Below are 57,671 nucleotides of genomic sequence, written 5' to 3' on the forward strand. Positions count from 1 at the left end.
TGAACTGCATGCTCAGCGTCGGAATGGCTGCCTGGCGATAGCTGACGGCGTCCGGATCCCCTGCCGGCACGAAGATGGCGTCGACGCCGTGCGCCTGCAGCGCCTGACGCAGCGACGACTGCACCTGGAACATCCTGGGCCAGTCCTGCGGATGATTGACGGCGACGACGATACAGTTGCCCGACCCCAGCGTCATCAGCAGGGAATGGTGCGTATACCAGGCGTCGGCGATAAGCTGCGCCGGATGCGGCACCTCGACACGCTGACCCAGATCGTCGGTTATGGTCATGGCGCTTGCTGCGCCCGCCGCCGCCAGGCCGAGCGCCAGCAGGCTGGCGTGCAACAGGGTTTTCATCGTCAATGCTCCTTAAAAGTCGAGCTGCATGGAGAGCTGCACCTGACGCAGCGCGCCCAGCGAGGCGCTGGCGTAGCCCGCGCCGCTGTAGCCGTTCAGGCCGCCCGGCACGATATTGGTCCAGTAGTGGCGATTGGTCAGGTTGGTGACGTCGAGGCGAAAGGTGGCGTCGCTGTTCATCAGGCGGGTTTTGTAGCTCGCGCCCGCATCAAGCATGGTATAGCCGCTGACCCAGCCGTCGTTGTTGTTGTCGGTAGTGCGGCGGCTCTGGTAGCGCATGCCGCCATGCAGATCCGCACCCGCCAGGCGGGACAGATCCCTGGCGGCGAACAGGCTGGCAGTATAGCGTACCAGGCCAACCACCTGCTTGCCCTACGTCTCGCGGCTGGCGGTATCAAACAGGCGCGGATCGAGCCAAGTCATGCCGCCGTAAAGGTGCAGGCTCTATACCACATAGCCGCCCGCCATCAGCTCCAGTCCGCAGTTGCGCTGCTCGCCGTCAACGGCATAGTCGCCGTTGCCGTTGGTGTAGGCGAACGGGCATCTGATCTCGAACAGCGCCGCCGACAGCAGCAGCCGGTTAACCGCCAGTTTGCCGCCGACCTCCAACTGCGTGCTGCGATTAGGGCGCGAGGATAGTGCCCGCGTTGCTGGCGCCGGCGGGCGCGGTATCGCCCTACTGCAGGCTGTCCGCCCAGTTGACATAGAGCGTAAGCGGATCGACCGGCTTGTAGCTCAGGCTGGCGGAGCCGGAGAAGCCGCGGTTCGAAGAGTGGCTGCTGCGCGCCCCGCTTTTGGCGTAGTTCAAGGCGCTGAGCAGATTCTCGCTGCCCGCCAACAGCAAACTCCACTGTGGGGAAAACTGCAGGTTGTCACTCAGCAAAAAGGCGTGCTGGGTGGCGGTGGCGGAGTGGTAGCGTCGGGTGAAGTCGGGATAATCCGGCTCATTGAAGCGCGCCGGATCGGCCAGCGACACGCTGCCCAGCGTCGCGGTGCCGCCGTCAATCGGGTTCATATTTTCCCAGACGAAGCCGCGCACGCCGGTAGCAAGCTGATGGTGAATCCAGCCGGTTTCCACCTCGCCGGTAAGATTCGCCATATAGCTGTTGATGGTAAAGCGGCTGGCGGTCGAGGAGGAGGTAGTGGTGGTGTAGTGCCCGGCGCGGTCGGTAAAGGTATTGGTGACGCCGGTGGACTCGCGATCGGCAATCTGACGCAGCACGCCGATTTCGCCCTGCCAGAGTTGCCGTCAAAATCGTGTTTGAGACGCAGCCCTGCGGTCAGCGTATGGTCATCATCCCCGGCGTAGTATTGCCCGAGGTTCGCCCTCTTGGCATCGGGCGCGGCGGGAAACGTCAGGCCGTTGCCCAGCGCAAATTTGCCCGGCAGCCCTTTGGCATAATAGTGGTAGTAGCTGAAATTGCTCTCCAGCACGGTCTGGTCGCTGAGGTTAGCGTCGGGCGCGAGGCTAAAAAGCTGGCGGCGCACCTTGCTGCCGCTGACGTAGCCGACCCCCCTCGTCATCCAGCAGACTCAGCCGGTAGCGCAGGCGATCGCCCCGATCGAGCGACCCGCTGAAATCGCCGGCGACCTTGTGGTTGCCGCTGCTGCTGCCGACGGTAAGGCGATGCAGCAGCAGATCGGTGGCGCACTTCGCCACGAAGTTGAAAAGGCCAGCCGGGTTGGCCGGCATACAGCGAGCCTGCCAGCCCGTTCAGCACCTCGATATGATCAACTCGAATATGATCAAACTGTTCGGCGGCGTAGTCGGTGGTGGATACCACGTTCAGGCCGTCGATCATGCTGTTCTGCACCACGCTGCCCTGCATGCCGCGCGTTTGCGGACGTGCGCCGTCGCCCTGCACCGAGGGCATATAGCGGTAGAGATCGGTCACGCTTTTCAGCTGCTGGCGCCGCATCATGGCGGGCGAGAGCGACTGAAGGGAGAACGGCGTATCGCGCACCTTTGCCGGCCCGCATTGCCGAGCATCGCCTCTTTTTGCGTCGCGTCATCGCGGCTGTCGGCGGGCGCGGCGGAGACGGCCAGCGTTTCATCGGCGCTCTGCTGCGCGCCGTGCACGGTGGAAATAAAGCAAAAAAGCAGGCCAGGCAGCGTCTGGGCGAGCCGCGCGTTGGAAAAGAGATTCATTATATTATTGCGCCACTGAGTCAGGTGATATTCACAGGTTTAAATAATGACAGAGAGAAACCTTATCGTTGCATTTACAATTATATAGCGCTAAACCCTGCTAAGGTTAGCGGTAATTGTTAATAGCGCGATTATGATTGTCGATGACGAGAGAATGTCGATGTTTTTTTAGTCATCATGCGGTCATGAATGGCTAACAAAATTGATAGATATATCGCGCACCGCGCAGATAAATTGTGGTGAATGCTTAACCAACCAGAGGATAAATAATGGCGACAGTCAAAAGTATCAATTATTCCGAGCTGGGTCCCGTCACCGCGCCTTATGTGCACGCGGTAAAACACGCCGATACGCTCTATATTTCCGGCCTGACCGCCTTTGGCACGGCCGCGCAGCAGGGGAAATATTGCCGAGCAGGCGGAGGCGATATTTCAGCAGCTGCAGAAGATCGCCATGGCGGAAAAGACCTTACTTGCCTCCCTGCTGAAAGTGACAATATTCACTACCGCCTTTGATTATACTGTCGCGCTGCGCGAGGTGCTATTCCGCTATTACGGCGCGCACCTGCCTGCCAGTTCGCTGGTAGAGGTGAGTCGCCTGTTTTCTCCCGATCTGCATATCGAGATCGAGGCTATTATGGCGCTGTAGCCGCGCCGGCTGGGTCAGCCACATTATAAAAAGTAATCAATGCATTAGACTGGCTCATGTAGCGTAAACACGCGGGCAAAGTCAAGGCGCGCCTGCCGCTATTTCTCTCTTTTATGAGTCGCCTCAAGAAACTGAAAAGTTACCAAATAAACCAATATGCAACTTTAATGCAACATCTAAGCATCTTTATTCGTTCTTCACCGGCTACGGGTCGCTAGTTATGCACTGTTTTGCACTAAAATGTGGCAGATGCCGCTTTTTTCGTCGCTGGAGAAAAATTATCTTTTCCCTCTAAGTGGTAAATTAGCGTGGTGCGGTGATATTCGCTGCACATCCACGGCGACACATAACGACTTAGAAAAAGAAAGGTTTTTATGGAAAAGCTATCTTACGCGTCTGAAAACAGTACATCTGCCTGGTCCACCTATCTGCAGCAAATCGACCGCGTCGCGCCCTATCTGGGCGAGCTGGCGCGCTGGATCGATACGCTGCGCCATCCTAAGCGCGCCCTGATTGTCGATATTCCGCTGCAAATGGATGACGGCACCATTCGCCATTTCGAGGGCTATCGAGTACAGCACAACCTGTCGCGTGGGCCGGGCAAAGGCGGCGTCCGCTATCACCCGAACGTCGATCTTAACGAGGTGATGGCGCTCTCCGCCTGGATGACCATCAAATGCGCCGCGGTCAATCTGCCCTACGGCGGCGCCAAAGGTGGCATCCGCTGCAATCCCTTTGCGCTTTCCGAAGGAGAGCTGGAGCGCCTGACGCGCCGTTATACCAGCGAAATCGGCATCATTATCGGGCCGCAGAAAGATATTCCCGCGCCGGACGTCGGTACCAACAGCAAGGTGATGGCGTGGATGATGGACACCTACTCCATGAACAGCGGTACCACCGTGACCGGCGTGGTGACCGGCAAGCCGGTGCATCTCGGCGGCTCGCTGGGTCGCGAAAAGGCGACCGGACGCGGCGTCTTTGTCACCGGACGTGAAGTGGTGCGCCGCGCGGGCATTTCCGTTAAAGGCGCGCGCGTCGCGGTGCAGGGCTTCGGCAACGTCGGCAGCGAAGCAGCGCGGCTGTTCAGCGAAGCGGGCGCCTTTGTGGTGGCGATTCAGGACCACAGCGCGACGATCGCCAACGCAGACGGCATCGACATGGCGGCGCTGACGCGCTGGCAGCAGGAGCACAAGCAGATCCTCGGCTTCCCCGGCGCGCAGCAGATCGACGAAGAGGCTTTCTGGACTACGCAGATGGATATTCTGATCCCGGCGGCGTTGGAGGGGCAAATCACGCGCGCCCGCGCGGAGAACCTGCGCTGCAAGCTAGTGCTGGAAGGCGCCAACGGACCGACCTACCCGGAAGCGGACGACGTGCTGGCGGCGCGCGATATCATCGTGGTGCCGGACGTGATCTGCAACGCCGGCGGCGTGACGGTTAGCTACTTCGAATGGGTGCAGGATATGGCCAGCTTCTTCTGGAGCGAAGAGGAGATCAACGCGCGCATGGATAAAATAATGACCGACGCCATGGTGCACGTCTGGAACAAATCCCGCGAGAAAGAGTGCTCGCTGCGTACCGCAGCCTATATCGTCGCCTGCGAACGCATCCTGATGGCGCGCAAAGAGCGCGGCATCTATCCAGGCTAAGCTAATGGGGCAGCACAGGCTGCCCCTTTTTTCAGTGGCGCATCAACCCGCCGTCGACCGCGTACTGGCTACCGGTCACATAGGCGGCATCGCTGGAGAGCAGAAACAGCGCCACCGCCACCGCCTCTTCCGCCTTGCCGGCCCGTTTCAGCGGCACCTGGCTGACGATAAAATCCTCAAACTGCTGTCGCGCCGAATTGGGCATAAAATCGCGAAAATGGGTTTCGATAGGGCCGGGGATCACAACGTTGACGCGAATGCCGCGCGGTGCCAGCACAGAGGCCCAGGAGCGCACCATGGCGACGATGGCGCCTTTGGTGGCGACATAGAGGCTGGTGGTCGCCGCGCCCTCATAGACCGAAGAGGAAGAGGTTACTACCACCGACGCGCCTGGATTAAGCCGCGCCAGCGGCAGCATCGGCCCGCGCACGTTGGCGTTCATCATGGCGTTGAACGCTTCCGCCGTCACCGAATCCAGATCGCCCAGCTCCGCGTAGCCGGCGTTAAGCCACCGGCCGTCCGGCCTGCCCCACATCTCCACCGCCTCGCTCAGCGCGTCGATATCCGCCTCCGGCGAGACGTCGTTACGCAATACCAGCGCATTGTCGTACAGCACACTGTTGGCGTACTGCAACCGGCTGAGGTTGCGTCCGGTTACCGCTACGCGGCCGCCTTCTGCCTGCACGCGCAGCGCGCCCGCCAGTCCCACGCCGCTGGTGCCGCCGGTAATCAGGATGCATTTGTCACTAAATCGGGCCATTTCTCCTCCCTCTGGCGAGTCGCTGGCGCCTGCCCCGCTCCGCCGCCGTATTAAATATGAGGCCAACCTCTGAATGTTGGCCGGCGGCAGCGAGAACGTAGCATTTTTGTCGCCGGAGGGGATTATTTAATCGACTCCGGCTCGCGACCTTTATCAAGAGCGGCGACAGACGCGACCGCAGCTTAATTTCAGGCGCAATAGAGCGCTGTTGAAAGAAATTTCCGCTAAACCTTTGGCTGGCCCGGTTATTTTAAACCCTTCTGATTGTCTGATTATTCCCCGGCCCTTACTGACCAGGGCGAAAAATATGAGCCTGAATAAAAAGCCGTGATGCGATAACGCTCTGTTTTGCGGCTGTTTATCTGCTACTCTCCGCCAGACGCGGCATCTATATCGCCGGAAACGTCCTGCGGCAGGTTAAAAAGCTGCTAATTTGTAAGCGAGACCGTTTTTATAGTAAGGTAAAGTCATGTAAACAAGCTGTCATATTTTATTTGTCATGCTGCATATAGCTTTCTTTTCCATTTCCGCGGTACGGCGACGAAAGCTATAAGAGCCTCATTTTTTTATGAGGATAAAATGAGTACCGAAAATCACGCCACGGAAAAAGTCAGAAAGAATTTCTGGCAGAAAAAACAGAAAGAGCTGACGGTGGACGATATTACCACCGTCGATAACGATATGCTGAAACGCGCGGTCGGCGCGGCGGCGCTTGGCAACGCCATGGAGTGGTTCGACTTCGGCGTCTACAGCGATCTCGCCGTCACCATCGGAACAATTAAAAAAAGTCACTATCAGTATAAACTCAGACGCTAATGAGTTTGTAAGAACGCAACTACAGTCGAACAAATTGCAGTGGAATCTGGCCAGTAAAAAATGGAAAACGAGTATCGACAATTCTGTTTATAAACAAATAAAGAATATAGGGATTGTTGATGCAATGAAATTTGTTAATGGAGGAACAAACTTCCTCTCTGTATTTGATGGCATTTCATCGAAAAAGAATGATCTTATGGCCACAGACAATGATCTTCTTGCGTGTATATTTGGCAATGGCGCCGATTATGGAGTTCACAAAATGGCCAATGCCTCTGACTGAAGTATCAATGTGCTAAGAGGCGTTAATGGCAAATTAATAAGACCAGAGACAACAAGGCAAGCTAATAATATTATTTCTGATGCAATTTCTTCATTCCAAACTTTCAAATACTGGACAATAAATGAGGATGCTCCGTTTGTTAGTATTGATGGACAAAAACACTCATGTAGAATAAATACATTCAAAGCCCGTTTTTCTTCTAAATATTTTCGCAAAGGTAAAGGGGTATCTGCCATGACACTTATTTCAAACCATGTGCCGTTAGCAACAGTAGTTATTTCGCCAAACGAATATGAAGGTCATTTTGCATTTGATCTATTACACAACAATATAAGTGAAATACCGCCAAGAGCTTTATCTACAGATAACCATGGTGTTAATAATGTAAAATTTGCAATTCTCGATATTTTTGAATATCTGTTCTCACCTAGACATGCGAAGTTTAATAAGGTATTTTATGAACTGTTTGAGGTAGAACTGATTGATGACGAGCTGGTAATAAAATTAAGGAAGTCCATCAATAATAAATTAGTCATTCAGGAATGGGATAATATACTACATATTATTCGCTTTTTAAGTCGAAAAACAACAGTGCAAAGCACCATTGTTAGTAAACTGTCTAATACAAAACGTGGCAGTAAAATACTGGAGGCTCTCAGAGAATATGATAAATTGCTCAGGTGCATTTATGTGCTAAATTATGTAGACGATAAAACATTAAGACAGTTTGTACAGCAGGCATTAAACGGATGGAAAGCTTATCATCAGCTGATGAAGGGCTATAGCATCAGTGAATGATAATCAATTCCGTGGGGGCAGCGATTATCAAATAGATCAGTGGAATGATTGTGCCCGGCTGATTGCGAACTGCATTATTTACTACAATGCTGCAATATTATCAGGATTAGTAGAAAGATTTGAGCAGACGGATAATAAAGAGGCTATTGATATGTTAGCTAATTTATCCCCTGTAGCCTGGGGACATATTCTGTTAGGAGGGAATTATTCGTTTGAGGAGCAGGCTGCAATCACTGTTCTGGTTGGTATCCTGGAAAGCGTAGATCCATTTAGTGATGAATATGACGAGTAATTTTAAAACTTAACTTAATGATAATTAGTTTTTTAGACTTCATGTGGCACTTTTCAGGGAAATGTGCACGGAACCCCAACACCTCCGAAGTTATCCAAAAACGTTTACTGGTGAAGGCAGATGTCGCAAAACCGGCGCTTGCTAAAGTCTGGCAGGAAAAAGGCGACATTCTGCGCAACCAGCTTGCTTTTGATCCCACAACTACCACTTCTTTGCGCCCCTACGCCAGTGAAGGAGAATTTATTGAACTACCCCCGTTTGTTCCGTGGCACTACCAGATTCTGCAGAAGGTATTTGAATCTATCCGTACTAAAGGTGCCGCTGGTAAACAGTTAGCTATGGGTGAACGCTCACAGTTAGAAGAGTTCCAGACTGCGGCACAGAAAATCTCGCCCCTCAAGGCTGGATTTTCTGGTGCCTTTCTGGCGTTTGTATGCGGCGATTAAAAGCTTCCTCGAACCGGCTGTCAGCCGCACTATCACTCAGTGCCTGCCAGAATGGCATCCTTGATGAGTTCGATGGCAACTTACTGAAAACGCTATTCCTGATCCGCTATGTCGATGTGCTGAAAAGAACATTAGATAATCTTGTCACCCTTTCGATAGACAAAATCGATACCGATAAAGTCGATCTACGCCGTCGCGTTGAAAAAAGCCTGAACAAGCTGGAACGTGAAATGTTGATTATACATGTTGAAGACAAATACGTGTTCCTAACCAACAAAGAAAAAGAGATCGAGAACGAGATCCGCAACGTCGAAGTCGATTTCTCCGCGATCAATAAAAAACTGGCGTCAATAATCTTTGATGACGTTCTGAAAAACCGGAAGTATCGCTATTCAGCGAATAAACAGGACTTCGACATCAGCTGCTTTCTGAACGGTCACCCGTTAGATGGCGCAATGCTTAACGATCTGGTGGTAAAATTTCTCACACCAAAAGATCCGAGTTATATGTTCTATAACAGCGATGCCGCCTGTCGCCCTTATACTTCAGAAGGTGATGGCTGTATTTTGATTCGCCTGTCTGATGAGGGACTTACCTGGACCGATATTGATTTAGTTGCCCAGACCGAAAAATTCCTCAGGAACCACGCCGGGCAGCGCCCGGAACATTTCAGCACTAAACTTCTTTCCGTCTTAAAAGGCCTGGTAACTGAGCAGGAAAACGAAGCCTCTCTTGATAAGAAGATGATTGCGGTCATCACTGGCGTAAAAACAGCAAAAACGGAAGAGATTCTGTTCAGCCTGATAACCCAATACGTTAATCAGCAAAAAGATGACGACAGCGATCTGGAAAACACACTGGCAATGCTTAAACGCCACGACCTTGAAGGCGTGCTGTGGGACATTCTAAATTAGGAAATGGGCTACCAGGCCGAACAGCCTTATCTGGAGAACCTGCTCCGTAAGTTGTTCTGTACCGATCTCTCTGCACAGACTGATCCACAGAAATGCGAATGGCTGGAAAAAAACGTGCTGACCACGCCTTTAGGCAGAGCCTCCGCGCTGGCATTTATGGTCACCTGGCGCGCCGACCGTCGCTATAAAGACGCCTATGATTATTGTGCACAGCAAATGCAGTATGTACCGCGACTAGAAGACCAGTACCGTCTCAGCTCACCGTATTTTTGCACGAGTGCGAAACCACGCTGAGCATTGAACAGACCATCATTCATGCGCTGGTGACGCAACTTCAGGAAGAGAGCACCACTCTCGACCGTGAAGCCTTCAAGAAGCTTTTGTCCGGACGCCAAAGTAAATACTGGTGCCAGACTCGTCAGGAATACTACGTCATCGATGATGTGCTTCGTCAGGCCGAACGGCTGCTGAATCTGCGTAATCGTCATATTGACGGCTTCCATTATCAGGATAGCGCAACATTCTGGAAAGCGTACTGCGAAGAGCTGCCCCGCTTTGACCAGGCCTACCGCCTGTTTAACGAATACGCGCTTTTGGTTCACAGCAAAGGCGCAATGATTCTGAAAAGCCTGGATGACTATATCGAAGCGCTGTATTCCAACTGGCACCTGGCAGAATTAAGCCGGAGCTGGAATCAGGTTCTGGAAGCCGAAAACCGTATGCAGGAGTGGCGTATTGCGGGCGTTCCACGGCAACAGAACTTCTACAATGAGGTGGTTAAGCCTCTGTTTAACAATCCACAAATCAAGCGCGTATTTGTCACTATCTCCGACGCGCTGCGTTATGAAGTGGCAGAAGAGCTGGGCAATCAGCTCAATACTGAGAAACGCTTTACTGCCGAGCTGCGTTCCCAATTGGGCGTGTTACCCAGTTGGGTATGGCTGCATTACTGCCTCATGAAAAGATATGCTATCAACCGGGTAATGGCGAAATCGTCTATGCGGACGGGTTGTCTACTTCAGGTACGCCTAGTCGCGATACCATTCTCAAGAAATATAAAGGACGGGAGCCTATTCGCGATTACGAGGTCGTTTATATCTGGCATAACACCATTGATGCCATGGGTGACAGCGCATCGACAGAGGAGAAAACCTTTGAAGCGTGCCGCAACGCGGTGGTTGAACTGAAGGATTTGGTGACTCGTGTGATAAAATGTCTCCACGGTACACGCATTATCGTAACAGCGGACCACGGTTTCCTGTTCCAGCAGCAGCCCCTTTCCGGCCAAGATAAAACCACGCGACAGATCAAGCCAGACAATACAATTAAAAACCACAAACACTTTATTATCGGCCATCAACTTCCTGCCAATGATTTTTGCTTGAAAGGAAAAGTGGCGAATACCGCAGGCGTCAGCGATAACAGCGAGTTTCTGATCCCGAAAGGGATCCAGCGTTTCCATTTCTCGGGCGGCGCGCGGTTTGTGCACGGTGGTGCCATGGTACAGGAAGTCTGCGTTCCCATATTGCAGAAAGTGCTGCAGAAAACCGCAGCTGAGAAGCAACCTCAGCGTCATCCGGTAGACATTGTGAATTACTATCCGTTGCTCAAACTCGTCAATAACATTGATAAAGTCAGCCTGCTGCAAAACCATCCGTTAGGTGAGTTATACGAATCGCGAACTCTGAACATCTTCATCGTCGATAACGCCAATAATGTGTTATCTGGTAAAGAGCGAATCTGCTTTGACAGCGATAACAACATAATGGAAAAACGATTTCGTGACGTTATCTTGAAGCTGATTGGCGCGAATTTCAATCGCCGCAATGAATACTGGCTGATACTGGAAGATGCACAAACGGACACGGGTTACCAAAAGTACCCTGTCATTATCGATCTGGCATTTCAGGGTGATTTTTTTAAATGAGGCGATATGCAAACCCATCATGACTTACCCGTTCCAGCCGTATCCGAAGGGGAACTTGTCGCAGAAGGTTAAGATCTGGACGCCTTGCTGAATCAGCATTTCCGTGGTCGGGTGGTACGAAAGGACCTGACTAAACAGCTCAAGGAAGGGGCTAATGTCCCGGTCTATGTGCTGGAGTATCTGCTAGGTATGTACTGAGCTTCCGACGATAACCAGATCGTCGAACGAGGCTTGCAGAATGTTAAGCGTATTCTGGCTGATAACTATGTCCGTCCTGATGAAGCGGAGAAGGTGAAATCGCTCATTCGTGAGCGGGGATCCTACAAGATCATCGATAAAGTATCGGTAAAGCTCAATCAGAAGAAAGACGTTTACGAAGCCCAGTTCTCCAACCTCGGCATTAAAGATGCACTGGTTCCACCGAAGATGGTCAAGGACAACGAGAAGCTATTGACTGACGGCATCTGGTGCATGATCACTGTGAACTACTTCTTTGAGGAAGAGCAGAAAACTTCGCCCTTCTCCCTGATGACGCTTAAACCTATCCAGATGCCGAATATGGATATGGAAGAGGTGTTTACCGCACGTACGCACTTCAACCGCGACCAGTGGATTGATGTCTTGCTGCGCTCCGTGGGTATGGAAAACCCGCCAATATTGAGCAACGAACCAAGTGGCATCCGATCACCCTCATGATCCCTTTCGTGGAAAACAACTATAACGTCTACGAACTTGGCCCACGCGGTACCGGTAAAAGTCATGTCTATAAAGAATGTTCGCCAAACTCACTGTTAGTTTCCGGCGTGCAAACCACGGTAGCAAACCTGTTTTACAACATGGCCCGCCGCCAGATTGGCCTGGTCGGCATGTGGGATGTGGACGCGTTTGATGAAGTAGTGGGGATCACTTTCAAAGACAAAGACGGCGTGCAAATCATGAAAGATTACATGGCGTCTGGCTCGTTTTCCCGCGGTAGAGATTCGATTGAAGGCAAGGCATCAATGGTGTTCGTCGGTAACATCAATCAGAGCGTTGAGACGTTAGTCAAAACCAGCCATCTATTAGCCCCCTTCCCTGCGGCCATGATTGAAACGGGGTTTTTCGACCTCTTCCATGCCTATATCCCCGGCTAGGAAATCCCGAAAATGCGCCCAGAATTCTTTACCAATCGCTATGGCCTTATCACGGATTATCTCGCCGAGTACATGCGGGAAATGCGTAAGCGCAGCTTCTCCGACGCGATTGATAAGTTCTACAAGCTGGGTAATAACCTCAACCAAGCCCGACGTTATCGCGGTAAGGCGCACAGTTTCAGGTTTACTAAAACTTCTTAATCCCAATGGTTCTTACAGCAAAGAAGATGTCCGAGTTTGTCTGACCTACGCCATGGAAGCCCGCCGTCAAGTCAAAGAACAGCTTAAAAAGCTAGGCGGACTGGAGTTCTTCGATGTGAATTTCAGCTACATCGATAACGAGACGCTGGAATAATTCTTCGTCAGCGTACCAGAACAGGGTGGCAGCGAATTAATTCCCGCCGGCATGCCGAAACCAGGTGTAGTACATTTGGTTACACAAGCGGAAAGTAGCATGATGGGTCTGTATCGCTTCGAAACTCAGATGACCGCAGGCAATGGTGAGCATAGCGTTTCTGGTCTGGGAGCAAGCACCTCGGCTAAGGAAGCTATCCGGGTTGGATTTGACTATTTTAAAGGCAACCTCAGCCGCGTTAGCGCGACAGCGAAATTTTCTGAACATGAGTACCATCTGCACGTAGTCGAATTGCATAATACCGGACCAAGTACTGCAACCAGCCTTGCAGCGCTGATCGCGCTGTGTTCCGTATTACTAGCGAAACCCCTTCAGGAACAAATGGTCGTATTAGGCAGCATGACGCTCGGTGGAGTGATAAATCCTGTCTAGGATCTGGCAGCTAGCTTACAACTTGCTTTCGACTGCAGCGCCAAAAAGGTCCTTTTCCCCATGTCTTCCGCGTTAGATATTCCGACAGTACCAGCCGAATTGTTTACTAAATTTCAGGTCAGTTTTCATGCAGAACCTGTAGACGCAGTTTATAAAGCTTTGGGTGTGAATTAGGAGTAATAATATTTTCAGCAAATCAGAGAGGGTACCAATGTCAAAACGGTCTGAAATTTAATTTATAAGACCTTGCCTATCCAAATGGGATAGCAATAAGGTATTGACTCCAGCTTATACTTTGCAGTGTTTGAAGCATAAAAGAGTTGTTCAGATAAATTTAGACAATTTCCTCTTACAAAGGATGGAGGAATTATCATCGACATCAACACTGGAAGATGTAGAAAGAGTTGGATTATTACCGCTGGTAGATTTATTGCAATCAGGAGATACTTGTTTAACCGAAATTGGTATTCATGAAAAGTCAGATATATGGGTTGAAAAATCGAGGGCTGCATATCAAGATTTTTGCCGCCGATTTTGGCTAGGGCACATTGACGATTCCGAGGCGACTTTCAGACATGACTCCCCAGAGTCTTAATAAAAGAAAGTTAATTTCCAGGAACTTTCAGCTGAAGAAAAAACTGTATATGGTCTCCATTATTTGTCAATACTTCAAATTCAAAGTATAAAGCCAAAATATCCTCACCTCAAACCTGAAGAAAGATTTGAAGTATATCTTTATTGTATGATAACCTTTACTAATATTATTAGTATATATGATTTAGAAATGGCAAAACATGCTTTCTGGGATCTTGATTCAAACACTATCAACCAGTTACCTGATAGTATCCATACGCGCCGAAAATATATAAAAGAAAATCTCTATAAAAATGGAAGTAATCTTGACAAATGTCGGTGGCATGCATTCGATGCTGCGATGAATTTATACTGGCTTACAGGAGCTAACTTTTCAGAAGATATAGGTTCATCCATCACTTTAAATGGCGTAAAGTTTGAGACTAAACATTGGGTTAGGACAAGTGATAAAAAATCACATTATATCTCACAAGACATTCATCATATTTATTATGAGGGCTCAACGATGAAGGCGTTGAGTTCTTGCAGAGAAAATGATATGACTGCATTTCAATACTGGAAAATTGTTGATAGCATTTCAGGATCAGTACTGTCGTTTCGGAGACATTCCAAAAAAAATCAACCCCGAACATTACTAAATTGATTGATTTGGCTGTAGAGAAAATCGAAAAGGATTTACAGGATTTTTTCTTGACAAGAAAAAGCAAAACTTTTCAGTAGCGAGATGATACGGCCTAGTTAATTCTGAGCCTTGTTCATCTAGACAGAATCACAGCCCTATGCGTGTAGGATGGTAATTAATATGAGGTAAAATCATACCCTAATACTCGCATTTCGTATGCTTTACTGTCGTAGATCACTGAATTCGGCCATTTGCCTGCCACAATAAACCGACAAGCTCTGAACGGAATTTTTAATCCTGCACCGCAAATTTATGCTCAGTTACTATACTAGTTAATATATGGTTGATTCTAATTTCCCGTAGTCAAAAGGGCTTAGCCTTTTCTCCTGATTGGCATCAAGAAAATCCGCCCACTACTACAACATGAACCTCCTCTTGCCTACTTGTGCGGGGTTGTAGTCGGCCAAGCTACTCTACACGGCGAAGCGTATGCTCGCGAGTACGCTGCTGCAAACGGGCGGCGACGTCAAGCTGCCCAGATAATTGCACTGCTTTAATGGTTACAAGCAGATCTCGCATCTTCAGTTCCGCAATGTTCCGCTTACTGATGGCAGCAAAGAGACTGTCTTCGAGACTTTTCAATACACGAGCGCTATAAGATACAGACCATTTCTGATTGCTGGCATGCCAGTTTCTAGCGACTACTTCGAATGTTATCGCTTCCTACTCTTGTCTACCTTAACAGCTTTCTTGCTTTCACTAGGATCCATACTGTTAACCAGCAGCTTACCGGCTTCATCCCGGCGAGCCCTTGCATCCGCCAGCGAAATTTCAGGGTGTTTCCCCAATGCCATCATCTTCTCTCTGCCGCCAAAGCGATAACGTAACCGCCAGTATCTTGAGCCGTTAGGATGAACTAGCAAAACCATGCTTTCGCCGTTGATAAGTTTAGAGGCTTTTGCTTCGGGCTTTGCCGAACGAACTTTCACATGACTCAGAGCCATGATGAGTATCCTTTTAAGAATTCTGTGTAGGGACAAAAATTATCGAACCGCAATGCACTCGCAGTTGTACCCATGTCAGAAAATCGACGTAGATTGAATGAGGTTGATTTAGGTTGAGTGAAAAGCGCGGAAAACCTTACAGCTACTAAATTCCAGACACAAAAAGAGTCGCCCGTGAGCGACGTCTTTTTTCCGATGGTGCCGAAGGCCGGACTCGAACCGGCACGTATTTCTACGGTTGATTTTGAATCAACTGCGTCTACCGATTTCGCCACTCCGGCACGGAAGGGATGCGGAAAACGTTGAGGATTATACCGTTACCCACCCGCCGCGCAACCGGAATCGCCTTCCCCGCGCGCTAAACGTCCAAAAAAGCGCCGCCCCCTCTCAATATCCATCTGGCGCCAGCGCGCGCAGCCGTTCCCCCTACAGAATCCTCCGATTCCGCCCTTCTCGCTCCCCGCTCCCCGCTCCCGGAACTTTCCCCCCTCAGACTCCTCTTAGCAAAAATGGCGCTGCAACTCACCGCGCGCGGGATACACAGAAAACGAGGTTGAGATGAATAAAGCCACACAACGCACGATTTTGGGGATGGGATTCAGCGCGCTGCTGCTGGCAGGCAGCGCATCGGCATCACAGCTGAGCCAGCAGAACAACAGCAACACCAGCGCCACCAACAGCATTGCACAAAACGGCGGGCTGTCGCTGGGCACGCTGACGGGCCTGCTGAATGGCGGCGACAAGGCGGTCAGCGCCAACAGCATGACCAACGCCGCAGGCGTGATGCAGTACTGCGTACAGCACAACGTCGTCGATAACAACATGAAGTCGGTTAAAGAGCAGGTGCTAGACAAGCTCGGTCTGAGCACGCAGACAGCGCAGACGCAGAACACCGACTACCAGCAGGGCATCGCCGGCTTGCTTAACTCCGGCAACGGCCAGCAGCTAAATCTGCAGAGCCTGAGCAGCTCGCCGATGGGCGAGAAGCTGAAAACCAAAGCCTGCGACATGGTGCTGAAGCAGGGCAAAAAATATATCGACATGTAATGCCAGCGGCGCAGAGAGCGGGACGAGCTGTCCCTCGTCCCGGCTCATCGCTCTTCGCCCTTTTCTCTTAAAAAAGAAGGCGCCCTGCCTTCTCGGCTTTCTCCTTTTTGTAACCTGATCAAGGTACATTTCCCCGCCACGTCAACGGCGCTATAGTGATGGTTTTACGCCACAAAGGACAGCACGCATGAAAGGCATCAACATTGCGATTTACTTTGATCCCGATCTCATTTTCGCGACCGTATATCAGCCGGACGGCAGCTATCTGAGCAAAAACTTCCAGTACGACGACGCGGTTATTGAGGAGATCTATCAGTGGCTGGAGCAATTTACCCCGAATCGCACCCATATCTGCCTGCTGGAACACGATACCGCCGACATCCTCGCCGATGAGCTGGTGGATAACGGCTATCACGTCCATCGCGTCAGCACCCACCGGCTGCTGGAGTGGTTCACCTCTGCGCCGCCTGCCAAGCCGGACGGTTCGCCGGTGCGCGCGCTGCTGCGCTATCTGGAAGAGGAAAAGCCGGAAGAGTACGTGTCGCGCACGCCGCAGATCGAGGCGCTGCTCGATATGTTCGACGATCTGGACGCGCTGGAAGAGGTGGAAGAGGACGACGACGAGGATAACCTGCCAGACGACGTGCTGCGCCTGGTGAAGCAGAAAAAGATCACCGCGCTCGCCGCCGCGCAGAGCCTGATCCCGGAGCTGAACGAACGCATCCGCGAGCACCTGATGCGCTACCCGGAGCTGATGACGCCTGAGCTGCTGGAGGATTTTTTCCCCGAGCAGCTGGAAGCGATGGAGCGCCCCAAACACTAACCCTTCCTTGACCAGGCGCGCTGGCCCGCCGCCAGCGCCGCCCTACAGGAGCTGCGATGCAGGCGTTGCTTGAAGCCATAGGGCTGGGTCTGGTGGTACTGCTGCCGCTCGCCAACCCGTTAACCAAAGTCGCGCTCTTTTTAGGGCTGGCGGGCGAGATGAACTTCAGCGAGCGCAACCGCCAGGCGCGTCAGGCCTCTCTCTACGTTTTTGCCATCATGATGGTCGCTTGGTACGCAGGCAACGCGGTACTCAATACCTTCGGCATCTCCATTCCCGGGCTGCGCATCGCCGGCGGCCTGATCGTCGCCTTTATCGGCTTTCGTATGCTGTTCCCCGCCCAGCCGGTCGCCCACTCGGTGGAGACGCAGCATAAGCAGCAGGAGCTGGAGCAAGGCGATGCGCGCCACGAGCTGGTCAATATTGCCTTTCTTGCGATGCCGAGCACCGCCGGGTCAGGCACCATCGCCATGATTATCAGTTCGGCGTCGACGTTGAAAAGCGGCACCCGCTTCCCCGAGTGGGTTATTACCGTCGCGCCGCCGCTAATCTTCCTGATCGTTGCGCTGATCCTGTGGATCGACTGCGCAGTTCGGTAAGCATTATGACGCTGGTGGGGAAAGGCGGGATCGAGGCGATCTCGCGCCTGATGAGCTTTTTGCTGGTCTGTATGGGTGTGCAGTTTGTGATTAACGGCGTGCAGGAAGTGGCGCATAACTTCCATTAAGACGGGTGTCAAAAAGAAAAAAGCCTGCCTGGTGAGCAGCCAAAGCGCTCTTTCAGACGCCTCACAAGCCTGAAACGCGAGTGACATAGACCGAAGAGCAAAGCGTCCCGCGACAAGGACAAAAACGCTGGGAGCGTTTTTGAACAACGCAACGCGCTGGCCCGGTGACGGGCGCACTTCAGAGATGAGGTGCGTAATCGCGCGGGCCGAGCTGCCAGGGATGGTGCTTTTTGCGTCTTTGCGATCGGGCCTTGTCACCCGCGTCTGCACTGCAAGCAACAAAACAAAGGGCGCTGCAGCGCCCTTCTCTTTTACTCTTCTTCGTGCTTCAGCGACTTGCGCGCATCCGCAACCTGATCCTTGCTCACTGCCGGCGCGTTGTTGCTCCAGCCCTAGCGGATAAAGGTGGCAAGCTGAGCCACTTCGTCGTCGCTCAGACGCTGGCCGAAGCCCGGCATCGCCAGCGTAGACGGTGTCTTCTCGGTAGACGGCTGCTGCGCGCCTTCCAGAATGGTGTGGATCAAGCCGGTCGGATCCTTGGCGTTGACGATGGTCGCCTGGTCCAGCTCCGGGAAGATCCCCGGCGCGCCCTTAACGGTGACAAAGTGGCAGGCGCCGCAGTTGTCGATGTAGAGACGCTCGCCTTCAGTCAGGTTCTTCGCCGCCGTCAGCTTCGCTTCGGTCGCCTGCTGCGCCTGCATGTTGTAGGCCTGCAGCGGAGGGTTACCGCCGAGGAACTTCAGGTAGGCCGCGACCGCTTTGAGATCGGCATCGGTCATGTGTGAGCTGCTGTGCTCAATCACCGACTTCATCTCGCCGCCTACAGCCGCCTTGTCGTTACGACCGGTCTGCAGGTAATCGACGATCTCCTGCTCGCTCTAGCGCGGCAGACCGCGCAGCGACGGCACATCCCAGTTGTTCATGCTGCCGCCCGCGAGGAACTTCGCGTCGCTGCTGTCCAGCGCCTTCTCGTTCATGCCGAGGCCGCGCGGCGTGTGGCAGCTGCCGCAGTGGCCGAGGCTCTCGACGATATAGGCACCGCGGTTGATCTCTTAAGAGGCGCCGCCGATCGGCTGGAACGGTTTGTCGTTGATGAAGGCCCAGTTCCAGAAGCGCACGCCCCAGCGCTGGCTGAACGGGAAGCTGAGGCTGGTCTCCGTCGGCTGATCGGCGCTCGACTTGACGCCCTTCATGAAGTAGACATACAGCGCGTGCATATCTTCATCGCTGATTTGGGCGTAGTTCGGGTAAGGCATCGCCGGGTAGAGGCGTGAGCCGCCCGGCAGCACCCCTTTGCGCACTGTGTCAGAGAACTGCTGTTCGTTGTAGTTGCCGATGCCGTGCTCTTTGTCCGGCGTGATGTTGGTCGAATAGATGGTGCCGAGGTTTGACTCAATCGCCAGCCCGCCAGCGTAGTCCGGCTTGCCGGAGAGCGAGTGACAGGCCATACAGTCGCCGAGGCGCGACAGGTATTCGCCCTTCTTGATCAGCTGGGCCTCATCTTCCGCATGCGCCTGGCTTGCCATGCATCCCAGCAGCACAGCTGTTGGCTAGTAACAATGATTTCAGTTTCATATGCTTATGCCTGTACCAGTGGACTGGGGTTTTTCAGATACTGTTCCTTGATCGCTTGCGCCGCCATCAGGGTAATCGCGCCGATGGTGTCGGTCGGGTTAGCCTAGAAGTTCAGCGGGAAGGCGTTGCCGCCCGGTATAAACACGTTGTGCACGTCCCAGCTCTGCAGATACTTGTTTAGCGCAGAGGTTTTCAGGTTGTCGCCCATTACCGCGCCGCCGACGTTGTGCGTCGAGACATACTTAGTCAGGTCGAAGTTGGCGTCCATCGGCAGGAAGCTCATGCTTATGCTGTACGGATTTAGCTCTTTGCTGACGATGCCCTTCAGGTACTGCTGCAGCTTGAGCTCGTTCTGCTTCCAGTTAAAGGTCATGCGCAGCAGCGGCTGACCGCGATGGTCGGTGTAGTTCGGATCGAGATCCAGATAGATATCGCGGTACGACATGCAGGTCGTAGTGATGCTGATCTTCATGGAGTGGCCGTACCACTCTTCCAGACCCTCTTTGTAGCCCATACCCCAGCTCGGCGTGCCTTTCGGCAGCGTGGTGGCGATCGGCGTACCGGTGGCCTGCGAGCTGTGGACCTTCGCGCCGCCGAGGACGTCGAGACCCGGACCGTCGAAGTTGCCTGGCGAAATGTCGTTGAACATCTGGCCGGTGGCGCCAGCGGTGGCGTACGGGTTGAAGTTTTTATCCTTGAAGAACAGGGTCGCACCGCTGTTCGACAGGAAGGCGTAGTTACGTCCAACCACGCCCTCTTCGGTGATCGGGTTATACGGCTTGCCGATGCCGGAGAGCAGCATCAGATGCACGTTGTAGAGCTGGAAGCTGGAGAGCACCACGATCTTTGCCGGCTGGAACACTTCGTTGCCGTCTACGTCGTAGTAGATCACGCCTTTAGCGGTCTTCTTGTCGTCGTGCAACACGACCTTCACCACTTCCGCGTGCACTTCGTAGGAGAAGTTTGGCATATGCTTCAGCGCATCCATTACCGCGGTCTGCGGCGACGCTTTGGAGTAGGTTCAGGCACGGATACTTCGAGCAGTAGCCGCAGTAATTGCACGGCGCGATCTGGTTGCCGTGAGTTTTTCCACAAATGGGAAACACACGCCGACGGGTTCGGGAACGGATGGTAGCCCTGCTTGATCCCCGCCTCTTTAAAACATCACGTTGTTCAGCGTGTCGTCCAGCGCCAGCAGCGGATAAGACTCGGAGTGCGGGCCTTCAAACGGGTCGCCGCCTTCCAGAATCTGACCGCGCAGGTTGCCGGTGTTGCCCGACTGGCCGCAGATCAGCTCGAACTTGTAGTAGTGCGGCTCGATCTCGTCCCAGGTGAACGGGAAGTCCATCACGCGCATATCTTCCTGCAGGACGCCCGGCTTGTACGCCTCGTCCACGTAGGTTTTCAGCATGATGTCGGTCGGTGTCGGACGTATCAGTACTGCCGTCCAGTGCATGCCTGCGCCGCCCACGCCGGTGCCCGGCGCAAACGCGCCCCACTTACGTGGTCGGCAGCGCGGTCTGCGTGCTGTCGTAACTTACGGTTACCTCTACCTCTTTCGGCGTGGCGAACACTTTGTTGCGCACGTTGTAGGCGTATTCGTCAGCCGGTTTCGGGTAGGCGAAATCGGGGTAGTCGCGCTCGCCGCCGCGCTCAAGGGCGCGCACTTCAAGGCCCGCCAGCACCAGTTCAATACTCATCAACGAACCGGCCCAGCCGAGGCCGCAGACGACGACGTCGACTTCTTTTTTAGTAATCTGTGCCATGATAATCCTGTCTCAAATACCTAATTCAACGCCGTTAAGCGCGTTCCCCCAAAAGGCTGACCGGTCCCAGCGGATAGGGCACGTTATGCTGCTTCACCCATTCGGTGAAGCTGGCGCGTGCGCCGGGGAAGCCGATGGCGATCCAAGCTTTCATGCCCTTGTTACCGCCGTACATCGGATCCGCGAGATAGCCATGTTTGGTATCGGAGAGCAGCTGGCTGAAGAACTGCGACGCTTTCAGGTTGCCTTCGCCCAGTGCGGCGAAGTCGATGCCGTTCTTGTTGAGTTTGGTCAACACATCATCTTTCTCTTCCAGCGTGAGCTGGTGGAACGGTTTGTTATCGGTGGTCTGTACCCACTGGCTCACCAGTTTGATGGCGGTGTGGTACATCTGCTGCGGGGTAAAGGGGATCTGGTAACCGAAAGTCGCGTCAGCATGGATGTTGAACGGCCCCTGCATGTAGATCTCGTCGCCAAACTCGCTGGTCTGCAGCTGCTGGTCGATAAAGATCGGCACGTTGGTTTCCGGCGAGCCGGGCGCCTTGCCTTTGCCGCCCGCCGGGATCAGGCGATCGGTCGCAGCCAGAATAAACTGCCACTCGTCCGCGCTGAAAAAGCCAGGCTTACAGTCGGCCAGCTCGAGCGCTTCCATTTCCGCCGCCTGCGCGGCTGTTAATCCTTTTAAAACCAGGTCACTTAGTGGCAACACCAGTAAAGACCCGAGCAAAAACTTTCGTCTGGTGGTGGGTTTTTCAAGAAGCATAGCCGCACGACTCTCACTTGCTGTAAAAGTAACATATTTGTTAAATACAAATCTTATCGGTTAATAACGCGGCAATATTAGGGATATACATATGTCGAAACATGAAAATAAAATTAAAAATGTTTTTAGTGAAAAATTATCATTGTGTTATTGAATGGTTACATTGGGGTAACAGCCTGTGAAGCGGGAAATTTTGTTTAAAACCGCAAAATCGGTGGTTATTTAGGCGGAAATTTTGTGCGCAGGGCCATTTTTATTTACTTCGGGTGTCAATCGCGCTTATTAATCAATGAAAAAATCATACTTCCATACAAGAGAACTATTCTCATTGTCAATGAGATATTCACTTATTAACAGCAGCAATGAAATATTGTTGAAATATGTGATCGCGCCTGAATGAAACCGCTATTTCGTCAGCAGCCAGAAACACATTCATTTATTTCGCATTGCGCCTGCGACGTACGCTGCCACGCCGCCTGATACGCTGGTTATCGCCCTGCCGCTCGACAGCATTATCAGTTTCGATCCGGTGGAGAGCTTCGAAACGGTCAGCAACAGCAGCCTGCGTAATGTTTATCAGACGCTGGCGGAGCCGAATCAGGACGATCTCTGTAAAAGCTTGCGCCGTTGCTGGCAGTCGGGCGAAAGCGATGCCGCGCAGCACTGCGCTTTACGCCCATTTATAAACCAGGTGCAGCAGAACCTGCCGTTCGTCACTGACTTGCAGGGCGCTGCAGGTGGCGGTGCGCAGCAACATCAGCAACATCAGGCAGGGCATCGGCGTCAGCATGCTAAGTCTGGAGGCGATGCGTAAGTAACGCGTCCGGCGCGGCAGCCGCGTGCAGAGCGCGGCGAAGCGCGCCGTATGCGGCGCGCCCAACCCTCTGCCGGGCGGGCATCGGCGTAAACGCGGCGCCTCCCGCAGCGGTTTCGCCTCTGCTAAGCTGTGAGCATGGATAAATTACGCGAACTGAAACGGACAAAACGTCTGGCACTCGGGCTACTGCTGCTGGCCGTCGCCACCTTATATTACCACGCTTTTTCTGCCGCCCGGCTTTTGGGTCCGCGGAATAAAGGCAATCGCCGAGGCGGCGATGGTCGGCGCGCTCGCCGACTGGTTCGCTGTGGTAGCGCTGTTTCGCCGCGTGCCGGTGCCCTTTATCTCGCGCCATACGGCGATTATTCCGCGCAACAAGGATCGCATCGGCGACAATCTGGGCCGCTTCGTGCAGGAGAAGTGTCTTGATACCGACTCGCTACTGGCGCTGATCCGGCGCAGATGCTGGCGCAGTGGCTGAACGCGCCGGGCAACACCTACCGCATCGGCCGCCACCTGCTGCAGGTGATGCGCGGCTTCCTCGACCTGACTGACGACGCGCGCATCCAGACCTTTATGATGCGCCGCGCGGTGCATCGCGCCATCGACAAGGTCGATCTGTCGCAGACCAACGCGGTGCTGCTGGAGAGCCTGACCAAAAACAATCGCCATCAGGAGCTGCTCGACGCAGCGATAAATCAGCTGCTGCGCCTGCTGCACAAGCCGGCCACGCGCGACTTTATCGCCATGCAGATTGTGCGCTGGCTGAAGCGAGAATACCTCATCAAGGCGAAGATGCTGCCCACCGAATGGCTGGGCGAGCACAGCGCGGAGCTGGTGGCCAACGTGGTGGATTCGGTGCTTGACGACGTGGCGGCGGATCCAGGCCACGAGCTGCGCCTCGGCTTTAACCGCGCGGTGGATCGGCTGATCGAGCGGCTGAAGCACGACCCGGAAATGGCGGCGCGCGCCGAGGAGATCAAAACCTAGATAAAAGAGGACGCCTCGCTGAACCGCTATATCGGCGAGCTGTGGAGCGACCTGCGCGCCTGGCTGAAAAGCGATCTCAACGGCGACGACTCGCGCGTGCAGGAGAAGGTGTGGCAGGCGGCGCTGTGGCTGGGCGAGAACCTGGCGCGCGACGACGCGCTACGCGCCTCGATGAACCGCCATCTGGAGGATGCCGCGCGCAGCGTCGCGCCGGAGTTTGCTGCCTTCCTAACGCGTCATATCAGCGATACGGTGAAAAGCTGGGACGCGCGAGAGATGTTGCAGTAGATTGAGCTGAATATCGGCAAGGATCTGCAGTTTATCCGCATCAACGGCACGCTGGTCGGCGGCACTATCGGGCTGATCCTCTATCTGCTGTCGCAGCTGCCGGCGCTGTGGCCGCTACTGGCGTGTTAAAGCCGCTCGCGGCTACAGACAGAACCCGCTTTTTAAGGCGGGTTCTGTTATATAAATTTGGGGTCAGAGAAGGTTTCGGCTTCAGACGGTTAATGTACGCCGATGCGGTCTAGTTCTTCTTCCGTCAGTCCCGTGGCCTGCAAGATCGTCTCGTGCAGCAGCTGCATTTTCAGCAGGCTGCGCGCGACTTCGAGCTTGCCTGAACGATAGCCCTCAAGCAAGCGTTTCAGCTCAAGCTGTTTTGCAGTTTTCATCAGTGCGTTCTTTAATTCCTCTGTAGCGTCGCGCGCGACGTTGGGCTGGCGAAGAAGTTGCAGAGAGATTGTATTCTTAGGGGTTGGGGTACTGTTTTTCTTTTTCATCTTGCCTGACTCTGAAAAAAACCTCCGCAGAGCCTGGCATAGCTGAGAAAAACAGTCATTAGCGATACCGGTAAAAGATACTTTTTTTCAGCGAGTTATAAGAGTGAGGCCGCAATTTGCGGCCTCATTTTTGCTACTGCGTTGTTGCCCGGGCTTAACGCCTCTTAACCAGCAAAAACAGGCTGATGGCGAAGAATGCTGCGCTGGGCAGAATCGCGCCCATCACCGGTGACAGCCCGTAAACCAGACTCAGCGGGCCAAAGATCTGATCCAGCACGTAGAACAGGAAGCCAAAGCTGATGCCGGTCACCACGCGCACGCCCATCGACACGCTGCGCAGTGGGCCAAAGATAAACGACAGCGCCATCAGCATCATCACTGCCACCGACAGCGGCTGGAAAATCTTGCTCCACATATTGAGTCGGTAACGACCCGACTCCTGGCCGCTCTGCGTCAGGTACTTGCTGTAATTGTAAAGGCCGCGAATTGACAGCGCGTTGGGATCGAGCGCCACCACGCCGAGCTTGTCCGGCGTCAGATTGGTTTTCCACTCGCCGCTCAGGCTTTGAGAACCGCTGATCTGCTTAGGATCGTTCAGGTCGGACTCATACACCTGCGCCAGCTTCCAGCACCTGTTCTGCTGATCCCAGGTAGCGCCGGCGGCATAGCGCACGCTCTTCAGGCGACGCTCGTCGCTAAAGCTGTAGATGCTGACACCGTCGAGCTGGTTATCGCCGCGTACCCATTCGATATAGATGAAGTTATTGCCATCCTTCGCCCACAGGCCTCTCTGCGTCGACACCAGCGCGCCGCCGTAGAGCTGCGTTGCGCGGTAGTTGCGTGCCATCTGCTCGCCTGCGGGCGCGAGAAACTCGCCAATCGCCATGGTAAGCAGCACCAGCGGGATAGCGGTTTTCATCACCGACAGCGCCACCTGCATGCGGGTAAAGCCCGCCGCCTGCATCACCACCAGCTCGCTGCGCTGCGCCAGCATGCCGAGCCCCAGCAGCGCGCCGAGCAGCGCCGCCATCGGGAAGAAGATCTCGATATCTTTCGGCACACTGAGCAGCGTGTAGTAGCCGGCGGCCAGCGCGGTATAGGCGCCCTGTCCGGTTTTACGCAGCTGATCGACGAACTTGATAATGCCGGAGAGCGACACCAGCATGAACAGCGTCATCATGATGGTGTTGAAAATGGTTTTACCGATATAGCGGTCGAGAACGCGAAACATCAGACGGATCCTCCGCGGCTGAAGCGGGCACGCACGCGGCGCATCGGCACCGTATCCCACAGGTTAAGCGCTACTGCCAGCAGCAGATAGCCAATGTTGACCGCCCACATCCAGATCGCCGGGTCGAGGCGACCTTTCGCCGCGTTCGACTTCAGCAAGCTTTGCAGCAGGAAGAAGATCAGGTAAAGCAGCATCGCAGGCAGCATCGAGAGCACGCGGCCCTGACGCGGGTTCACCACGCTGAGCGGCACCACCATCAGCGCCATCACCAGCACCGAGAAGATCAGCGTAAAGCGCCAGTGCAGCTCCGAGCGGAACGCCGGCGTATCGTTGCTGAACAGGGTGGCGATATCGGACTGCTCGGCGTCGTTCGGATCGAGCGTCACCTCTTTGTAGCCCACCAGCGCCTGATAGTTGACGAAGTCGGTGATGCGGAACTCGCGTAGCATCGCGGTGCCTTCAAAGCGCGTACCCTTGTCCAGCGTCACGATCTGCGAGCCGTCTTTGCGCTGCTCCATATGGCCGCTGTCCGCCAGCACCACCGATGGACGCGCGTTGCCTTTTGGCCGCAGCTGCGCCAGGAAAACGTTGCCGAACTGGTTGCCCTTGACTTTTTCGAGAAACAGCACCGCATTGCCGTCGCTGGAGGTCTGGAACTGACCCGCCGCCAGCGCCGCCGCGCCCGGGTTGGCTTTGGCGTTTTGCGTCACCTCATCCTGATAACGCGAGGACCAGGGGCCGAGCCAGATCACGTTGACCGCCGCCACGGCGGAGGTCAGCAGCATTAGCAGCATCGCCGCTTTTACCGGTACGCTCTTGCTGAGGCCGCAGGCGTGCATCACGGTGATTTCGCTGTCGGTGTAAAGCTTGCCGAGCGTCATCAGGATGGCCAGAAACAGACTCAAAGGGAGAATAAGTTGTGCCATTTCAGGCACACCAAGCCCTAACAGAGTCAGAACGAGATTTGTTGGGATTTCGCCGTCCACCGCAGCCCCTAAAATCCGCACTAAATTCTGACAAAAGAAGATAAGCAGCAGGATGAAAAGGATAGCCAGCTGGCTTTTGAGCGTTTCCCGAACCAGATATCTAATGATGATCACGCTTAGTACGCCTGAGATAACTTGTCTTTTTGCAGGAAAATCGCTAGTTTCAACGCTTATTAGCCATTTTTCTTCATCAATGGCCACTGTGAACGCTGATTACCAACAAACTTGTTACCCATGGGGTAACAAGCGGACCATTCTAGCGACAGCCGCGGCCGTTGTCTTTAAGATTCAGGAGAGTGCATGGAGTTCAGTGTAAAAAGCGGAAGCCCGGAGAAACAGCGCAGCGCCTGCATTGTTGTGGGCGTTTTTGAGCCGCGTCGTCTGTCGTCGATCGCCGAACAGTTAGACAAAATCAGCGATGGCTACATCAGCGCCCTGCTGCGCCGCGGCGAGCTTGAAGGTAAAGTTGGCCAGACGCTGCTGCTGCATCATGTGCCAAATATTCTCTCTGAGCGCATCCTGCTGATCGGCTGTGGTAAAGAGCGCGAGCTGGACGAGCGCCAGTACAAGCAGGTGATTCAGAAAACCATCAATACGCTGAACGACACTGGCTCGATGGAGGCTGTCTGCTTCCTGACCGAGCTGCATGTAAAAAGCCGTAATACCTACTGGAAAGTGCGTCAGGCGGTCGAAACCTCTAAAGAAGCGCTTTATAACTTCGATCAGCTGAAAAGCAACAAAACCGAGCCGCGCCGTCCGCTGCGCAAGCTGGTGTTCAACGTGCCGACGCGCCGCGAACTAACCAGCGGCGAGCGCGCTATCCAGCACGGCCTGGCGGTCGCCGCCGGCGTGAAGGCGGCGAAGGATCTTGGCAATATGCCGCCGAACATCTGCAACGCTGCCTATCTCGCCTCGCAGGCGCGCCAACTGGCGGACGCCTACAGCAAAAATGTCACCACGCGCGTGCTCGGTGAGCAGCAGATGAAAGAACTGGGCATGAACGCCTACCTCGCGGTGGGCGCCGGCTCGCAGAACGAGTCGCTGATGTCGGTGATCGAGTACAAAGGCAACCCGGATCCCGACGCGCGTCCGATTGTGCTGGTGGGCAAAGGGCTGACCTTCGACTCCGGCGGCATCTCCATCAAGCCGGCCGAATCGATGGACGAAATGAAGTACGACATGTGCGGCGCAGCTTCGGTCTACGGCGTGATGCGCATGGTGGCGGAGCTGAATCTGCCGCTCAACGTGGTCGGCGTGCTGGCGGGCTGCGAGAATATGCAGGACGGCCGCGCGATGCGTCCGGGCGACATTCTGACCACCATGTCGGGCCAGACGGTAGAGGTGCTTAACACCGACGCGGAGGGCCGCCTGGTGCTATGCGACGTCCTCACCTACGTCGAGCGCTTCGAGCCGGAAGTTGTGATCGACGTGGCGACGCTGACCGGCGCCTGCGTGATTGCGCTGGGCCACCACGTCAGCGGCCTGCTGTCGAACCATAATCCGCTGGCGCACGAGCTGATCAGCGCCTCCGAGCAGTCGGGCGATCGCGCCTGGCGTCTGCCGATGGCGGACGAGTATCAGGAGCAGCTGGAGTCTAACTTCGCCGATATGGCGAATATCGGCGGCCGTCCCGGCGGCGCGATTACCGCTGCCTGCTTCCTGGCGCGCTTTGCGCGTAAATATAACTGGGCGCACCTGGATATCGCTGGCACCGCCTGGCTCTCCGGCAAAGCCAAAGGCGCCACCGGCCGTCCTATACCGATGCTGTCGCAGTTCCTGCTGAACCGCGCCGGTCTCAACGGCGACGACTGACGGTCTGCCGCGCGCCGCTCACAGGAGCGGCGCGCACGCCGCAAATTAATGACGCCGACGCCCCCATAACATGCCTGTCGGGAAGTGCTACCGCGCGCCTTAGCTGGTAACATCGTCATCTCTCACCCACAAGGCATTTCCATGAAAAACGCAACCTTCTACGTAATGGAATCGGACTCGCCCGGCGAGACGCTGAGCGCCATTGAGGCGCTGGTGTGCGATCTGGCGGAAACGCGCTGGCGGGCGGGCAAACGCATTTTGATCGCCTGCGAGAGCGAACAGCAGGCTATTCGCCTTGACGAAGCGCTGTGGCAGCGTCCGGCCAACGCCTTCGTCCCGCACAATCTGGCGGGCGAAGGGCCGCGCTACGGCGCGCCGGTCGAGCTGGCCTGGCCGCAGCGTCGCGGCAGTTCACCGCGCGATCTACTGATCAGCCTGCTGCCACAGTTCGCAGATTTTGCTACTGCTTTCCATGAAGTGATAGACTTCGTACCCTACGAAGAGTCTCAGAAACAGCTGGCGCGCGACCGCTATAAAGCGTACCGCAGCGTTGGTTTCCAATTGAATACGGCCACGCCGCCGCAGCCGCAAACGACATAGCAGAAATGGATAAAACATATAACCCGCAAGATATCGAGCAGCCGCTTTACGAGCACTGGGAAAAGCAAGGCTATTTCAAGCCTAACGGCGACACCAGCCAGGAAAGCTTCTGCATCATGATCCCGCCGCCGAACGTCACCGGCAGCCTGCACATGGGTCACGCCTTCCAGCAGACCATAATGGACACCATGATCCGCTACCAGCGCATGCAGGGTAAAAATACGCTGTGGCAGGTAGGCGCCGACCATGCGGGCATCTCCACCCAGATGGTGGTGGAGCGCAAGATCGCCGCCGAAGAGGGCAAAACGCGCCAAGACTATGGCCGCGACGCCTTTATCGACAAAATCTGGCAGTGGAAGGCGGAATCGGGCGGCACCATTACCCGTCAGATGCGCCGCCTCGGCAACTCCGTGGACTGGGAGCGCGAGCGCTTCACCATGGACGACGGCCTCTCCAACGCGGTAAAAGAGGTGTTTGTCCGTCTGCATAAAGAGGACCTGATCTACCGCGGCAAACGCCTAGTGAACTGGGATCCGAAACTGCGCACAGCGATTTCCGATCTGGAAGTGGAAAACCGCGAGAGCAAAGGCTCGATGTGGCATATCCGCTATCCGCTGGCGGACGGCGTGAAAACCGCCGAAGGCAAAGATTATCTGGTGGTCGCCACCACCCGTCCGGAAACCCTACTGGGCGATACCGGCGTGGCGGTCAACCCGGAAGACCCACGCTACAAAGATCTGATCGGCAAAGAGGTGATCCTGCCGCTGGTGAACCGTCGCATTCCTATCGTGGGCGACGAGCACGCCAACATGGAGAAAGGCACCGGCTGCGTGAAGATCACCTCGGCGCACGACTTCAACGACTATGAAGTGGGTCGCCGCCACAAGCTGCCGATGATCAACATCCTAACCTTTGACGGTGATATCCGCGAGAGCGCCCAGGTGTACGACACCAACGGCGAAGTCAGCGACGCCTGTTCGGATGAGATCCCGGCGCAGTTCCAGAAGATGGAGCGCTTCGCCGCGCGTAAGGCGATTGTCGCCGCCGTGGACGAACTGGGCCTGCTGGACGAGATCAAACCGCACGACCTGACCGTACCTTACGGCGATCGCGGCGGCGTGGTGATTGAGCCGATGCTCACCGACCAGTGGTACGTGCGTACCGCGCCGCTGGCGAAAGTGGCGGTCGAGGCGGTGGAGAACGGCGATATCCAGTTCGTGCCGAAGCAGTATGAAAACATGTACTACTCCTGGATGCGCGACATTCAGGACTGGTGTATCTCGCGCCAGCTGTGGTGGGGCCATCGTATTCCCGCCTGGTACGACAACGACGGCAACGTCTACGTCGGCCGCAGCGAAGAGGAAGTGCGCAGCGAGAACAACCTGGGCGCGGATGTGGCGCTGCGTCAGGATGACGACGTGCTCGACACCTGGTTCTCCTCCGGCCTGTGGACCTTCTCTACCCTCGGCTGGCCGGAAAACACCGAGGCGCTGCGTCAGTTCCACCCGACCAGCGTGCTGGTGAGCGGCTTCGACATCATCTTCTTCTGGATCGCCCGCATGATCATGCTGACCATGCACTTCCTCAAAGATGAAGACGGCAAGCCGCAGGTGCCGTTCAAGACCGTCTATATGACCGGTCTGATCCGCGACGAGGAAGGCCAGAAGATGTCGAAATCCAAGGGCAACGTTATCGATCCGCTGGATATGGTTGACGGCATCTCGCTGGAGGATCTGCTAGAGAAGCGCACCGGCAACATGATGCAGCCGCAGCTGGCGGAGAAGATCCGCAAGCGCACCGAGAAGCAGTTCCCGGACGGCATCGAGCCGTCGGGCACCGACGCGCTGCGCTTTACCCTGGCGGCGCTGGCCTCGACCGGCCGCGACATCAACTGGGATATGAAGCGCCTTGAAGGCTACCGCAACTTCTGCAACAAGCTGTGGAACGCCAGCCGCTTCGTGCTGATGAACACCGAAGATCAGGATTGCGGTCAGAACGGCGGCGAGATGACGCTGTCGCTGGCGGATCGCTGGATCTTCGCCGAGTTCAACAACACAGTGAAGACGTACCGCGACGCGCTCGACAGCTATCGCTTCGACATCGCCGCCAACATTCTGTATGACTTCACCTGGAACCAGTTCTGCGACTGGTACCTTGAGCTGACCAAGCCGGTGATGAACAGCGGCAGCGAAGCGGAGCTGCGCGGCACGCGCAATACGCTGGTGACAGTGCTGGAAGCGCTGCTGCGCCTGTCGCACCCGATCATTCCGTTTATTACCGAGACCATCTGGCAGCGCGTGAAGGTGCTGAAGAACATCAGCGCCGACACCATCATGCTGCAGCCTTTCCCGCAGTACGACGCGGCGAAAGAGGATGCGGAAGCGATGGCGGACATCGAGTGGATGAAGCAGGCGATCGTCGCGGTGCGTAATATCCGCGCCGAGATGAATATCGCCCTGAGCAAGCCGCTCGACGTGCTGCTGCGCGACTGCTCTCCGGCGGCGCTGCGCCGTGTGGAAGCGAACCGCACCTTCCTGTCGCGCCTCGCGCGTCTGGAGAGCCTGACGGTGCTGCCGACCGGCGAAAAAGGGCCGGCTTCCGTGACCAAAATCGTCGAAGGCGCCGAGCTGCTGATCCCGATGGCGGGCCTGGTGGATAAGGCGGCGGAGCTGGATCGTCTGGAGAAAGAGCTGGGCAAGCTCGACGTCGAGATCGAGAAGATTCAGATCAAGCTGGCCAACGAAAGCTTCGTTTCGCGCGCGCCGGAAGCGGTGGTGGTGAAAGAGCGCGAGCGCGTCGCCGAGCTGGAGCAGTCGAAAGCGAAACTGATTGAACAGCAGGCTGTGATTGCGGCATTGTAAGCGTCTGAGTCTGACAGCGTAAAAAACAAAGCCGGGCTTGCCCGGCTTTGTTTTTTTTAACCGGAAGAGATTATGACGACTTCAGCATTGCGGCTTGCGCTCAAGATGCGCCCCATCAGCGCCGCCGACAATCCCCATATCGCCCAGGAGATCCGCGCCGTATCGGCGGAGTTCGGCCTGACCGCCGACAAAGGCTATACTGTGGCCGATCCGCAGCTCGACAACCTGTATAAACTCTATAGCGCCGAGCAGAGCGCCTACTGGATTGTGGAGCATGAAGGCAAGGTGGTGGGCGGTGGTGGGCGGCGGCAGGCATCGCGCCGCTCGCCTGCAGCACGCCCGATATCTATGAGCTGCAGAAGATGTATTTCCTGCCTGACGCGCGCCATTAAACTCTATGAGTCGCTGGGCTTCGAATGCATTGAGAGTGCGCCTGGCTGTACCGGCCACGGCGACTGCGAATACCGCATGCTGAAAATGCTGTAAGTGCGGTTCTCGACGGCATCGACAACGCGCCGGGCTGCACCAGCCACAGCAAAGACCACACGCGCCCTTCCCCCTCGCTTAAAACGCCGGTACGACGCTGTGGAATCGCAGCTCCGTATCCGGCTCGCTAATCAGCTTCGCCTCCGCTGCGCCAATCGCCTTCACGCGCGGCGCGATATCCTTCGGCGAAATCTGCGCCGCCAGCGCGAGATAATCCTGATAATGGCGCGCTTCCGAGCGCAGCAGCAAGATATAGAGCGTCTCCAGTTCCTCATCCAGACAAGGCGCCAGGCTGGCGAAGCGTTCGCAGGAACGCGCCTCGATATATAGGCGCCGCAGATAAGCTTATCCACCAGCGTATCCGGCTCGTGCGTGGTGATCTCGCGCAGTAGCCCCTTCGCATAGCGGCTGGAGGTTGATCTTGTGAGTAGGGCAAGCCGCGCGCCTGCATAATCTCCCACACCTGATAGAAGAGGTACAGCTCCTCTTTAATCAGCAGCACCATTTTCTCCACCAGATCGTCCGCCCAAGGCAGCTCGTTGCGCACGGTAATGCTTTTGGTCAGGCTCTTATGGGCATGAATAAAGTGGCTGTCGGGCTACTCGCGAAAGATGAAATCTTCGTAGGGCTTCAGCCAGGCGAGGATTGCCTCGCCGCTCGGCTTGTTGGCGACATATTTACGGATAAGCCAGGTCGCGGTTTGCGCCGCTTTCAGCTCGCAAACCAGGTGGTCGGTCAGCAGCAGCGTGGTTTTCCGGCTTGCGCGCCTCGTCGATCCAGGCGTGCGGCAGAGTAAAAACTCACAGAGGGTTCAAGCAGTGGGGCGTAGTTCATCGGTTTCTGGCAAATAAAACGGGTAGGAGGCGGAGCCTGCGGCCCCGCCCGAACATTTTCCGGCGTCGGGATCTTCGAAGTAGGTACCCCAGCCGTCGTAGTCGACGTTGTATTTGCCGACCAAGTTGACCAGCTGCTCGACCTGCGCGTCAATCAGCTCCGGCTTCAGCGCCGACTCGCTCAGGATATCAACGCACATCACCGTGGTGCCATACTCCTGCTCCAGCTCATCCGGCTCGGTCACCTCGTAGCCCAGCTTGAATACGTCGACGGCGGCTTTCTCCAGCGAGTCGAAGTTGTTACAAGAGAGATGGTGCTCAATGGTATAGAGCGCATCCGGATCGCTGCCGTCTTCCAACCGTTCATCAATGATTAGTCGCGTCTCTTCACGCTGCTCTTCCATCAATGCTTCATATGCCATGACGGTTCCCCTACCTAAGTATTCAGCAATAAAAAACTATTTTTCCATACTGCCCAACGCGCCACAACTCAAAACGGAAAGTTTCTTCACGCCAGGGTTGAAAATGAATATCCATACATTTAGATTGAGTTTTCATTCAAAAAGAATGGATGCACTGGAGCCCGTTATGAGTCACCTTTTTCAACGCCACTTCCTTCGGCTGCTGGATTTCGCCCCGGCCGATATCGCCTCCCTGCTCGATCTCGCCGCTGAATTAAAACGCGCTAAAAAAAACGGTAGCGAACCCCAGCGCCTGAAAGGCAAAAACATCGTGCTCATCTTCGAAAAAGACTCGACCCGCACCCGATGCTCTTTCGAAGTTGCCGCATACGCTCAGGGCGCAAACGTCACTTATCTCGGCCCGAGCGGCAGCCAGATCGGCCATAAAGAGTCGATGAAGGATACCGCGCGCGTGCTGGGACGCATGTATGACGGTATCCAGTACCGCGGCTATGGCCAGGCGCTGGTGGAGACGCTGGCGGAATATGCCGGCGTGCCAGTGTGGAACGGCCTGACCACCGAGTTTCACCCGACGCAGCTGCTGGCCGATCTGCTGACTATGCAGGAGCATCTGCCAGGCAAAGCGCCACATGAGATGACGCTGGTCTACGTCGGCGACGCGCGCAACAACATGGGCAACAGCATGCTTGAGGCGGCTGCGGTGACCGGACTGGATCTGCGCCTGGTGGCGCCGAAGCAGTGCTGGCCGGAGCCGGCGCTGGTGGAAGCGTGCCGCCAAGCGGCGCAGCAGACCGGCGGCAGCATTACCCTGACCGAAGATATCGCTGCAGGCGTCAAAGACGCGGATTTTATCTATACCGACGTCTGGGTTTCGATGGGCGAAGCGAAAGCGGTATGGGAAGAGCGCATCGCGCTGCTGCGCGACTATCAGGTCAATCAGGCGATGTTGCAGCTGACCGGCAACCCGCAGGTGAAATTCCTGCACTGCCTGCCAGCGTTTCATGACGAGCAGACGACGCTGGGCCGCCAGGTGGCCGAGCAGTACAGCCTGCACGACGGCATGGAAGTAAGCAACGAGGTATTCGAGTCGGAGCACAGCATCGTCTTCGATCAGGCGGAAAACCGCATGCACACCATTAAAGCAGTGATGGTAGCGACGCTCAGCCAGGCGTAGCGTCCCGCTTCAAGTTCCGCAAACGTTTTCCCTTGATGCAAATTACCGGACGCGTATAATGCGCTACAATTTGCCGGGAGGAAGCATGCAGCAGTGTAGCGTAAACATTCACGCGACATCACGCCTGAACGCAGGCGGCGCGCCTGTTTCTTTTCGTCATCAACTCCATCGTAAAAAAGCCCCTTAAGCAGGGGCTTTTTCTTGTCCGCAATTCGGCAGCGCAGAGGAGCGAGCTATGGCTAACCCGTTATATCTAAAGCATATTATTTCTATTAACGATCTCAGCCGCGACGAGCTGGAGCGGGTACTGCATGCCGCGGCGCAGCTGAAAGCCAACCCACAGCCGGAGCTGCTGAAGCACAAGGTTATCGCCAGCTGCTTCTTTGAAGCCTCGACGCGCACGCGCCTGTCGTTTGAGAGTGCTATTCACCGCCTTGGCGCCTCGGTGGTGGGCTTTGCCGACGGCAGCAACACCTCGCTCGGCAAAAAGGGCGAAACCCTGGCGGATACCATTCCGGTTATCGGCACCTATGTCGACGCCATCGTGATGCGCCATCCGCAGGAGGGCGCGGCGCGCCTCGCCACCGAGTTTTCCGGCGGCGTGCCGATCCTTAACGCAGGCGACGGCGCCAACCAGCATCCGACCCAGACGCTGCTGGATATCTTTACCATCCGCGAAACCCAGAGCCGCCTAGATAACCTCAGCATCGCAATGGTCGGCGACCTGAAATATGGCCGTACAGTGCACTCTCTAACGCAGGCGCTGGCGAAGTTCGACGGCAACCGCTTCTACTTTATCGCGCCTAACGCGCTGGCGATGCCCACCTACATCACTGATATGCTGGACGAACACGGCATCGCCTGGTCACGCCACGACAGCATCGAGTTGGTGATCCCGCACGCCGATATTATCTACATGACGCGCGTGCAGAAAGAGCGCCTCGATCCCTCGGAGTACGCCAACGTCAAGGCGCAGTTTATCCTGCGCGCGGCGGATCTGGCGGGCGCGCGTGACAATATGAAGGTGCTGCATCCGCTGCCGCGCGTCGACGAAATCGCCACCGACGTCGACAAAACGCCCTACGCTTGGTATTTCCAGCAGGCCGCCAACGGCATCTTCACGCGTCAGGCTCTGCTGGCGCTGGTACTCAACAGCGAACTGGATCGGATCTGTAAGGAGCAATCGCCATGACTCACGACAACAAACTGCAGGTAGAAGCGATCAAACGCGGCACGGTTATCGACCACATTCCCGCGCAGGTGGGTTTTAAGCTGCTATCGCTGTTCCGCCTGACCGAAACTGACCAACGCATTACCATCGGCCTTAACCTGCCCTCCGGCGAGATGGGCCGCAAGGATCTGATCAAGATCGAGAACACGTTTCTCGCCGAGGATCAGATCAACCAGCTGGCGGTCTATGCGCCGCACGCCACGGTCAATCGCATCGACGATTACGAGGTAGTGGCGAAAATCGCCCCGGCGCTGCCCGAGCGCATCGAGCGCGTGCTCACCTGCCCCAACGGCAACTGCATCAGCCGCAGCGAGCCGGTCTTCTCCAGCTTTGCGGTGAAAAAGCGCGACGACGAGGTGGTGCTGACCTGCAAATACTGTGAGAAAGCCTTCGCGTGCCATGTGGTGCTCGGCCACTGGTAATCGCTCTGCCCCTCCCTATAATGGGGCGATGTTTCTCGCCAGCGGCGGCCCGCCGCCGCTGCGTCACTCTTAAGGAGCAAGTATGTCTCGCGAAATCAGTACGGAAAAAGCGCCAGCGGCGATTGGCCCCTATGTTCAGGGCGTGGATCTGGGCAGCATGATTATCACCTCCGGTCAGATCCCGGTCGATCCGGCCACCGGTGCGGTGCCGGACGCCATCGCCGATCAGGCACACCAGTCGCTGGAAAACGTGAAGGCGATCGTCGAGGCCGCCGGTCTGCAGGTGGGCGACATCGTAAAAACTACGGTGTTCGTGAAGGATCTCAACGACTTTGCCACCGTTAACGCCACCTATGAAGCCTTCTTTACCGAGCATAACGCCAGCTTCCCGGCGCGCTCCTGTGTGGAAGTGGCGCGTCTGCCAAAAGATGTGAAGATTGAGATCGAAGCGATCGCCCTGCGTCGCGAATCGATCGGGCGCGCTTCCCGTTGGCGGCAGCGCGCCCCGCTCTCTTCCGCTCTGCTGTTCGTGCGCTGCCGGTTACGGCCTCGCCTGAGACGCTTCTGCCCTCTTCCGCTCTTGCTGCTCTCTGCGCCACGGCTGCGGCTGGCGCCCCCGGCGAGTCGCGCTTCCTTGTGCCAGGTCAATCTCGCTGCGATTACAAGCCGCCACATCACTACATCTAGTAGCTAAAATCCATGGCGGCACAACATATGGCTAAAGGAGAGAGCATGGCAAAGGCAGTAGTAAAGCGCGACGGCTGTCGCCTAGCGTTTGACGCCGCCCGCATTGAGGCGGCAGTGCCGGCGGCCGCGCGCGCGGCTGAGTGCCCATTACGGCACCAACACGCCGGTCGACGAATGCTATGAATACGGCTTTACCGGCGAGTTCAGCTGCACCAGCCGCGGCTTTACCTGTCCCAGCTGCGGCAATCACGATCCGGCGCGGGTGTCGGTGACGCGCCGCGTCTGCGGCTATCTCGGCAGCCCGGACGCACGCCCGTTCAATGCAGGCAAACAGGAGGAAGTGCAGCAGCGGGTCAAGTATCTGGAGAGCGGGCCGCTGGGATGATGCATATCCACCGCTACTACGACGTCGATATCGTCAACGGTCCGGGCACGCGCTGCACGCTGTTTGTGGCCGACTGCGAGCATCAGTGGATCGACTCCGGTACGCCCTTTACGCTGCAGATGGAGGAGCGCCTGATCGCCGATCTGCAGGATCGCCGCATTTCCCGTCAGGGGCTGTCTCTGAGCGGCGGCGATCCGCTGCATCCGCACAACGTGCCGCATATCTGCCGGCTGGTGAAGCGCGTACGCGCCGAGTGCCCGGGCAAGGATATCTGGCTATAAACCGGCTACCAGCGCGCCGAGCTGAACCTGGCGCAGCGCGAGGTGCTGGCCGGTATCGACGTGCTGATTGACGGGCGCTTTATCGAGGCGGAAAAAGATGCGACGCTGCTGTGGCGTGGCAGCCGCAACCAGATTATCTGGGATCTGCGCAGCGAGCGCGGCTAGCGCGGGATCTGGTCCGATTCGATAATCTCCAGCCGCTCGCCGCCAAGCTGAAACGCGCGCTCGTGCATGCAGCGCGCGACCGCCTGCGCCGAGACGGCGAGCCAGTTGCCCGGCAGCACGTTAAACAGCGTTGCCATCAGACTTTCTCGGCGCGCTTGCGATCCCCCCAGTAGCAGCAAGGGACGGATCAGCGTCAGGCGTGGCCAGCCCTGATGACGTAGCGCCGTCTTCATTTCGCCTTTTACCCGACTGTAGAAGAACGGCAAGCGCCGGTTAGCGCCGTGCCCGCTTATAGCCACCATCTGCTTCGCCCCCAGCTGCAGACAGTTCAGGCCGGTATCCCACTACCAGGGTGTAGTCAACATGCAGGAACGCCGCTTTGCTGCCCGCCTCTTTGCGCGTCGTACCGAGACAGCAGAACACCGTATCGAGCGCGACATCCAGCGGGCACAGCACGTCAGTGAGATCCGCCTCGACCAAGTTCACCCCTTTTTCATCGGCAGCAACGGGCGGCGCGTTGGCGCGATAATCTCGTTGACGCGCGCATCCTGCACCAGTAAACGCAGCAGATGCGCGCCGACCAATCACGTTGCGCCAGTCAGTAATACTCGATGCATGTTGCCTCCCACTAAACAGTTGCTGTTAATCTGGAATATAGTCAGCCTTTGCCGCCCGGCTTGCTTTTTTAGCACAAACAACCAAGCTAAATTTGTTAACTAGGACAGCGCATGGCGCGCAAACCATTATCAGGAGGGAAAAATGAGCAAGAAGATTGCGGTGTTGATTACCGATGAATTTGAAGACTCAGAACTCACTTCGCCGGCTGACGCCTACAAGCAGACTGGCTTTGAGGTGGTAACCATCGAAGAAGAGGCGGGTAAAACCGTTACCGGCAAACAGGGCGAAGCTCAGGTGAAAATTGACCGCGCTATCGATGACGTCAGCCCGGCGGAGTTCGACGCGCTGCTGCTGCCCCGGCGGCTATTCGCCCAACTCGCTGCGCAGCGATGACCGCTTCGTCGCTTTTACCAAAGAGTTTGTCGCCAGCGGCAAACCGATTTTCGCTATCTGCCACGGTCCGCAGCTGCTGATCAGCGCGAACGGCGTACGCGGCCGCAAAATGACCTGCGTGAAGGCGATCGCCATCGACCTGCGCAACGCCGGCGCGGATTTCTACGATGAAGAGGTGATTGTGGATGATGACCGCCTGGTCACCAGCCGCACCCCAGACAATCTGCCCGCCTTTAATCGCGAATCGCTGCGCATTCTGCAGGCGCTGTAACGCGCTTTCCCTTTCCCTGCCGGGAAAGGGAATTACTCCTCGCCCCGTCGCCAGACGATTTTTTTGCCAAACCCCAGCGCGTTATCGGTCATTTTCACCTCGTCCAGCCGTATCTCCCACAGCGGCGCGGAAACCTTGCGCGACACCGGAAAACGCTTTTGATACGCCTTGCGCGCCTGCGCTTCCGCCTCGCCGTCAAGCCGCGCGATAACGCCGCGATACTGCACCCCTTTGATCAGCTGCACCGTTTTCGGCTGGCCGTTGACGGTGCCCGCCACCTGCGGGCTGGCGATAACCAGCGTTCCGTGACGGGTATCGGGCTCAGTCATCAGCCAGAACGCCATACGCGTCTCGTCGAAGACGTAGAAGCAGTTGGCGCACCAGAGATCGTCGTCGGCGTGGCAGCAGAGCGAAAGGACACGCTGTTTTTTCAGGTAACGCACCAGGTGAGAACGATCGGACACGCTGTTATGCTCCATGCAAAAAGCGCCGGATAGCCGCCGCGCCGCGGGCGCGCTACACTGCCGGCAGTTAAGGATCAGGAATCTGTATGATGAGTAGGGAGTGGCAGCTCTATATCGTGCAAACCGCCGCGGGCGTGCTCTATACCGGCATCACCACCGACGTGGCGCGACGCGTGGATCAGCATGAGAACGGGCGCGCTGCGCGCGCGCTGCGCGGCAGAGGCCCACTGGCGCTGGTCTACCGCTGCGACGCGGGCGATCGCGCCGCCGCGTCGCGTCTTGAGTACCGCGTCAAGCAGCTCAGCCGGCAGCAAAAGCTGCGGCTGGTGGCGCATCAGCCCGGCTGCCTCGACAGCTGGCTCACGCAAAACGGTTGAATGGGTTCGGCGAAATCGACCAGCCCTTCTGCACCAACGAAGGCGTCGTCCGCCAGGCGATAGACCTGAAACGCCGCCTCGGAGCCCTGCCAGCGACAATGCAGCGCGTGGGGCGCCGCGGGCTCGAAGCCAAACCGGTTGTAATAGGCGGGATCGCCCACCACCACCACCGCGCTATAGCCAAATTCATTCAGGGTATCCAGCCCGGCATAGATCAGCTGCTCGCCGATTTTCTGGCCGTGCACGCTTTCATCCACCGCCAGCGGGGCCAGCCCGACCCAGTTGCGGTCCTCGCCCTGCAGCGTCACCGGACTGAAGGCGGCATAGCCCAGCACCTGCCCTTCATCATCCGTCGCCACGACGCCCAGCGTGAGCAGTCCATCCTCCCGCAGCCGCTGCACCAGCTCGGCCTCGGCTTCGCTCTTAAAGCTGCGTCTTAACAGGCTGTCGATGCCGGCGGCATCTACCCCAATTTCTGTGCGAATTAACATACACTCTCCGCGCGCGCCTGTGCGGCCTTCGCGTCCTGTTTTATTCCTGCTTCAACAAACGCAGCCAGCTGCTGCAGTCCCGTGCGTAACGCCGTGGTCATGGCCTCAAGTTCCAGAGCATCCATCAGGTTTTTCACCTCCAGTCCTAGCTCCGTATCGCCTTCAATCACCAGCAGAAGCTGGAAAAACAACATATCGGGGTCCACGTTACGGGCGGCGACCAGCAGCAGATCGTTGGCATTGCCGCGAAACCAGACGTCCGCTTCCGCGTCCTGCATGACCTTAAGCCTTCCCGCTTCAATGGTGTAATTCTGCGTAAATTGACATCGGCGATGTCAATGCCCAGATGACGCGCCTGCAGAAAGTCTAACTCACCTTCCGCCAAAGCATGGCGAAATTGCCAGTTTAGGAGTTGTTGCAGAAAAGCCTTTTTCACGGGAAACGGCGTCAGCGAAACGGGTAACGCGAGGAATTTGGAGCCTTTTTTCACTAAGCCGGCACGTAACTGATCAAACACGTGGTCTATCTCCCTTCAGAAAATTTCAGCTATATTGCCATATCTGCCGCCGCGCACCGCAGCCAAGATCAATAATTTTGGCGCCTGAGCGGGTGAAATTTCCGCCATCTGCGTCGCCAACTGGCGATTCACTGCCTTAAATCAACGTTTTCCGCCAGCCGCTTGCCCAGACTCTGACGCCTCACCCTGTCGACAAGGAAAGAGTATGGAACTGCTGTGTCCGGCCGGCAATCTGCCCGCCGTACGTTCAGCGGTGGAGAACGGCGCCGATGTTGTGTATGTAGGACCCAAAGATGACACCAACGCGCGCCACTTCGCCGGGCTGAACTTCACTGATAAAAAGCTGGCGGAAACGGCGCGCTATCTGTTGTACCAGCACCGCCGCAAGCTGCATGTCGCCATTAATACCTTCGCCCATCCCGACGGCGTGGGCCGCTGGCAGCGCGCCATCGACGTGGCGGCGCAGAATGGCGCCGATGCCCTGATCCTCGCTGATATCGCCACGCTGGAGTATGCGTCGCAGCGCTATCCCAACGTCGAGCGCCATCTCTCGGTGCAGGCCTCCGCCACCAATCTCGAGGCGGTGCGCTTCTACCACCGCCACTTCGCGCTGAGCCGCAAGGTGCTGCCGCGCATGCTGTCGCTGCATCAGGTCAGGCAGCTGGCGCGCAGCACGCCGGTTCCGCTGGAAGTGTTCGCCTTTGGCAGCCTGTGCATTATGGCTGAAGGCCGCTGCTACCTCTCCTCCTGGCTGACCGGCGAGTTGCCCAACAGCGCCGAGGCCTGTTCGCCAGCCAAATTGGTGCGCTGGCAGCAGACGCCGAAAGGGATGGAGTCGAGCCTCAACAACGTCCTGATCGATCGCTACGTGCCGGATGAGAGCGCAGGCTACCCCACGCAGTGCAAGGGACGCTATCTGGTCGACGGCCAGCGCTATCACGTGCTGGAGGAGCCCACCAGCCTGAATACGTTGTCGCTGCTGCCGGATCTGCTGCGCGCGGGGATCGCCTCGGTGAAAATCGAGGGTCGCCAGCCCAGCCTATGTGGCGCAGGTGGCGCGCGTCTGGCGCCAGGCGATCGACCGCTGTAAACAGGCGCCGGAGCAGTTTGAGGTGGCCGCCCCATGGCAGACGGAGCTCGATGCGCTGTCCGAAGGCTCGCAAACCACCCTCGGGGCCTATCATCGTTAATGGCAGTAAAGAGAACAGAATGCGATACGCACTGGGTTCGGTGCTATGGTACTGGCCGACTGAGCGGCTGGCGGACTTTTATCAGCAGGCGGCGAACAGCGACGCGGAGATTATCTATCTCGGCGAAGCGGTGTGCACCAAGCGCCGCGCTACCGCCTGGGCGCGCTGGATGGAGATAGCGCGCGAGCAGGCGGCGAGCGGCAAACAGGTGGTGCTGAGCACGCTGGCGCTGTTGCAGTCCCCCTCCGGGCTAAATGAGCTGAAGCGCTACGTCGAAAACGTCGAGTTCCTGATCGAAGCCAACGACTTCGGCGCGGCTAATATGGCGGCCGAGCGCGGGATGCCGTTCGTCGCCGGCCCGACGCTAAACGTCTATAACGTCGAGACCCTGCAGCTGCTGCTGCAGAGCACCGCGCTGCACATTCGCGATCGCTTTGAGGTCGAGGTGCTGGGCTATGTATGGCCATCTGCCGCTGGCGCTGTCGGCGCGCGGCTTTACCGCCCGCGCCGAGCATCGCGCCAAAGATGACTGCCAGAGCTGCTGTATCAACTACCCCAACGGCCGACGCGTCTATTCGCTGGAGGGGCAGCTGGTGTTTGTGCTGAACGGCATTCAGACCATGAGCGGCTATTGCTACAACCTTGGCAACGATCTCGCAGGCATGCGCGGCTGGGTCGATATCTTACGTCTGTCGCCGCAGGGCACGGAAGATGCTGGGTGAGATCGTCCGCTTCCGCGCTAATGAAGCCGGTCAGGCGCCGCTGATGATGGCCAGAGAGAACGACTGCAACGGCTACTGGCGCAAAGTCGCCGGCATGACGCTGATCCCTTCCGCCTGAAAGGCACATACAGGCTAGCCGACTGCGGTTGTTAGCAGTTTTAATATGGGCATTATTACGTAATACTGGTTGGTGCAGGTTAATCATCACTTGCGCCATACCCAACTGGAGTGACCATGTCTGAGAAAAAATCCCTTCGTCTGCTGGATCTGGCACCGATTCCTTAGGGCTCAACCGCGCGCGATGCTTTCCATACGTCGCTGGCGCGTCAGGCGGAAGCGCTGGGCTATCAGCGCTACTGGCTGGCAAAGCACCACAATATGACCGGCATCGCCAGCGCGGCGACCTCGGTCTTGATCGGCTATCTGGCTGCAAATACCACTATGCTACATCTCGGTTCGGGCGGCATTATGCTTCCGAACCATGTGCCGCTAGTGATTGCCGAACAGTTCGGCACGCTGGCGTCGCTCTACCCCGGCCGTATCGATTTAGGCTTAGGCCGCGCGCCAAGCTCCGATCAGCGCACCATGATGGCGCTGCGCCACCACCTTTCCAGCATGCAGGCTGACACCTTCCCGGAAGATGTGCAGGAGCTGATCAACTTGTTCGACGCGGATGAAGAGGCGCTGCCGCCGGTTCAGCCGGTGCCCAGCCTCGGCCTGAAGATCCCGGTCTGGCTGCTCGGCTCCAGCCTCTACAGCGCTCAGCTGGCGGCGAAGCTGGAGCTGCCCTTCGCTTTTGCCTCGCACTTTGCTCCCGATCTGCTGTTCCAGGCGCGGCACCTGTACCGCGAGAAGTTCCAGCCCTCCGCGCGTCTAGATAAGCCCTACCCCTACACCATGGTCTGCATCAACGTGGTGGCGGCCGACAGCGAGCGCGACGCCCGCTTCCTATTCACGTCGCAGCAACAACAGTTTATCAACCTGCGCCGCGGCAAGCCGGGCCCGCTGCCTGCGCCGGTGGAGAACATGGACAACCTCTGGTCGCCGTCGGAACAGTGTGGCGTGTAGCAGGCGCTGAGCATGTAGCTGGTCGGCGACGGCGACAAGGTAAGCCACGGTCTGGCTGCGCTGACGCGTGAAACCCAGGCGGACGAAATCATGGTCAATGGCCAGATCTTTGACACTGAGGCGCGCCTGCGCTCCTTTGCCGCCGCCATGGAAGCAGCACGCTCGCTCTGATGCGCTCTGGCGGTGGGCGCGCCTTAAGGCCCTACCGCCAGCTAGCGCACGTCGCGCGCGGGCGACTGGCCGAAGTAACGGCTATTCGCGGCTGAACTGCGACGCGCTCTGATATCCCACGCGATAGCCCGCCGTTCCGGCATCCAGCTTTTCCACCATCATCAGGCGACGCGCTTTGCTGAGACGCAGCTGTTTCTGATACCGCATCGGCGTCATCGCCGTCACGGCCTTGAAGTGATGATGCAGCGAAGAGGTGCTCATGCCGACGCGGCTGACCAGCCGGTCGACCTTCAACGGACGATAAAAATTCTCGCGCCGCCTGCGCCACCTTGTTGCCTAGTCGCTCCGCCAGCGCCATATTGAGGATGCGTCCCCCTCCCGGCCCGGTCAGCAGCCGATAGAAAATTTCCTGCTCGATCAAGGGCGCCAGCGCGGCAATATCCTGCGGCTGATCCAGCAGGCGTATCAAGCGGATAACCGCGTCGACCAGCAGCGGCGACACCTTGTGGGCGGCAATGCCGCGCTCGTTGCGTGCTTCCGCCAGCGCAGCGCCGGGCGGAAACTGCTCGAGAAAGCGCATCAGCCGTGACTCGTTAATGGCGATGCCGAGATTCGGCTTTTCCGGCGTGGCGACCGTGACGCAGGAGCGCACCGGCATATCCATCGTCACTAGCAGCAGATCGCCAAGGCCGTAGTGGATCACATCTTCGCCTATGCGCAGTGCTTTGCCGCCCTTCGCCACCAGCGCGAAGCTGGCCCATTGGGCATGATAGATTGGCTCAGAGGGCCGTGAGTTATGGCCAAACAAAGAGAAAATCGATCCCGCTGTCGTGACGGCCATCGTCTGGCGCATGGCGCGCGATAAGCTGCGCCAGCTGCTGTAACTGTGCGGGTTCCGCGATGCTTTACCTCCGCTTTTTTGCCTTTTTCGCCTCACCGCATGTTACCCGAACCGGCGGCAAACGCAGCCGGGGTCGGAGGAGATTTGCAGGATCGTGCAAGAGACTTGCACGATTGCGCTACCGTCGCGCCGCGTCGAAAGCGCATATTTTGCAAACGCGATACTCAGGTGGAGAAACGATATGAAAGCACTGAGAGGAAAGATTGTGCTGGTGACGGGCGCCTCTAAAGGGATTGCCGCGACCTTTGCCGCTGCGGGCGCCTGTGTGGTGGTCAACTATCGACAGGATGAGGCCGGCGCGGCGGATGTGGTCAGCGACATTCGCACGCTGGGCAGCGAGGGCGTGGCGGTGCAGGCGGATATCTCGCGCGAAGCGGATGTGGCACGCCTGTTCGAGACCGCGCAGGCGCACTTCGGCGCGCCCGATATCGTGGTCAACAATGCTAGTCTGTTCCACCACGGCGCGTTCAGCGCCCTTTCGCTTGCCGATAGCCACTTTCCCGCGCGTGGCGGCTGCATCATTAACCTGAGCGCCCTTGATAGCCAGCAGAGCACGCCGGGCTCGGTGCTCTGGGCGGCCACCAAAGGGGCGATCGATACGCTGACGCAGGGGCTGGCACGCGAGCTGAGACCGCGCAACATTCGCGTCAACGCGCTGGCACCCGGTATGATCCTGACCGAAGGGCTGCTGGCGGCGAAGAAGCTCAGCCCGCAGCTTAAAGCGCAGCTGCTGGCGGCGGCGCCGCTGGGACGCTTTGGGCTGCCGGAGGATGTGGCGCAGATCGAGCTGTTTCTGGCGTCGGACGATGCCGTGTACGTCAGCGGAGAGCGCGTCCTTATTTCTGACGGCGCGTAAAGCAAAAAAAAAAGGAAGCCCTGAGGGCTTCCCTTTTTATTTATCAGCCAGGCTGATTATCAGAACTCGCGACGACGCGGCGCAGCTGCGCCCTCTTCACGACGCGGGCCACGGCCGCCTTCGTGGTTGAAGCTGCCGCGGTTGCCTTCGCGTCGGCCCTCACGACATTCGGAAGAGAAACGACGTCCACTTTCGCGACCGCCTTCACGGTTGCCGCCACGACGCTCACCGCCGAAATCACGACCACCGCCATGACGCTCGCCGCCACGTGAATCAGACTGCGGCTGCGCATCGCCCAGCAGCTGCATATTCATCGGCTTGTTGAGAATACGCGTGCGGGTGAAGTGCTGCAGGATCTCGCCCGGCATGCCTTTCGGCAGCTCGATGGTTGAGTGAGTGCCGAACAGCTTGATGTTACCGATGTAACGGCTGCTGATGTCGCCTTCGTTGGCAATTGCGCCGACGATGTGACGAACTTCAACGCCGTCATCGCGGCCCACCTCAATGCGGTACAGCTCCATTTCGCCAACGTCACGACGCTCGCGACGCGGACGATCACCGCCTTCACGGTTGTCGCGCGCTTCACGCGGGCTGCGGCGGTCGTCACGACGATCGTCACGATCGCGGAACTCACGACGCTGCGGACGCGGTGCGTCCGGCTGTACGATCAGCGGACGCTCGCCCTGCGCCATTTTCAGCAGCGCGGCAGCCAGGGTTTTCATATCCAGATCGTCCTGCGGAGAGAGTTTCTCCAGCAGCGCGCGGTACTGGTCCAGATCGCTGCTTTCCAGCTGCTGCTGTACGCGGCCAGCGAATTTCTCCAGACGGCGAGTACTCAGCAGTTCCGCGTTCGGCAGTTCCACTTCTGGAATGGTCAGCTTCATAGTGCGCTCGATGTTGCGCAGCAGGCGACGCTCGCGGTTCTCGACGAACAGAATCGCACGACCGGCACGACCGGCGCGGCCGGTACGACCGATACGGTGTACGTAAGACTCGGCATCCAGCGAGATGTCGTAGTTAACGACCAGGCTGATGCGCTCAACGTCCAGACCACGCGCAGCAACGTCGGTCGCAATCAGAATGTCGAGACGGCCATCTTTCAGACGCTCCAGGGTCTGCTCGCGCAGCGCCTGGTTCATGTCGCCGTTCAGCGCGGCGCTGTTGTAACCGTTACGCTCCAGCGCTTCGGCCACTTCCAGCGTGGCGTTTTTGGTGCGCACGAAGATAATGGCGGCGTCGAAGTCTTCCGCTTCCAGGAAGCGAACCAGCGCGTCAGTTTTACGACCGTAGGCGGTCCAGTAAGACTGGCTGATGTCCGGGCGCGTCGTGATGCTTGACTGGATGCGTACTTCCTGCGGATCTTTCATAAAGCGCTTGGTGATGCGGCGGATCGATTCCGGCATGGTCGCTGAGAACAGCGTGGTCTGATGACCTTCCGGGATCTGCGCCATGATGGTTTCAACGTCTTCGATGAAGCCCATACGCAGCATTTCGTCCGCTTCGTCCAGCACCAGACCACGCAGGCTGGAGAGATCAAGCGTACCGCGCTTCAGGTGGTCGAGCAGACGACCCGGGGTGCCCACCACAATTTGCGGGCCCTGACGCAGCGCGCGCAGCTGTACGTCATAACGCTGGCCGCCGTAAAGGGCCACAATGTTAACGCCACGGATGTGTTTAGAGAATTCAGTCATCGCTTCTGCAACCTGAACTGCCAGTTCGCGGGTCGGCGCCAGCACCAGAATCTGCGGTGCGTGAAGAGAAGGATCGATGTTGTTTAACAGCGGCAGCGAGAACGCCGCGGTTTTGCCACTGCCGGTCTGCGCCATACCCAGCACGTCACGGCCCGCCAGCAGGTGAGGAATACACTCAGCCTGGATCGGAGAAGGCTTCGCGTAGCCCATGCCGTTCAGTGATTCAAGGATGTCGGCATTCAGGCCCAGATCAGCAAAAGTGGTTTGAATATCAGTCATGTAGTACACGTGCCTCTTAGATTGCGGCGGCCAGTCTACATAACTCGTCGTGAAAATTTTCAGTCATTTTCATCAAAAAGTGTGAACCGGCTCAAATTAGAAGTTTTAACGAACAGAAAAGCCCATCATCCCGGAAGATGATGACTTGACGGGGTAGTTCAGGCAATAAAAGTTCGTCAGCTATTGCTGGTCAGATTCTGATAAATCGTCTTGTGTCTGGCAGAGTTGCGCCAGTTCCAACAATGCGTATTGGTGTTCAACAACGTTGTTGACGTTGTTGGCCACCACCAGTTTGAACAGCGCTTTCGCGTTATCCTTCTCCCCCCAGACTTAGATAGTACTTACCTAAATAGAAGTTGGTTTCACTAAGATGTTCAGCGAGCGAGGTGTTATCCGTTGCGTCTGCATTGAGACGTTCCATCTGCGTGCTTTCACTGATGTCGCCAAGGTAGAATTCGACAATGTTCCATCCCCATTGATCGCGAGCCACTTTGTCGTAGCGCTGTTGCAATGCTACTTTCGCCTTGTCTGCATCCATCTCGCGTTCATCGAGATAGAGCTAGGGGCTGCGAAAAGGATCGCTGGGATCGTCTTGATAAAACGCCTGCAGATCACCTTGCGCTAACTTGTATCGACCGCCGTAATAGAGGGCGATACCACGGCTTAAATGCGCATAGTTGTAAGTTGGATCAAGCTCAAGTACAGAATCAAATGCTTCATAGGCAGCATCAAAATGGCCTGCCTGCGTTAAGTATATGCCGAGATAGTTAAACACTTCCAGCATATTAGGTTTCATAGACAGCGCTTTCGAGAAATCGTTCCGCGCCAGGTCTCTCAGACCGAGACTATCATACAACACTCCGCGCTCATATAATAGCTGTGCGCGTTCATCATAAGTAAGGGCGCGACTAGCAAGAATTTGTTCCATGCGCGCCAGTATAACTTCCTGCTGCAGTGTGGGCTGTAGAGGTACTACAAGAACTTCGTTCTTACGCCAATTGGAGTTGCTGCATCCTGCCAGCGTGATAGCTGTCGCAACAAAACACCAGCGCAAAAAAGGCTTCATTTCCCTCTCCGGATACAAACATTAGGACAACCCCCCTATCATCCGCCTGCTGCGCACAAGGATTCCCGCCCTCGCGATGACACAAACGCCTCTCCCATCCGCTCTGGGATAAGGAGAGGCAAACAGGGAATTACTCTGCGTCTGGCGTGCTGGTCACGGCAGCATCTTCGCCCTGAGGCTTAGATTCTGTCGCTTCTTTGATGCTCAGACGGACGCGGCCCTGACGGTCCACTTCCAGAACCTTAACCGGCACTTCCTGGCCCATCTGCAGGTAGTCGGTCACTTTCTCTACACGCTTGTCTGCGATCTGAGAAATGTGCACCAGACCTTCCTTGCCGCCGCCGATAGCGACGAAGGCACCGAAGTCGACGATGCGCGTGACTTTACCGTTGTAAACGCGACCCACTTCGATCTCGGCAGTGATTTCTTTGATGCGACGAATCGCCTCTTTCGCCTTCAGGCCGTCGGTCGCCGCGATTTTCACGGTGCCGTCGTCTTCGATTTCGATGGTGGTGCCGGTCTCTTCCGTCAGCGCACGGATCACGGAACCGCCTTTACCAATCACATCTTTGATCTTGTCTGAATTGATCTTGATGGTGTAAATGCGCGGCGCGAACTCAGAGATCTCTTTACGCGGCGTGCTGATCGCCTGCTCCATCACGCCCAGGATGTGCAGACGCGCACCTTTGGCCTGATTCAGCGCAACCTGCATGATTTCGCGGGTGATGCCTTCGATTTTGATGTCCATCTGCAGCGCGGTGATGCCTTCACGGCTACCGGCTACTTTGAAGTCCATGTCGCCCAGGTGATCTTCGTCGCCGAGGATGTCGGACAGAACCACAAACTTCTCGTCTTCTTTCACCAGGCCCATCGTGATGCCCGCAACGGCCGCTTTGATCGGCACGCCTGCGTCCATGAGCGCCAGGGATGCGCCACATACGGAAGCCATAGAAGAAGAACCGTTAGACTCGGTGATTTCAGAAACTACACGTACGGTGTACGGGAACTCTTCCTGCTTCGGCATTACAGCCAGCAAGCCGCGCTTCGCTAGGCGACCGTGACCAATTTCACGACGCTTCGGCGAGCCGACCATACCGGTTTCGCCTACCGAGTACGGAGGGAAGTTGTAGTGGAACAGGAAGCTGTCGGTACGTTCGCCCATCAGCTCGTCCAGGTTCTGCGCGTCGCGCGCGGTACCCAGCGTCGCGGCGACCAGCGCCTGCGTTTCGCCACGGGTGAACAGCGCCGAGCCGTGGGTACGCGGCAGTACGCCGGTGCGCACGTCCAGACCACGGATCATATCTTTTTCACGGCCGTCGATACGCGGTTCGCCGTTCAGAATACGGGTACGTACCACGTTCTTTTCCAGGCTGCGCACGATATCACCGATTTCAGCGTCGTCCAGCGTCTCATCTTCCGCCAGCAGCGCTGCGATGGTTTCGTCTTTGATAACGCCAACCTGCGCGTAACGCTCCTGCTTGTCGGTGATGCGGTAAGCGTCGCTGATACGAGCTTCAGCCAGTGCGGAAACGCGTGCGATCAGCGCGTCGTTAGCCGGTTCAGGCTGCCAGTCCCAGCGCGGTTTGCCCGCTTCTGCAACCAGTGAATTAATGTTTTCGATCACAACCTGCTGCTGCTCTTGGCCGAACACCACTGCGCCCAGCATCTGATCTTCAGTCAGGATGTCCGCTTCGGATTCAACCATCAGTACTGCGTTCTGCGTACCGGCGACCACCAGATCCAGGCGAGACTGTTTGATCTCGTCCGCGGTCGGGTTCAGCACATACTGGTCGTTGATATAGCCGACGCGCGCTGCGCCGATAGGGCCGTTGAACGGAATGCCTGACAGCGACAGCGCGGCAGAGGCACCGATCATCGCGACGATATCCGGGTTAACCTGCGGGTTAACAGACACCACGGTGGCAATAACCTGCACTTCGTTCACGAAGCCTTCCGGGAACAGCGGACGAACCGGGCGGTCAATCAGACGCGCAATCAGGGTTTCGCCTTCGCTCGGACGGCCTTCGCGACGGAAGAAGCTGCCCGGGATGCGGCCAGCAGCGTAGGTACGCTCCTGGTAGTTTACGGTCAGCGGGAAAAAGTCCTGGCCGGCTTTGGCTTTTTTCTGGCCGACAACGGTAACGAAAACGGCAGTGTCGTCCATGCTGACCATAACGGCTGCGGTGGCCTGGCGCGCCATCATGCCGGTTTCCAGCGTGACGGTATGCTGACCATATTGGAACTGACGTACGATCGGGTTCAGCAAAATGAATTCCTTAACTTCGGGGCAACGCCTCTCTGGCGTGCCATGGATTACCGATCTTCAGTTACATCCTCGCGACTAATGACAACCTTTAACCGAATCTGCGGTAAAGCCTCTCATTAGCCGCGCGAACCTCTGCAAACGAAGATCACTCACTGCAACAATACATGAGTTTGGTCCGGATTGCTGCGCATTGCTCGAAAAAAGGGGCCATAAAGGCCCCCTTTTCGCGAAACTCGCACGAATCTGATCGCAAGACGCGTTTTTTTGCAAAGTGTTGCACTACATCTTTGATCAGATTCTTCAGACTTAGCGACGCAGACCCAGGCTTTCAATCAGGCTGGTGTAACGCGCAACGTCTTTACGCTTCAGGTAGTCCAGCAGCTCACGACGCTGAGATACCATGCGCAGCAGACCGCGACGGCTGTGATGGTCTTTTTTGTGCTCAGAGAAGTGACCCTGCAGGTGATTAATCTGAGCAGTCAGCAGAGCAACCTGAACTTCGGTTGAGCCGCTGTCGTTAGCACCTCGACCGTATTTGGCAACGATCTCTGCTTTAGCTTCTACGCTTAGAGACATAATAAACTCCATTAATAAATGAATGTATGGGTGCCGATCTCTAATTCAGCCACCTGCTTTAAAGCCGCGCTATTCTACTCTTCGCCCGATAGCAACGCAAATGCGGCGTTACGCGGGAAACTCGACGACCAGGCGGCGCGGCGCCACCCGTCCGTCACTGGCGATCTCCGCCATACCGATAAACTTCTGCTCGTCGCCTTCGGTGACGCGCACCAGTCCTTGCGGCGGCGTATTGGTCGCCTGAACCGGCATGCCCTGCTTGAAGCTGGCCGCCACGGCGGAGGGCAGATTCACCACAGGAAATTCTTCCGCCGGACTATCCATCGGCAGCAGCAGCACGTCGAGCGGCGCGTAATCGGGCGTCTCCGCCGCGTTTAACGTTGCCGCCACGGCCTGCAGCTGCTCCAGCGTCGTCATCTTGTCGATCGGGTAGCGTGCTACCTGCAGTCGACGCAGCATAATCACATGCGCGCCGCAGCCGAGCTTTTCGCCTAGATCGTCAATAATAGTGCGGATATAGGTGCCTTTAGATACGTGGATTTCCAGCTCCAGCTCATCGCCTTCCCAGCGAATAAACTGCAGCTCAAAAACGGTGATTGGCCGCGCTTCCCGCGGCACGGTGACGCCTTCGCGCGCATACTCATAGAGCTTGCGCCCCTGGTATTTCAGCGCCGAAAACATGGTCGGCACCTGCATCGTCTCGCAGCGAAAACTCTCCAGCGCCGCGTCGAGCATCTGCTGGTCAATATTCACCGGGCGCGTTTCGACGATATTGCCGTCGGCGTCAGAGGTATCTGTGCGTTCGCCGAGTCGCGCAATCACGCGATAGCGCTTATTAGAATAGAGCAGATATTGCGAAAACTTGGTGGCTTCGCCGAGGCAGATGGGCAGCATGCCGGTCGCCAGCGGATCGAGCGCGCCAGTATGGCCCGCCTTGTTCGCGTTAAACAGGCGCTTGACCTTCTGCAGCACATCGTTGGAAGACGCGCCCTGCTGTTTATCCAGCAGGAACACGCCGTGGACGTCACGACCGCGACGACGAGGACGACTCATCAGTCCTCCTTGTCATCTTCCGCCGGGTTCTCCCCGCGACGCTCGACATCGTTCTTGATCACGTTAGAGACCAAGTTCGACATGCGCATCCCTTCGATCAGCGAGTTATCGTAGAAGAAGGTCAGCTCCGGCACGATGCGCAGGCGCATCGCTTTGCCGAGCAGGATACGGATATAGCCAGACGCCTCTTTCAACGCTTTCAGGCCGTTTTTCACCGCGTCCTCATCCTGATCGTTAAGGAAGGTGACGAATACTTTAGCATAGGCGAGATCGCGCGAGACTTCCACGCCTGATACCGTCAACATCATGCCAAGACGCGGATCTTTAATTTCGCGCTGCAGGATGATAGCAATCTCTTTTTGCAGTTCCTGCGACACGCGCTGTGGGCGACCAAATTCTTTCGCCATAGTCATCTCTCCAAAATAATTCGGGAGGCCAGAGGCCTCCCAAATTGCAACACATCGCGTAATGCTTATTCGATGGTGCGTTTAACTTCAATAACTTCGAACACTTCGATCATATCGCCAACGCGAACGTCGTTGTAGTTCTTCACGCCGATACCGCACTCCATGCCGTTACGCACTTCGTTAACGTCGTCTTTGAAGCGGCGCAGTGATTCCAGCTCGCCTTCACAGATCACCACGTTATCGCGCAGTACGCGAATCGGGTTGTGACGCTTGATGTTGCCTTCGGTAACCATACAGCCAGCGATCGCGCCGAATTTCGGTGACTTGAACACGTCACGGACTTCAGCCAGACCGATAATCTGCTGTTTGAATTCAGGCGCCAGCATGCCGCTCATCGCCGCCTTCACTTCGTTAATCAGGTTATAGATGACGGAGTAGTAACGCAGGTCAACGTTTTCAGCATCGATGACGCGACGCGCAGAGGCATCGGCACGCACGTTGAAGCCCAGGGTGATGGCGTTGGAGGCCGCAGCCAGCGTCGCGTCGGTTTCGGTGATACCACCTACGCCCGAACCGATAATCTTCACCTTCACTTCGTCGGTGGAGAGTTTCAGCAGCGAGTCGGAAATCGCTTCTACAGACCCCTGTACGTCGGACTTCAGCACGATGTTCAGCTCGGACACTTCGCCTTCGGTCATGTTGGCGAACATGTTTTCCAGCTTCGATTTCTGCTGACGCGCCAGCTTTACTTCGCGGAATTTGCCCTGACGATAGAGAGCAACTTCACGCGCTTTCTTCTCGTCGCGCACCACGGTCGCTTCGTCACCCGCAGCCGGCACGCCGGAGAGGCCGAGGATCTCAACCGGGATAGACGGACCCGCTTCCAGCACTTCACGGCCCAGCTCGTCGCGCATCGCACGCACGCGGCCATATTCGAAGCCGCACAGCACGATGTCGCCCTTGTTCAGCGTACCTTCGCGCACCAGCACGGTAGCAACCGGACCACGACCTTTATCCAGGAAGGATTCGATTACCACGCCGCTCGCCATGCCTTCACGGATAGCGGTCAGCTCCAGCACTTCCGCCTGCAGCAGAATCGCGTTCAGCAGGTCGTCGATGCCGGTACCGGCTTTTGCAGAGACGTTGACGAACATGTTTTCGCCGCCCCACTCTTCCGGGATTATGCCGTACTGCGTCAGCTCGTTCTTCACGCGATCCGGATCGGCTTCTGGCTTATCGATTTTGTTAACGGCAACCACCACCGGCACGCCGGCCGCTTTCGCGTGCTGGATCGCTTCGATGGTCTGCGGCATCACGCCGTCGTCTGCAGCCACGACCAAGATAACGATATCCGTCGCCTGCGCACCACGCGCACGCATCGCGGTAAACGCGGCGTGGCCCGGGGTGTCGAGGAAGGTGATCATGCCGTTGTCGGTTTCGACATGGTAAGCACCAATATGCTGGGTAATACCGCCCGCTTCGCCAGAGGCGACTTTGGTTGAGCGAATGTAGTCCAGCAGCGAGGTTTTACCGTGGTCGACGTGGCCCATGATGGTCACGACCGGCGCGCGAGATTCCTGCGCGGCATCGGTATCACGATCGCTCATTACCGCTTCTTCCAGCTCGTTTTCGCGGCGCAGGATCACTCTGTGACCCATCTCTTCCGCTACCAGCTGCGCAGTTTCCTGATCGATAACCTGGTTGATGGTTGCCATCGCGCCCATCTTCATCATCGCTTTGATGACCTGGGAACCTTTCACAGCCATTTTGTTGGCCAGCTCGGAAACGGTGATGGTTTCGCCGATTATTACGTCACGGTTAACCACCTGAGCAGGCTTGTTGAAACCCTGCTGCAGCGAGCTTGGCTTGCGATGTTTGCCTCCCTTGCCGCCGCGAGTCGCCGCACGCGCTTCTTCGCGGTCGGTTTTGGCTTCAGAGTGCTTGTTGCCTTTTTTCGCCGGACGCGCCGCTTTCGCGGTGGTGCGCGCAAGAGCGCGGCCCGCTTCTACCTGGCGGTCATTTTCGTCTTCCGCCTGACGAGCATGGGTAGAGGTGGTGACGTGATAGTCGCCTTTATCCTCTTCCTCTGGTTTCTCCCACTCGGCCGATTTCTCTTCGGCCAGGCGTCGCACTTCTTCCGCAACGCGACGAGCGTTCTCTTCCAGCTTACGGCGCGCTTCTTCTTCAGCTTTACGCTTCAGTTCAGCCACTTCCGCCTCGCGACGGGCTTTATCGGATTGTGCAGCCTTGGTCATATCGTCGGTTTGATGATGCGTCACTTTCTCTTTTTCCGCGGCTTCACACTTCGCCTTTTCAGCGGCTTCGCGCTTGGCTTTCTCTTCGGCTTCACGTTGCGCTTTTTCTTCAACTTCGCGACGGGCTTGTTCTTCAGCCTTGCATTGCGCCTTTTCTTCCGCTTCACGCTGAGCCTGGGCTTCTGCTTCTGCCTGTTCAGCTTCCGCATCACCTTTTACATAGGTGCGCTTTTTGCGGACTTCGATTTGCACCGATTTACTTTTGCCCCCGGTGCCCGGGATATTCAAGGTACTACGCGTCTTACGCTGCAATGTTAGCTTGCTTGAGCCAGTCTGACCATGCTCACGATTGAGGTGAGACAGTAAAGTTTCTTTCTCTTGCTGCGTGACCGCGTCGTTCTCCGACTTGCGGATCCCCGCGTCAGCAAACTGCTGAACCAGGCGATCGACCGGGGTCTGAATCTCTGCGGCCAGCGATTTTACGGTTACATCTGTCATGCTGTTCCTTCCTGTTATTACGCGTCATCGCCGAACCAGCAGATATTTCGCGCGGCCATAATCAGCGCGCCGGCTTGCTCATAATTCAGCCCTTCAATATCCGTCAGGTCGTCGACACCTTGCTCGGCGAGATCTTCCAGCGTGCAAACGCCTTTCGCCGCCAGGCAGTACGCCAGCGCACGATCGAGACCGTCGAGATTCAGAAGATCCTCAGCAGGCTCCTGATGACCACGGCTCTCTTCTTTCGCCAGCGCCAGGGTGGTTAACGCATTTTTTGCTCGTTCACGCAGGGCTTCTACAGTCTCTTCGTCCAGACCATCAACGTCTAACAATTCGTTGATCGGCACGTATGCCAGCTCTTCCAGCGAAGAGAAGCCCTCTTCCACCAGTACGGTGGCGAACTCTTCGTCGATGTCGAGATGTTTGGTAAACATATCGATAGCAGCATGCGCTTCGGCCTGGTGTTTCGCCTGCAGATCATCGACGGTCATCACGTTCAGCTCCCAGCCGCTCAGCTGAGACGCCAGACGCACGTTTTGGCCGTTACGGCCGATCGCTTGAGCCAGATTACCGGCTTCGACAGCGATATCCATCGTGTGGTTGTCTTCATCAACCACGATTGATGCCACGTCGGCCGGCGCCATGGCGTTAATGACAAACTGCGCCGGGTTGTCGTCCCACAGCACGATATCGATACGTTCACCGCCCAGCTCGCTGGAAACAGCCTGTACGCGCGCGCCGCGCATACCGACGCAGGCGCCAACCGGATCGATGCGTTTGTCATTGGTTTTCACCGCAATCTTCGCGCGTGAGCCCGGATCGCAAGCGGCTGCTTTAATTTCGATGACCTCTTCGCCGATTTCCGGCACCTCGATGCGGAACAGCTCGATCAGCATTTCCGGCTTCGAGCGGGTCACAAACAGCTGCACGCCACGTGCTTCCGGACGCACGGCGTACAGCACGCCTCGAATACGGTCACCTGGACGGAAGTTTTCGCGCGGCAGCATATCTTCACGCAGAATCACCGCCTCGGCGTTGCTGCCAAGATCTAGGGTGATATTGTCGCGATTTACCTTTTTCACCACGCCGGTGATGATGTCGCCTTCGTATTCGCGAAACTGATCGACCACCATCGCGCGCTCGGCTTCGCGCACTTTCTGCACGATAACCTGCTTCGCGGTCTGGGTGGTGATACGGTCGAAGGTGACCGATTCGATCTGATCTTCAACATAATCGCCCAGATTGAACGCTTCGTCTTCGAAGCGGGCTGCTTCCAACGTGATCTCGCGCGTCGGCTGCGTCACTTCTTCTACGATTTCCCAACGGCGGAAGGTGTCGAAGTCACCGCTTTTGCGATCGATGCTGACGCGAACGTCAATCTCTTGCTCGTATTTCTTCTTGGTTGCAGTAGCCAGCGCGCTCTCCAGCGCTTCGAAGATTTTCTCAAGCGGCAGGGCTTTTTCGTTAGAAACGGCTTCTACAACAGCTAAGATCTCTTTGT

The 57,671-nt window shown here is 56.5% G+C and carries 36 protein-coding genes, 1 tRNA gene and 23 pseudogenes (2 of these 60 running past the window's edge); 28 read left to right on the forward strand and 32 right to left on the reverse strand.

The genetic code is table 11. The features are described 5' to 3' along the window. From EIO60_RS08110 to EIO60_RS08135, 6 genes are all read right to left on the reverse strand, one after another. Window positions 1-355 carry the start of an ABC transporter substrate-binding protein gene (locus tag EIO60_RS08110; RefSeq protein WP_258576459.1) on the reverse strand. It extends 629 nt beyond the left edge of the window, so the window shows 355 of its 984 coding nt (coding positions 1-355); the start codon lies at window positions 353-355; its stop codon lies off the left edge, out of view. A 12-nt stretch (window positions 356-367) separates the two neighbouring features. Further along, complete coding sequence (locus EIO60_RS08115) at window positions 368-718, reverse strand: TonB-dependent receptor domain-containing protein (RefSeq protein WP_258576460.1); 351 nt, start codon at window positions 716-718, stop codon at window positions 368-370. A gap of 81 nt (window positions 719-799) precedes the next feature. After that, on the reverse strand, window positions 800-964 hold the full coding sequence (locus EIO60_RS08120; RefSeq protein ID WP_258576461.1) for a hypothetical protein: 165 nt from the start codon (window positions 962-964) through the stop codon (window positions 800-802). Between the two features lie 67 nt (window positions 965-1,031). Continuing rightward, window positions 1,032-1,577, reverse strand: coding sequence for a TonB-dependent receptor domain-containing protein (locus EIO60_RS08125; RefSeq protein ID WP_258576462.1), 546 nt, complete (start codon window positions 1,575-1,577; stop codon window positions 1,032-1,034). Window positions 1,578-1,875: 298 nt separating this feature from the next. Next, complete coding sequence (locus EIO60_RS08130; RefSeq protein ID WP_258576463.1) at window positions 1,876-2,319, reverse strand: TonB-dependent receptor plug domain-containing protein; 444 nt, start codon at window positions 2,317-2,319, stop codon at window positions 1,876-1,878. Further along, entirely contained in the window at window positions 2,274-2,504 is a 231-nt protein-coding gene (locus EIO60_RS08135; RefSeq protein WP_258576464.1) for a hypothetical protein, read from the reverse strand. Before EIO60_RS08135 ends, EIO60_RS08130 begins: the two co-directional genes overlap by 46 nt. Before the next feature lie 269 nt (window positions 2,505-2,773). Between EIO60_RS08135 and EIO60_RS08140 the strand changes: the two are divergent. Further along, window positions 2,774-3,152 (forward strand): annotated as a pseudogene (locus EIO60_RS08140) (RidA family protein). 374 nt (window positions 3,153-3,526) lie between these two features. Then, complete coding sequence (locus EIO60_RS08145) at window positions 3,527-4,801, forward strand: Glu/Leu/Phe/Val family dehydrogenase (RefSeq protein WP_258576465.1); 1,275 nt, start codon at window positions 3,527-3,529, stop codon at window positions 4,799-4,801. Window positions 4,802-4,832: 31 nt separating this feature from the next. Here the strand turns inward: EIO60_RS08145 and EIO60_RS08150 are convergent, their stop codons facing one another. Then, window positions 4,833-5,561, reverse strand: coding sequence for an SDR family oxidoreductase (locus EIO60_RS08150; protein WP_258576466.1), 729 nt, complete (start codon window positions 5,559-5,561; stop codon window positions 4,833-4,835). A gap of 579 nt (window positions 5,562-6,140) precedes the next feature. Here EIO60_RS08150 and EIO60_RS08155 point away from each other — a divergent pair. The 5 genes and pseudogenes from EIO60_RS08155 to EIO60_RS08180 form a co-directional block, all read left to right on the forward strand. After that, window positions 6,141-6,341 (forward strand): annotated as a pseudogene (locus tag EIO60_RS08155) (MFS transporter); the annotation flags it as partial. Then, a pseudogene (locus EIO60_RS08160) lies at window positions 6,331-7,750 on the forward strand (Tn3 family transposase); the annotation flags it as partial. The pseudogenes EIO60_RS08155 and EIO60_RS08160, both read left to right, overlap by 11 nt. Window positions 7,751-7,827: 77 nt before the next feature. Beyond that, window positions 7,828-11,037: pseudogene (gene pglZ, locus EIO60_RS08170) on the forward strand (BREX-1 system phosphatase PglZ type A); the annotation flags it as partial. Between the two features lie 75 nt (window positions 11,038-11,112). Then, window positions 11,113-13,131 (forward strand): annotated as a pseudogene (brxL, locus tag EIO60_RS08175) (protease Lon-related BREX system protein BrxL). 610 nt (window positions 13,132-13,741) lie between these two features. Beyond that, window positions 13,742-14,194, forward strand: a complete 453-nt coding sequence (locus EIO60_RS08180) for a hypothetical protein (RefSeq protein ID WP_258576468.1) — start codon at window positions 13,742-13,744, stop codon at window positions 14,192-14,194. Between the two features lie 455 nt (window positions 14,195-14,649). On the opposite strand, the pseudogene EIO60_RS08185 reads toward EIO60_RS08180, so the two are convergent. Together EIO60_RS08185 and EIO60_RS08190 are read right to left on the reverse strand one after the other, a co-directional pair. Beyond that, window positions 14,650-15,177, reverse strand: a pseudogene (locus EIO60_RS08185) (tyrosine-type recombinase/integrase); the annotation flags it as partial. A gap of 196 nt (window positions 15,178-15,373) precedes the next feature. Beyond that, window positions 15,374-15,458 (reverse strand) — tRNA-Leu (locus EIO60_RS08190). A gap of 277 nt (window positions 15,459-15,735) precedes the next feature. On the opposite strand from EIO60_RS08190, the gene EIO60_RS08195 reads away from it, so the two are divergent. From EIO60_RS08195 to EIO60_RS08205, 3 genes and pseudogenes are all read left to right on the forward strand, one after another. After that, on the forward strand, window positions 15,736-16,224 hold the full coding sequence (locus tag EIO60_RS08195) for a YjjA family protein (protein WP_258576469.1): 489 nt from the start codon (window positions 15,736-15,738) through the stop codon (window positions 16,222-16,224). Window positions 16,225-16,411: 187 nt separating this feature from the next. Beyond that, window positions 16,412-17,047, forward strand: coding sequence for a hypothetical protein (locus EIO60_RS08200; RefSeq protein ID WP_258576470.1), 636 nt, complete (start codon window positions 16,412-16,414; stop codon window positions 17,045-17,047). A gap of 56 nt (window positions 17,048-17,103) precedes the next feature. Beyond that, window positions 17,104-17,774 (forward strand): annotated as a pseudogene (locus tag EIO60_RS08205) (MarC family NAAT transporter). A 311-nt stretch (window positions 17,775-18,085) separates the two neighbouring features. On the opposite strand, the pseudogene EIO60_RS08210 reads toward EIO60_RS08205, so the two are convergent. The 3 genes and pseudogenes from EIO60_RS08210 to EIO60_RS08220 form a co-directional block, all read right to left on the reverse strand. After that, window positions 18,086-19,349, reverse strand: a pseudogene (locus EIO60_RS08210) (c-type cytochrome). 4 nt (window positions 19,350-19,353) lie between these two features. After that, window positions 19,354-21,115: pseudogene (locus EIO60_RS08215) on the reverse strand (GMC family oxidoreductase). A 34-nt stretch (window positions 21,116-21,149) separates the two neighbouring features. After that, window positions 21,150-21,878 (reverse strand): gluconate 2-dehydrogenase subunit 3 family protein, encoded by a 729-nt coding sequence (locus EIO60_RS08220; protein ID WP_258576471.1) that lies wholly within the window; start codon window positions 21,876-21,878, stop codon window positions 21,150-21,152. A gap of 430 nt (window positions 21,879-22,308) precedes the next feature. Here EIO60_RS08220 and EIO60_RS16665 point away from each other — a divergent pair. Continuing rightward, a pseudogene (locus EIO60_RS16665) lies at window positions 22,309-22,527 on the forward strand (ABC transporter substrate-binding protein); the annotation flags it as partial. 21 nt (window positions 22,528-22,548) lie between these two features. On the opposite strand, the gene EIO60_RS08230 reads toward EIO60_RS16665, so the two are convergent. Further along, complete coding sequence (locus EIO60_RS08230) at window positions 22,549-22,758, reverse strand: hypothetical protein (protein WP_258576473.1); 210 nt, start codon at window positions 22,756-22,758, stop codon at window positions 22,549-22,551. Window positions 22,759-22,830: 72 nt separating this feature from the next. On the opposite strand from EIO60_RS08230, the pseudogene EIO60_RS08235 reads away from it, so the two are divergent. Continuing rightward, window positions 22,831-24,102, forward strand: a pseudogene (locus EIO60_RS08235) (DUF445 domain-containing protein). A gap of 89 nt (window positions 24,103-24,191) precedes the next feature. On the opposite strand, the gene EIO60_RS08240 reads toward EIO60_RS08235, so the two are convergent. From EIO60_RS08240 to lptF, 3 genes are all read right to left on the reverse strand, one after another. Continuing rightward, window positions 24,192-24,464 carry an Rpn/YhgA-type helix-turn-helix domain-containing protein gene (locus EIO60_RS08240; RefSeq protein ID WP_258576474.1) on the reverse strand — a complete coding sequence of 91 codons (273 nt, stop codon included), beginning with the start codon at window positions 24,462-24,464 and terminating at the stop codon, window positions 24,192-24,194. A gap of 154 nt (window positions 24,465-24,618) precedes the next feature. Continuing rightward, window positions 24,619-25,695, reverse strand: a complete 1,077-nt coding sequence (lptG, locus tag EIO60_RS08245) for an LPS export ABC transporter permease LptG (RefSeq protein ID WP_258576475.1) — start codon at window positions 25,693-25,695, stop codon at window positions 24,619-24,621. Next, on the reverse strand, window positions 25,695-26,795 hold the full coding sequence (gene lptF, locus EIO60_RS08250; protein WP_258576476.1) for an LPS export ABC transporter permease LptF: 1,101 nt from the start codon (window positions 26,793-26,795) through the stop codon (window positions 25,695-25,697). Before lptF ends, lptG begins: the two co-directional genes overlap by 1 nt. A 186-nt stretch (window positions 26,796-26,981) precedes the next feature. Here lptF and pepA point away from each other — a divergent pair, with 186 nt between their 5' ends. From pepA to EIO60_RS08270, 4 genes and pseudogenes are all read left to right on the forward strand, one after another. Next, window positions 26,982-28,493: a leucyl aminopeptidase gene (gene pepA / locus EIO60_RS08255; RefSeq protein WP_258576477.1), complete on the forward strand. Its 1,512-nt coding sequence runs from the start codon at window positions 26,982-26,984 to the stop codon at window positions 28,491-28,493. 141 nt (window positions 28,494-28,634) lie between these two features. After that, window positions 28,635-29,093 (forward strand): DNA polymerase III subunit chi, encoded by a 459-nt coding sequence (locus EIO60_RS08260; RefSeq protein ID WP_258576478.1) that lies wholly within the window; start codon window positions 28,635-28,637, stop codon window positions 29,091-29,093. Window positions 29,094-29,098: 5 nt separating this feature from the next. Further along, complete coding sequence (locus EIO60_RS08265; RefSeq protein WP_258576479.1) at window positions 29,099-31,954, forward strand: valine--tRNA ligase; 2,856 nt, start codon at window positions 29,099-29,101, stop codon at window positions 31,952-31,954. Window positions 31,955-32,026: 72 nt separating this feature from the next. Further along, window positions 32,027-32,440 (forward strand): annotated as a pseudogene (locus EIO60_RS08270) (GNAT family N-acetyltransferase). Window positions 32,441-32,518: 78 nt separating this feature from the next. On the opposite strand, the pseudogene miaE reads toward EIO60_RS08270, so the two are convergent. Continuing rightward, window positions 32,519-33,274 (reverse strand): annotated as a pseudogene (miaE, locus tag EIO60_RS08275) (tRNA isopentenyl-2-thiomethyl-A-37 hydroxylase MiaE). Continuing rightward, window positions 33,252-33,695: a ribonuclease E inhibitor RraB gene (gene rraB, locus EIO60_RS08280; RefSeq protein ID WP_258576480.1), complete on the reverse strand. Its 444-nt coding sequence runs from the start codon at window positions 33,693-33,695 to the stop codon at window positions 33,252-33,254. Before rraB ends, miaE begins: the two are co-directional and overlap by 23 nt. Before the next feature lie 166 nt (window positions 33,696-33,861). On the opposite strand from rraB, the gene argF reads away from it, so the two are divergent. From argF to nrdG, 6 genes and pseudogenes are all read left to right on the forward strand, one after another. After that, window positions 33,862-34,869 carry an ornithine carbamoyltransferase gene (gene argF / locus EIO60_RS08285; protein WP_258576481.1) on the forward strand — a complete coding sequence of 336 codons (1,008 nt, stop codon included), beginning with the start codon at window positions 33,862-33,864 and terminating at the stop codon, window positions 34,867-34,869. A gap of 235 nt (window positions 34,870-35,104) precedes the next feature. After that, on the forward strand, window positions 35,105-36,061 hold the full coding sequence (gene pyrB / locus EIO60_RS08290; protein ID WP_258576482.1) for an aspartate carbamoyltransferase: 957 nt from the start codon (window positions 35,105-35,107) through the stop codon (window positions 36,059-36,061). Further along, the gene (gene pyrI / locus EIO60_RS08295) at window positions 36,058-36,522 is read left to right on the forward strand and encodes an aspartate carbamoyltransferase regulatory subunit (RefSeq protein WP_258576483.1); all 465 of its coding nucleotides are present in this window, start codon (window positions 36,058-36,060) and stop codon (window positions 36,520-36,522) included. Before pyrB ends, pyrI begins: the two co-directional genes overlap by 4 nt. An 82-nt stretch (window positions 36,523-36,604) precedes the next feature. Beyond that, window positions 36,605-36,988, forward strand: a pseudogene (locus EIO60_RS08300) (RidA family protein); the annotation flags it as partial. Between the two features lie 366 nt (window positions 36,989-37,354). Further along, window positions 37,355-37,594: pseudogene (gene nrdD / locus EIO60_RS08305) on the forward strand (anaerobic ribonucleoside-triphosphate reductase); the annotation flags it as partial. Beyond that, window positions 37,594-38,040 (forward strand): annotated as a pseudogene (nrdG, locus tag EIO60_RS08310) (anaerobic ribonucleoside-triphosphate reductase-activating protein). The pseudogenes nrdD and nrdG, both read left to right, overlap by 1 nt. Here the strand turns inward: nrdG and EIO60_RS08315 are convergent. Then, window positions 38,037-38,624 (reverse strand): annotated as a pseudogene (locus EIO60_RS08315) (Rossmann-fold NAD(P)-binding domain-containing protein). The pseudogenes nrdG and EIO60_RS08315 sit on opposite strands and share 4 nt — an antisense overlap. 175 nt (window positions 38,625-38,799) lie before the next feature. Here EIO60_RS08315 and EIO60_RS08320 point away from each other — a divergent pair. After that, window positions 38,800-39,322, forward strand: a pseudogene (locus tag EIO60_RS08320) (type 1 glutamine amidotransferase domain-containing protein). 32 nt (window positions 39,323-39,354) lie between these two features. Here the strand turns inward: EIO60_RS08320 and EIO60_RS08325 are convergent. Then, on the reverse strand, window positions 39,355-39,786 hold the full coding sequence (locus EIO60_RS08325) for a YhbP family protein (protein WP_258576484.1): 432 nt from the start codon (window positions 39,784-39,786) through the stop codon (window positions 39,355-39,357). An 89-nt stretch (window positions 39,787-39,875) separates the two neighbouring features. Here EIO60_RS08325 and EIO60_RS08330 point away from each other — a divergent pair, with 89 nt between their 5' ends. Then, complete coding sequence (locus EIO60_RS08330; protein WP_258576549.1) at window positions 39,876-40,163, forward strand: GIY-YIG nuclease family protein; 288 nt, start codon at window positions 39,876-39,878, stop codon at window positions 40,161-40,163. On the opposite strand, the gene EIO60_RS08335 is transcribed toward EIO60_RS08330, so the two are convergent. Together EIO60_RS08335 and ubiT are read right to left on the reverse strand one after the other, a co-directional pair. Beyond that, entirely contained in the window at window positions 40,121-40,654 is a 534-nt protein-coding gene (locus tag EIO60_RS08335; RefSeq protein ID WP_258576485.1) for a GNAT family N-acetyltransferase, read from the reverse strand. The two genes, EIO60_RS08330 and EIO60_RS08335, sit on opposite strands and share 43 nt — an antisense overlap. Then, a pseudogene (gene ubiT, locus EIO60_RS08340) lies at window positions 40,648-41,171 on the reverse strand (ubiquinone anaerobic biosynthesis accessory factor UbiT). The gene EIO60_RS08335 and the pseudogene ubiT overlap by 7 nt, the downstream one beginning before the upstream one ends. Before the next feature lie 205 nt (window positions 41,172-41,376). On the opposite strand from ubiT, the pseudogene ubiU reads away from it, so the two are divergent. The 3 pseudogenes from ubiU (at window position 41,377) to EIO60_RS08355 (ending at window position 44,322) form a co-directional block, all read left to right on the forward strand. After that, window positions 41,377-42,361 (forward strand): annotated as a pseudogene (gene ubiU, locus EIO60_RS08345) (ubiquinone anaerobic biosynthesis protein UbiU). 19 nt (window positions 42,362-42,380) lie between these two features. After that, window positions 42,381-43,201, forward strand: a pseudogene (locus EIO60_RS08350) (U32 family peptidase). Window positions 43,202-43,317: 116 nt separating this feature from the next. Then, window positions 43,318-44,322 (forward strand): annotated as a pseudogene (locus EIO60_RS08355) (luciferase-like monooxygenase). A 31-nt stretch (window positions 44,323-44,353) separates the two neighbouring features. Here EIO60_RS08355 and EIO60_RS17165 read toward each other — a convergent pair. Next, window positions 44,354-45,175: an AraC family transcriptional regulator gene (locus tag EIO60_RS17165; protein ID WP_445082597.1), complete on the reverse strand. Its 822-nt coding sequence runs from the start codon at window positions 45,173-45,175 to the stop codon at window positions 44,354-44,356. A gap of 229 nt (window positions 45,176-45,404) precedes the next feature. Here EIO60_RS17165 and EIO60_RS08370 point away from each other — a divergent pair, with 229 nt between their 5' ends. Then, entirely contained in the window at window positions 45,405-46,079 is a 675-nt protein-coding gene (locus EIO60_RS08370; RefSeq protein WP_258576486.1) for an SDR family NAD(P)-dependent oxidoreductase, read from the forward strand. Window positions 46,080-46,138: 59 nt separating this feature from the next. Here the strand turns inward: EIO60_RS08370 and EIO60_RS08375 are convergent, their stop codons facing one another. The 9 genes and pseudogenes from EIO60_RS08375 to nusA all read right to left on the reverse strand — a co-directional run. Further along, a complete protein-coding gene (locus EIO60_RS08375; RefSeq protein ID WP_258576487.1) occupies window positions 46,139-48,049 on the reverse strand; it encodes a DEAD/DEAH family ATP-dependent RNA helicase in 1,911 nt (636 codons plus the stop codon). Window positions 48,050-48,065: 16 nt separating this feature from the next. Continuing rightward, window positions 48,066-48,122: a protein YrbN gene (gene yrbN / locus EIO60_RS16670; protein ID WP_100229640.1), complete on the reverse strand. Its 57-nt coding sequence runs from the start codon at window positions 48,120-48,122 to the stop codon at window positions 48,066-48,068. A gap of 107 nt (window positions 48,123-48,229) precedes the next feature. Next, window positions 48,230-49,115: pseudogene (gene nlpI / locus EIO60_RS08380) on the reverse strand (lipoprotein NlpI). A 130-nt stretch (window positions 49,116-49,245) separates the two neighbouring features. Beyond that, on the reverse strand, window positions 49,246-51,381 hold the full coding sequence (gene pnp, locus EIO60_RS08385) for a polyribonucleotide nucleotidyltransferase (protein WP_258576488.1): 2,136 nt from the start codon (window positions 51,379-51,381) through the stop codon (window positions 49,246-49,248). 306 nt (window positions 51,382-51,687) lie between these two features. Beyond that, window positions 51,688-51,957, reverse strand: a complete 270-nt coding sequence (gene rpsO / locus EIO60_RS08390) for a 30S ribosomal protein S15 (RefSeq protein WP_258576489.1) — start codon at window positions 51,955-51,957, stop codon at window positions 51,688-51,690. Window positions 51,958-52,065: 108 nt separating this feature from the next. Continuing rightward, complete coding sequence (truB, locus tag EIO60_RS08395; protein WP_258576490.1) at window positions 52,066-53,010, reverse strand: tRNA pseudouridine(55) synthase TruB; 945 nt, start codon at window positions 53,008-53,010, stop codon at window positions 52,066-52,068. Next, window positions 53,010-53,417 carry a 30S ribosome-binding factor RbfA gene (gene rbfA / locus EIO60_RS08400; protein ID WP_258576491.1) on the reverse strand — a complete coding sequence of 136 codons (408 nt, stop codon included), beginning with the start codon at window positions 53,415-53,417 and terminating at the stop codon, window positions 53,010-53,012. The genes truB and rbfA overlap by 1 nt, the downstream gene beginning before the upstream one ends. A 65-nt stretch (window positions 53,418-53,482) precedes the next feature. Further along, window positions 53,483-56,170 (reverse strand): translation initiation factor IF-2, encoded by a 2,688-nt coding sequence (gene infB, locus EIO60_RS08405; protein ID WP_258576492.1) that lies wholly within the window; start codon window positions 56,168-56,170, stop codon window positions 53,483-53,485. A gap of 17 nt (window positions 56,171-56,187) precedes the next feature. Next, window positions 56,188-57,671: the 3' portion of a transcription termination factor NusA gene (nusA, locus tag EIO60_RS08410; protein WP_258576493.1), read on the reverse strand. Its footprint extends 4 nt past the window's final position; the window shows 1,484 of its 1,488 coding nt (coding positions 5-1,488); its start codon lies off the right edge, out of view — the gene reads right to left on this strand; it ends in the stop codon at window positions 56,188-56,190.

The organism is Candidatus Pantoea persica, from assembly GCF_013753875.1.
In the GTDB taxonomy this organism is placed as follows: Bacteria; Pseudomonadota; Gammaproteobacteria; order Enterobacterales; family Enterobacteriaceae; genus Pantoea; species Pantoea persica.

Coding starts and splice junctions, on each gene's coding strand:
- EIO60_RS08220 (WP_258576471.1), bottom strand. CDS start 21,878: ATGCTTCTTGAAAAACCCACCACCAGACGAAAGTTTTTGCTCGGGTCT.
- EIO60_RS08330 (WP_258576549.1), top strand. CDS start 39,876: ATGAGTAGGGAGTGGCAGCTCTATATCGTGCAAACCGCCGCGGGCGTG.
- EIO60_RS08265 (WP_258576479.1), top strand. CDS start 29,099: ATGGATAAAACATATAACCCGCAAGATATCGAGCAGCCGCTTTACGAG.
- rpsO (WP_258576489.1), bottom strand. CDS start 51,957: ATGTCTCTAAGCGTAGAAGCTAAAGCAGAGATCGTTGCCAAATACGGT.
- pepA (WP_258576477.1), top strand. CDS start 26,982: ATGGAGTTCAGTGTAAAAAGCGGAAGCCCGGAGAAACAGCGCAGCGCC.
- EIO60_RS08335 (WP_258576485.1), bottom strand. CDS start 40,654: ATGTTAATTCGCACAGAAATTGGGGTAGATGCCGCCGGCATCGACAGC.
- EIO60_RS08240 (WP_258576474.1), bottom strand. CDS start 24,464: ATGAAAAAGAAAAACAGTACCCCAACCCCTAAGAATACAATCTCTCTG.
- EIO60_RS08200 (WP_258576470.1), top strand. CDS start 16,412: ATGAAAGGCATCAACATTGCGATTTACTTTGATCCCGATCTCATTTTC.
- EIO60_RS08260 (WP_258576478.1), top strand. CDS start 28,635: ATGAAAAACGCAACCTTCTACGTAATGGAATCGGACTCGCCCGGCGAG.
- truB (WP_258576490.1), bottom strand. CDS start 53,010: ATGAGTCGTCCTCGTCGTCGCGGTCGTGACGTCCACGGCGTGTTCCTG.
- pyrI (WP_258576483.1), top strand. CDS start 36,058: ATGACTCACGACAACAAACTGCAGGTAGAAGCGATCAAACGCGGCACG.
- lptG (WP_258576475.1), bottom strand. CDS start 25,695: ATGTTTCGCGTTCTCGACCGCTATATCGGTAAAACCATTTTCAACACC.
- argF (WP_258576481.1), top strand. CDS start 33,862: ATGAGTCACCTTTTTCAACGCCACTTCCTTCGGCTGCTGGATTTCGCC.
- rraB (WP_258576480.1), bottom strand. CDS start 33,695: ATGGCATATGAAGCATTGATGGAAGAGCAGCGTGAAGAGACGCGACTA.
- EIO60_RS08145 (WP_258576465.1), top strand. CDS start 3,527: ATGGAAAAGCTATCTTACGCGTCTGAAAACAGTACATCTGCCTGGTCC.
- EIO60_RS08195 (WP_258576469.1), top strand. CDS start 15,736: ATGAATAAAGCCACACAACGCACGATTTTGGGGATGGGATTCAGCGCG.
- pyrB (WP_258576482.1), top strand. CDS start 35,105: ATGGCTAACCCGTTATATCTAAAGCATATTATTTCTATTAACGATCTC.
- EIO60_RS08375 (WP_258576487.1), bottom strand. CDS start 48,049: ATGACTGATATTCAAACCACTTTTGCTGATCTGGGCCTGAATGCCGAC.
- rbfA (WP_258576491.1), bottom strand. CDS start 53,417: ATGGCGAAAGAATTTGGTCGCCCACAGCGCGTGTCGCAGGAACTGCAA.
- infB (WP_258576492.1), bottom strand. CDS start 56,170: ATGACAGATGTAACCGTAAAATCGCTGGCCGCAGAGATTCAGACCCCG.
- EIO60_RS17165 (WP_445082597.1), bottom strand. CDS start 45,175: ATGCGCCAGACGATGGCCGTCACGACAGCGGGATCGATTTTCTCTTTG.
- EIO60_RS08150 (WP_258576466.1), bottom strand. CDS start 5,561: ATGGCCCGATTTAGTGACAAATGCATCCTGATTACCGGCGGCACCAGC.
- EIO60_RS08180 (WP_258576468.1), top strand. CDS start 13,742: ATGGCAAAACATGCTTTCTGGGATCTTGATTCAAACACTATCAACCAG.
- EIO60_RS08135 (WP_258576464.1), bottom strand. CDS start 2,504: ATGAATCTCTTTTCCAACGCGCGGCTCGCCCAGACGCTGCCTGGCCTG.
- EIO60_RS08370 (WP_258576486.1), top strand. CDS start 45,405: ATGAAAGCACTGAGAGGAAAGATTGTGCTGGTGACGGGCGCCTCTAAA.